The following is a 57,671-nucleotide window of genomic DNA, read 5'->3' on the forward strand; positions in this document are numbered from 1 at the left end:
GTGGATGCGATCGAGGTTCACGGAGACCGCCTGCTGGGTTCCTTGTGCTCAACCGTTCTGAATCACAGAACCGATGAATATGGAGGAGCATTTGAGAACCGTATCCGCTATGCATTGGAAGTGGTTGCGGCAATCAAAGAAGCGGCGCCGTCTCTGATGGTGGAATATAAGCTCCCGTTCATTACGATCAACGCGGATGGAAGCGACCGTGGAAAAGGCGGACTTTATGAATCGGAAGGTATTGAATTTGCAAAGAGACTGGAAGCAGCAGGAGTGGATATGATCCAGGTCGCTCAGGCAAACCATACCGGAAATATGGGCGATACCATTCCTTCTATGGGAACCGTTCCATATAACTGGACTCTTCCGATTGCAAAGAAGGTAAAAGAAGTGGTATCGATTCCGGTTGCAACGGTAGGACGAGTGGTGAATGTGAAAAATGGAGAGGAGATTCTTGCAAATGGCGAAGCAGATATGATCAGCTACGGAAGATCCCTGCTCTGTGATCCGGATATTGCGATTAAGATTGAGAAGGATGAACCAATCCGTGAATGCCTGAACTGTAATAAGGGATGCGTAGATGCAATCCAGAATCGCCGTTATATTTCCTGTGTACTTAATGCGGAAAATGGAGACGAGGCAACCATTTTCATTAAACCTGCAGAAGAGAAGAAGCATGTTGTGATTGTCGGAGCAGGTATTGCCGGACTGGAAGCGGCACGTGTGGCAGCAGTTCGCGGACATCAGGTAGACGTTTATGAGAAAGCGGATCATATCGGAGGCCAGATCCATCTTGCAGCGGTACCGCCGAGAAAGAGCGAGATCCTTCGTTCCGTTGAATATTTTGAGAGAATTTTGCCGGAACTTGGGGTAACGATCCATCTGAATACAGAATGCAGCAAAGAGATTATGAATGGTGCAGATGCTGTGATCGTGGCAGTCGGTGCACATGATTTCATCCTTCCGGTGCCGGGAGCAGACAGTGAAAACGTCGTATCTTCGTGGGATGTTTTGAGTGGAAAAGCAGAAGTCAAAGGCCACTGTGCTATCATCGGCGGCGGTCTTGTCGGAACGGAGACTGCAGAATATGTACTGGAGAAAGGCTGTCAGGTATCGGTGATTGAAATGCTGGATCAGATTGCGAATGGAGAATCATCCACCATTCTTCCGATTATCATGAAAGATTTTGCACAGCATGATGTAAAACAGTATGTCAATACAAAAGTCAACCGTATCGTCAACGAAGGAAAGACGATTCTTGCTACGGATACAAAGGAAGAAAAAGAAATTTCCATAGATTGTGATACGATTATTATGGCAGTAGGGTCCAAGAAAAATGAGTTGGATATGGAAGGCGTTACTGTACCTGTTTATTACGCAGGAGATTGCTCCGGAGATAGAACGGCCAGCATTGCAGAAGCAGTTCGTGCGGGATATGCGGCTGCAAATGAAATTTAACGAGAAGATTAGGGGGCGACATTACAATCGCCCCTAATTGTGTAAAAATAATAAAAAATACATCCTATGCTATATATTTTTCAATACCCGCTCTGCATTCTTATAACAGATTGCATCGATTTCACCGGAAGTAAAGCCCGCCTTCTCGAGAGACGGAAGAAGAAGCGGCATATCCTGACATCCGGCAAGTTCCATTTCACAGCTCATTCCGTCGAAATCACTTCCAAGAGCAGCAATATCAATGCCTCCTACATTTACAATGTGGCGCAGATGCTCAGCAATCACTTCGGCGCTGCAGATCCCGCTATCCTGCAGAAATGTACCATAGAAATTCACACCCACCAGTCCCTGACGTTCTCCGATCATTCGGATCATCCGGTCGGTCAGATTCCGGGAATGTCCGCAGAGAGCGCGGCAGCAGGAGTGACTGGCAACAAACGGCTTATTAGTATTCTGATACACATCTTCAAAACCGGCATCGGAAAGATGCGATACATCGATCAACATACCGAGCCGTTCCATTTCTCCAATCACCTCCAGACCGAAAGGCTTCAGACCGGTTCCGCTTTGGGAAGACATGTTATGAGGAAATCCCAGTTCATTTTCATAGTTCCACGTCAGGGTGATCAGGCGGATTCCTTCCTCGTAAAGCGTGTACAGACGGCTCATGTCATTTTCCAGAATACCGCCTTCTTCTACTGTGAGAAAACAGGAAAGCTTTCCGGCGGATTTGTTGCGCAGATAATCATCAAAAGAAAAGGCGCAGGATACCTCAGCGTGTCTGTCGGCGCTACTTTTTAGAAGACGGATCATCTGTAATGCATCTGTGTAATGGCTTTCACTTATCGGAGTCTGCTTCCGGTTGAGAAAGCAGGCGAAGAACTGGGCCAGAGCACCGGCCTTGTGCAGTCTGGAAAGATCAATGTGTCCGCGGTTTTCCCACGGGGTTTCATCCGGAAGCGTGTCTTCCTGCGTGTAGAGACGATAGAGTGTATCACAGTGGAGGTCAATGTAGTTCATGATCAAATCCTTCTTTCTATTCAGAATAAATGTCCATATACTGTATTTAGTATACTTTATGAAGAATGGCTTGTAAAATGAAATTGCAATATATAGTGCGAAACTGGTATAATACGGTTAGATACCGATCAGGAAAACGGAAAGGGGAAAAGATTATGTGGAACGAATTAAAAATGATTGCAGAGGACTTTGTGGATCGTGACTGGACCATAGCGGAAAAGATTCTTTTCGGTCTGGACTGCCTTCTTGCGGGGGTGATTCTCGGCTTCCTGTTCTCGCCTCTTAAGAAAGGGCTGTCAATCGGAAGCAATAACGGATGTAATAATACGACCTGCAATTGCGAATGTGAAGAGGAATAAGGAATGCTGTATGTGTAGAGGATTTTGGAAAATAATTCCAAAACTTCGTCACAATGTCACGTTGACAATCGAAAGCGTGGTTTAATATAATAAAATAAACAAGGGCGTTTTCTGATAGGGAAAGAGCGCCCTTTTTTCAATATCAGAGAGTTTAGTATTATCAAAATGCAGTCTGTTTTTCAGTATGGAGGAATACATAATTATGAGAAATTATACAAGAAAAGATATTCTGCGTCTGGTGGAAGAAGAAGATGTCGGATTTATCCGTCTGCAGTTTACTGACATTTACGGTACATTGAAAAATGTGGCGATCACTACAGGACAGCTTGAAAGAGCATTGAATAATGAATGCATGTTTGACGGATCTTCAATTGAAGGATTTTCGCGGATCGAAGAATCAGACATGTATCTTCGGCCGGACCTGAATACATTTACCATTTTCCCATGGCGGCCGCAGCAGGGAAAAGTGGCAAGATTTATCTGTGATATCTACCGTCCGGACGGAACAGCGTACGAGAGCGACCCACGCCAGGTTCTGGAAAATGTAATTCGGGAAACCGAAGAAATGGGATATCAGTTTGTAGTCGGACCTGAATTTGAATTTTTCCTTTTCCATCAGGATGATGATGGAACACCGACGACAACAACGCATGAGAAGGCGGGATATTTTGATCTTGGGCCACTCGATCTGGGAGAAAATGCGAGAAGGGATATGGTGCTCACACTGGAGGATATGGGAATAGAGATTGAGGCATCCCATCATGAAATGGCACCGGCGCAGCATGAGATCGATCTGAAATACGAGGAAGCGCTTGAAACTGCGGATAATATGGTTACGTTCCGGATGGTTGTGAAAACAATTGCCAAACGTCACGGATTACATGCGACCTTTATGCCAAAACCGAAATACGGAATCAATGGTTCCGGAATGCACCTGAATATGTCACTTTCCAGAGATGGAGAGAATATTTTCTCGGATGAAAATGATGAACATGGTCTGAGCCAGGAAGCTTATTATTTCATCGGCGGACTCATGAAGCATATCAAGGCGATTACATTTATCACGAATCCTCTGGTAAATTCTTACAAACGTCTTGTACCCGGATATGAAGCACCTACTTATATTGCGTGGTCGGCAAATAATAGAACACCGCTGATCCGGATTCCGGAATCCAGAAGGAGCGGTAAACGAATCGAGCTGCGAAGCCCGGATGCATCTGCAAATCCATATCTTGCACTTGCGGTTTGTCTGGCAGCAGGAATGGAGGGAATCCGTGAAAAAATTCTTCCTCCAAAAGAAATCAGTCAGAATATTTTTGAATTGAATGAAGAGGAGAAAAAGGCGCTTGGCATTGAATGTCTCCCGGGCAGCCTTATGGAAGCGGTAGAAGAATTTGAGAAAGATGCTTTTATCCAGAAGGTACTTGGAGAGGAACTTTCCCAGAAATTCATCAAAGCAAAAAAAGCAGAGTATGACAGATACCGCAGCCAAGTTTCAGAATGGGAAATGAATGAGTATCTTCAGAAATATTAGACCTCCTTACCAAGTAGCATTGAATAGGCGAAAAGAGTGAGGAGGCTGGTATAGTGAGTAGTATTGTTGTTGTATTTCCCAAGAAGGAAAATGCGACGAATATTCGAAATATACTGGTACGAAACGGATTTAGTGTGATGGCGGTCTGTACGACCGGTGCGCAGGCGATCCAATATGCAGATGATCTCGATGACGGGATTATAGTTTGTGGGTATAAATTATCGGATATGCTATATACTGAATTAAGAGAATATCTGCCGGAGACATTTGAGATGCTGCTGGTTGCGTCACCGGATAAATGGCATGATGGCCGGATTCCGGGTGTGATCGGCCTTGGGACGCCCATCAAAGTATTTGATCTTGTAAATACGATGGAAATGCTGATGCGCACGATGGAGCGACGCAGAAAGAAACGCAAGGCCGACCTGAAGAACAGAAACCCGAAGCAGCAGGCATTAGTGAAGCAGGCAAAAGAGCTTCTGATGGAGCGAAATCATATGACAGAGGAAGAAGCACACCGCTATCTGCAGAAATGCAGTATGGACAGCGGTACGAATATGGTGGAGACAGCTCAGATGGTACTTAGTATTATGGCAGAATAGGAGTTGGCAGGAGCGAAGCGATCTATGAATTTTACGAAGATGCATGGACTTGGAAACGACTATGTATTTGTGAATTGCTTCAGAGAAAAGATAACAGAACCATCAGAATTAGCAAAAAGAATCAGTGACAGACATTTTGGAATTGGATCGGACGGATTGATACTGGTGAAACCTTCCGTGAAGGCTGATTTTAAAATGGAGATTTACAATGCGGACGGTTCCGCTGCAAAAATGTGTGGAAACGGGATCCGCTGTCTCGCGAAATACGTGTATGAGTGCAAAATGACGGCAAAGACGGCTTTGACGATAGAAACCGCCTGCGGGATACGTAATCTGGCGCTTCAGATTGAGGAAGGTGAGGTGGAGGCAGTCTGCGTGGATATGGGAACCCCCAGACTGAATACCCATTGCATCCCGATTTTGTGCGAGCGAGATCTTGTACTGAATGAACCGATCACGGTGAAGGGAGAGGAATACCGGATTACGGGGATTTCCATGGGGAATCCACACGCAGTTGTCTATGTGGATCATGTGAAGGATTTCCCGGTGGAGGAGCTGGGACCGGCGTTTGAGTTCCATCCTAGGTTTCCGGATCGGATCAATGCAGAGTTTTGTCAGGTGATTGATCGAAAAACGATTGCCATGAGAATCTGGGAAAGGGGTTCGGGAGAGACGCTTGCCTGTGGTACGGGAGCCTGTGCCGCCTGTGTTGCATCCGTATTGAATGACTTGACAGATGAGAAAGTTACAGTTAAATTATTAGGAGGAGAATTAGCCGTCAGATGGGACCGCAAGGTCAATCATGTGTATATGACAGGACCTGCAGAGCGGGTGTTTGACGGAATTTTATAAAAGGAGAAGATATCAATGTACAAAGTAAATGAAAATTATCTGAAATTACCGGGAAGCTATCTGTTTTCCAATATTGCTAAGAAAGTAGCCGCGTTTCAGGCTGCAAATCCGGATGCATCCATCATCCGTCTGGGAATCGGTGATGTTACCCAGCCGCTTGCACCGGCGATCATTGAAGCGCTCCACAGTGCGGTGGATGAGATGGCACACGCCGAGACATTCCACGGCTATGCGCCGGATCTTGGGTATGAATTTCTGAGAAGTGCGATTGCAAAGAATGATTTCCAGGCACGCGGATGTGATATCGCATCGGATGAGATCTTCATTTCCGATGGAGCAAAATGCGATTCCGGAAACATTCAGGAGATTTTTGGACCGGATTGTAAGATTGCAGTATGTGACCCGGTTTACCCGGTTTATGTAGACACCAATGTCATGGCAGGACGTACCGGTACATACGACGCAGCTACCGGAACCTGGAGTGATGTGATCTATATGCCGTGTACGGCTGAGACCGGATTTGCACCGGAACTTCCGGAAAAGACACCGGATATCATTTACCTGTGTTTCCCGAATAATCCGACCGGAGCAACGATCACCAAAGACGAACTGCAGAAATGGGTTGATTATGCAAATAAAGTCGGAGCTGTGATCATTTACGACGCAGCTTATGAAGCATATATTACAGAAGAAAATGTACCACACAGCATTTATGAATGCGAAGGTGCAAGAACCTGCGCGATCGAACTCCGCAGCTTCTCGAAGAATGCAGGATTCACCGGAGTCCGTCTGGGTGCAACCGTTATTCCGAAAGATCTGAAATGCGGTGATGTGATGCTGCACTCTCTCTGGGCAAGAAGACATGGAACCAAGTACAATGGTGCTCCATATATCGTACAGAAAGCCGGCGAGGCTGTTTATTCAGAAGCGGGCAAGGCACAGCTGAAAGAGCAGATTGCATACTATCAGAAGAATGCAAAGACGATTTTTGAAGGACTGAAAAATGCAGGATACACCGTATCCGGAGCAGTGAATTCCCCGTACGTCTGGCTGAAGACACCGGACAATATGACTTCATGGGAGTTCTTCGATTACCTGCTTGAGAAAGCGAATGTGGTAGGCACACCGGGATCCGGATTCGGACCGAGCGGAGAAGGATATTTCCGTCTGACCGCATTCGGAAGCTATGAAAACACACTGGAAGCAATTAAGAGAATTCAGAGTATTTAGTAAGAGTGGCCAGGGGACGTACCCCTGGCCACATTTTACAATAATATTACATAGAATTTATGTGTTTTTATCTGTCACTTGATATATTTACTCTGTTAATGTGCGAGATGCGGCATATGTTTTACTGTGCATGCAAGGTGCAAAAAGGAAAGGAGATCCAATTATGGAAAAGGACAGACAAAAAAGACAAGGGTTACTGAGAAGTATTTGCCAGAACGGAAACCGATCTGAATGGAGAACGGGCGCCACAGGGAAACAGAGACAGTGAGACAAATCTTGGCGATCTGATCACAGATGCGATGCTGTGGAACGTCTCAAAGGATGTAAATTAATCGTGTTACGATTAAGAGTGTGAACGGAAGAGCATTTGACCCGGCTGAGACATACGCTGTAGTAATCAATAATTTCTGTGCGGCAGGGCTTGGTGCCATTGGATATACAGTCCGAAAGAAATATACTGCAATGTAAAATGATACTTCAGGGCTGAACTTCGAATTGTTAAAATATATGAGCGCAAATTACTTTTTGATTCACAGATACGTGAAGGTAGAGAGTAATTTGCGCTTTTGACATTTGGTTACAATTTGCTGCAGGCACGCTCTGTATTTTTGGAGGCTTCTGCTTTTATCTGTAATTCCGTAATGTGTTCCCCGTAATTCGCGGACTGGTGAATGTCAATCCATAAAAACTCAAGAAGATCACCGGATAAAATCAGATGGTGTTTATCAGCATATTCTTGTATCATAGGAAAATAAGACTTGTGTTGGTGAGAATTGCCCTGATAACAGACGGAGAGATAGTCCCCTTCGTCCAGTTCATCCGTTCCGTTCGGATCAATAATGAATACCCCGGCATAGTTTCCGAAACGATTTTGGGTTGCATCTTCAAGAGGAAGAAATGAGCCGATTCGATTATTGCCAATAATGTACAGGTGATTTTTATCCTTATTCATCAGTTGCTTGATGAGCATATCCATTTCTTCGTCCGTATGGTAAAGGTGGTTGAGAATATGGCATTTACGCTTGGGAAAATGTTTAAGTATTACGGTGTCAAGTGGCTGGCGGGTAGCTTTTTCCAAGGTGGATAACCGTTCGGAAACGTTTTCTTTCAGTTTTTCCAGAGCCTTCATATGTTCTTCTATGAGCCCTAATTCTTCCTCCAGGAGCGTTCGGGTGGACTCGATACTCCGGTTCTGCATATAATTCCGGATCTTTTCCATCGGAAAGTCTAAACGGCGCAGATCGCGTATGACGTTCAGTTTCCAAAGATCATCAAGACCGTAGATCCGGTATCCATTTGCCCCTCTTCTGGGAGATAAAATTCCAAGTTTTTCATAATAACGCAGAGAATCTGTACCAATCTGATAAATCTTTGAAATTTCACCGATCGTATAGTATTGTTTCATAAGTGACTCCTTTTATTGAGAACAGAAAAAATTTAAAACATTTTGCAAAAACGGGTTGACCTTAGTATTATACCAAGGTTTAATCTGAAAAGGAAGCGTATGAAAGTAGAGGTTTTTGTTTTATGCAATTGGAAGGCAAGTCGTTAAAGACAGATTTTTTGAAATTTATCATTCCGTCGATTATCGCACAGTGTGTATTCTCTTTATATACGATGGTGGACGGAATCTTTGTTGCACGAGGAGTTTCGGAAGTGGCGCTTACGGCAGTCAATATATCCATGCCATTTTCGGTAGGATTATTTTCAATTTCGTTGTTATTTGCTGTAGGAAATTCTACAATCGTTGCAATATCTTTGGGAAAGGGGGAAAAAGAGAGGGCGAATCAGGTGTTTACCCAGAACATAGTGGTTCTCTGTGTGCTGGCGGTAATTGTAACAGCGCTGGTTCTGATTTTTCTGGAACCATTTGCAAGATTCCTGGGGGCAACGGATACGATTCTTCCCTATGCGAAGGAATATATTGGTACAATCGCGCCATTTGCGATTGCGTACATGCTTTCGTATTCTTTTGAAACTCTGATCAAGACAGATGGGTATCCGAAGCTGGCTACGATTTATGTTACCAGCGGTGCAGTTCTAAACTGCATTCTGGATTATCTTATGGTAATACGATGGAACCAGGGCGTACGGGGAGCAGCTTGGGCAACAGGCCTTTCTCAGGCTGCTGTCATTGTACTGTATCTAAAGCATTTCCTCGGGCCCAAAGGAACGATCCGCTTTGCCGGATTCCGGTTCAGCTTTGCGGTTATATGGCGTCAGATACAGAATGGGTTCGCGTCCGGCATTACGGAGTTTTCGGGTGGAATGATCATCTTCTTCTTTAACCAGGCCATACTGGCATTTATCGGAGAAGAAGCTTTGGTAAGTTATACGATCATTTCCTACGTGAATACGATTGTGGTGATGTCAATGACCGGAATCGCTCAGGGAACACAGCCGCTAATCAGCTATTATTATGGCAAAGGGGAGAAGGAAAAGTATCAGAAGTTGTTGAAATACGGGATTGTAGCTGCTATGACATTTTCGGTTGGAACAACAGCAGGCTGCTATCTGGGAGCAGAGGGAATTGTAAGAGTATTTCTGGAAAATGACAATCCGCAACTTATAGCATATACTGTGCGCGTATTTCGCATTTTTATTTTGTCTTTTCTGCTGGCAGGATATAATGTTGTGATTGGCGGGTATTTTACATCGATCGAAAAGGCAGGATTTGCAGCGGCAATATCATTGACGAGGAGCCTGGTTGCGTTGGTGGGAAGTCTGGTGATTCTGACGGCTGTATTCGGCGGAGAAGGAATCTGGTGGTCACCGCTTTTGGCAGAAACAGTTTGCCTGATTCTGGCCCTTGGAATGCTGAACTGGTACAGAAAAAAGTAGATGTGAAATGTCTGAAAAAAGAAAGAAAAAACACAAGAAAACTTTCTTTAAAAAAAATAAAAAAAGGGGTTGCATTTCATGGAAGTTCTGGTATAATAACATTGTTCGCTGATGAGAGCGGCTAACAAACACCAGATAATGCGGATTGGTGTAATGGCAGCACAGCAGACTCTGACTCTGTTAGTAGAGGTTCGAGTCCTCTATCCGTAGCTCCTTAATTGAATAAGGGAAAAGGATATTCTGAAAAGAATATCCGAAACACATCGGAGTGTGGCTCAGCTTGGTAGAGCGCTACGTTCGGGACGTAGAGGTCGCAAGTTCAAATCTTGTCACTCCGATTTTTTAAACCACAAAACTTGAAGACGCAGGTTTTGTGGTTTTTTAGATAGTAGGGACGTTTCTTTTGCCACGACCAGCGCCCATTGGCATGATTTTATATCGAAGTTCCACTCCATGAGAGAATGATCTCATGAAAAAAGAAAATGAATAAAGGTGGGGTTCACCACTTACCACAAAGCAGCAGCATGAGGAAGAGAGTTTCTTCATGCTGCTGCTTTGCTATAGTTTATTCCTATATATCGTAATAATATATCTGGATTAGGCAGTGACATTTATATATGGTAAACTAATATCCATTGGAATGGTAAAAAAATGATAAGACCTTACAGAAAATATGAAAAAATGACTTTTAGGAGAGAGGAAAGTATGGACAGAGGGATCAATACAAGATGTCTTCATTTAAAAGAAACAGAAGGGAAATCAGAAAACTATGGAGCGATAAGTTATCCGATATATCAGACATCAACCTACGCACACCCGGGTGTTGGGAAAAGTACGGGATACGATTACACTATTGATGGAGCTGTTTGAGCCCGGAGATCATTTGGTTGTTGAATCAGATCTGTATGGTGGGAGCATTCGACTGTTTGATAATGTCTCTAAAAAGAATCATTATGAATTTACATTTCTGGATTGTTCTAATGAAGATGTAGAGGGGGCCATTCGGGAAAATACGAAGGCCATATATATAGAAACGCCTACGAATCCAATGATGAATGTTTCAGATATATCTTACATTGCCGGAATAGCGAAGAAACATCATTTGTTGTTAATCGTGGATAATACATTCTTGTCACCATATTTTCAAAACCCATTGGAACTTGGAGCTGATATTGTAATACACAGCGGGACAAAGTTTCTGGGAGGACATAATGATACACTTGCAGGATTTGTTGTAACGAACAACGAAGAAATACAGGAGAGACTTCGTTTTATTATAAAGACTACAGGGGCAGGGCTTTCGCCTTTTGATAGCTGGTTGCTTCTAAGAGGAATTAAAACACTTGGAATACGTATGGAGAAATCACAGGAAAATGCAATTCAAATAGCTGCCTGGCTGAAGCAACAAAGTTGTGTGAAAAACGTGTATTATCCCGGTCTGCCGGAACATCCCGGCTATGAGATTATGAAGAAGCAGGCAAGAGGATTTCAGAGGATAAATGTTGCAGCTCCAAGAAAAATAATCACGGAATGCCTTGAACGGATTCGGGGAATATTGTGAAGATAAGTAACATTAAAAGAGAGAGGGAAAGTGTTAAATTGAGAAAAGAAATCCTGAAAAATGCATTTATAAAGTCCATACCAATCATGTTCAGTTATCTGTTTGTCAGTATGGCGTATGGAATCATGATGGAAGAGGCAGGATTTAAATGGTATTACTCATTGTTCATCAGTATGACGGTGTATACAGGGGCGTTTCAGTTCCTTCTGATTACTTTTTTGAGCAGTGGCGCTTCTATTCTTACCATCGCATTGATGGCTTTTTTGATGAATAGCCGGCAAGTATTCTATAGTCTGACATTTGTGGATGAATTCAGAGGAATGGGGAAGAAAATGTTGTATATGATCCACACCATGACAGACGAGACTTATGCGGTTAACCTGACTCTTGACTCAAAAGGGAAAGAAAAAGAAGATACCATGTTTCTGATTGCATTGCTCTCCCGATGTTACTGGATGATTGGCGCTGTTACGGGGGGAATCCTGGGGCAGGTGATTCCGTTTGATCTGAAAGGGATTGATTTTTGCATGACGGCCTTATTTATTATCATCTTTATAGACCAGTGGGAGAAGGCGGATAACCATCTGCCTGCTCTGGCGGGTCTGGCAGTGGCATTGATTTGTCTGATTACAATCGGAGAGAGGAATTTTATACTTCCCTCATTACTTATTATATCGGGCATGCTACTGGTTGTACGTAAACGGAGGAGTGGAGAGTGAATAAAAATGAGATTATTCTTGCAATTCTGGTATCTGCCGTTATAACATTCTCACTTCGTGCTCTGCCGTTCGTGGCTTTCCACGATGGAAGAAAGATGCCGGAAGAACTGGTCTATCTTGGAAAAATCCTGCCTTCTGCAATTATGGCGGTATTGATTGTGTATTGTCTGAAAAGTGCAGTGACAGACTGGAGAGGGACCGGAGTACCGGAACTGATTGCGGCAGTGGTGACGGTGATTAGCTACAAGTGGAAACATAATACGTTATTTTCAATCGTATCAGGGACGGTATGTAACATGTTGTTGTTGCGTTTGATGTAGAGAATCGTAGGAGGATTAAAATGCTGCATATTTGTCGCAAATCTGTAAAATTATATTTGAGGGGACAAGCCAATGATAAATCAATTTTCAAGGACACAGTTACTGTTGGGAGAAGAAGCAATGAAACGACTTGCGGGGGCGAAAGTGGCAGTATTCGGAATCGGAGGTGTGGGAGGATATGTGTGCGAAGCGCTGGTAAGGAGTGGCGTGGGAGCTTTTGACCTGATCGATGATGATAAAATCTGTCTGACGAACCTGAATCGTCAGATCATCGCCACAAGAAAAACAGTAGGAAAATATAAAGCAGATGTAATGAAAGACCGGATTCTGGAAATAAATTGGGCCTTCTCAAAATCGGTCAATCGTATATAATAGTAATTAACCGGACCGGTCAATAATCGGAGAAGCCAAGGAGGAACGCCATGAACGAGAAATTCTTTTCCCTTCCGATAGAAAAGCAGGAAGCGATCATCAACGCCGGCTATCGGGTGTTTTCGGAAAATTCTTATAAGAAAAGTCCAATGAGCGAGATTGCGGATGCAGCCGGAATCAGCAAGTCTTTATTATTCTATTATTTTCATAATAAAAAAGAGCTGTATTTGTTCCTGTGGGAGAATTGTGCGCAGCTCACGATTGAAGAACTGACGAAAAGTGGATGTTATGAGCAGAAGGATCTGTTTGAAGCTATGTACAAAGGAACGCAGGCGAAAGTGCGTATCGTGCGGAGGTATCCGGAAATTGGGAAATTTGCGCTCAAGGTGTATTACGAGAAGGACCCGGAGGTCAGGGCGGATATCCAGAAAAGCATCGCAAAATATGCCGATTTTAAACAGAATGTCAAACAACTGAACTTTGACTCCAGTCAGTTTGTCCCCGGCATAGACATCGAAATGATGTATAACGATATGTACTGGGCTTCGGAAGGATATATCTGGGAAAAGATTCAGGATGAGAAGTACGATGTGGACATGATGGAGCGGGATTTCCTGAAAATGGTGGATTTCTGGAAATCTATTTATTTACGAAAAGAGGGGGAACACGATGAAGGCAATTGAAACAACGGATCTGACCAAATATTATGGTAAAGCAAGAGGGATTATTAAGTTGAATCTGTCGGTAGAAGAAGGAGAGTTTTTCGGATTTATCGGACCGAACGGGGCGGGGAAGTCTACCACGATCCGAACGCTTCTGGGACTGATCCATCCGACTTCGGGGCGGGCTAAAATACTGGGAATGGATATAGGGAAGGATAGAAATCAGATTCTGTCTGAAGTGGGATACTTGCCTTCGGAAGCAGTATTTTATCAGGGGATGAAGGTCAAAGATATTTTGAAGTTGTCTGCGCATCTGAGGAAGACAGACTGTGCGAAAGCATCGGCAGAATTATGTGACCGGCTGCAGCTTGATACGAGCCGGAAAGTGGAAGAGCTGTCTTTCGGGAACAGGAAAAAAGTTGCGATCGTTGCGGCGCTGCAGCATAATCCGAAGTTATTGATTCTCGATGAACCGACCAGTGGTCTGGATCCGCTCATGCAGAGGGAATTCTTCTCTGTCTTGAGAGAGAAAAATGAACAGGGTACAACCATTTTCCTGTCCAGCCATGTGCTGTCAGAGATTCAGAGAAATTGTACGAGAGCGGCGATTATTCGGGAAGGACGTATGATTGCCTGCGACAGTGTGGAAGCATTGTCCCGCACCAATGCAAAACGCATCACGATTCATGGAGCAATCTCACTTCAGGGATTGGATGGTGTACGTGATCTTCAGGAAACAGACGGCGTATCTAGTTTTCTTTATAGTGGAGATATCAAACGACTTCTCCAGATACTTGCAGGCAGTGATATCACGGATCTTTCGGTCGCAGAGCCGGATCTGGAAGAAATATTTATGCATTACTATGAGGATGGAGGGGAGCAGTAATGACGTTAACAAAACATGAATTAAAACAAGGCTGGAAAGCACTTGCGATATGGACGGTGTCGATCGGTTTTTTTATTGTAATCTGTGTGCTGCTGTATCCTGAAATGAAAGGTGAAATGGAAGGTGTCAGCGACATATTCGCTTCCATGGGAGCATTTACAGCAGCTTTTGGCATGGATCGTTTGAATTTTGGTACTCTGATCGGATTCTATTCTGTTGAGTGTGGAAATATTCTGGGATTAGGCGGAGCATTTTTTGCCTCTTTTGTTGCAGTCGGGGTTCTGGCAAAGGAAGAAAAAGAAAGAACCGCAGAATTTCTGCTTACACATCCGGTCAGCAGAAGCCGGGTTGTCAGTGAAAAGCTGATTTCTGTTCTTATTCAGATCGTGATTCTGAATGCGATCATCTTTGCGCTGTCGGTTGTTTCCATTAAGGGAATCGGGGAAGAAATCATGTGGAAAGAAATTTCGCTGATCCATCTGGCATTTTTCCTGGTGCAGCTGGAACTGACTGGTATTTGTTTTGGAATTTCCGCTTTTATCAGAAAAAGCGGAATCGGAATCGGACTGGGAATTGCGACTGTGATGTATTTCCTGAACATTGTGGCTAATATTTCCGAAAGCGCAGAATTCTTAAAATATATCACACCATTTGGCTATGCCGAGAGCGCGGACATTGTGGAAAATGGCTGTCTGGATGGGAAAATGATTTTGATCGGGATGGCTGTGGCTGTCATTTGTGTTGTTCTGGGATATTGGAAATATTGCAGGAAGGATATTCAATAGACACAATTTGTGCTATGATAATGGAAGAAATATATTTTGGAGGTTATCATGAAAAAACAAGGTGTGTTCAAAGAGATGGCTATCCTTACAGGTGCGGTTGCGATCATCGCAGCAGCAGTATTTTTCTTCCTGATTCCGAGCCATACAGCGGTCAGCAGTATTTCAGGTCTGGCTATCGTGTTATCGAATTTTATCCCGCTTTCGATTTCAGCGATTACAATGATTCTGAATGTAGGATTGCTGATCATCGGATTTATCCTGTGCGGGCCGGAATTCGGATATAAGACCGTGTATACATCCATCATGCTTCCGGTATTTATGGGGATTCTGGAAGCGCTTCTGCCAAATAATAAGTCGCTGACCGGAGATCAGGCACTTGATGTACTCGCCTATATCCTGCTGGTGAGTGTGGGACTCAGTATTTTGTTTAACCGCAATGCGTCATCAGGAGGACTGGACATTGTTGCGAAAATCATGAACAAATTCCTGCATATGGAGTTGGGGAAGGCGATGTCCCTTGCCGGAATGTGTGTGGCACTTTCTGCTGCATTTGTTTATGACTCAAAGACGGTTGTACTGAGTGTGATCGGTACGTATTTTAACGGGATCGTGGTGGATTACTTTATTTTCGGGCAGAACGAAAAGAAAAGAGTGTGCATTGTATCCCAGAAGGAAGAATTGGTGCGGGATTTTATTCTGAACGATCTGCACAGCGGTGCAACGATCTATGAAGCGATTGGGGCGTATACGCTTGAAAAGCGCCGGGAGATCATTGCAATTGTAGACAAACATGAATATCAGAAGCTGATGAGATTCATGAATGAAAAGGATCCGGATGCATTTATGACGGTGTATTCGGTACATGACATGAGATATAAACCGAAAGTGTATTGAGAAATCAAAGCCAGTGATTTGTGTGAATCCACATTTCACCGGCTTTTGTTTTTTAATCCAAAATCTATTTTCTTTTCAAAATTATATTGCACATATGAAATAAATATGATATCATTTTGATATCAAAATAAAGGAGGGGAAACTCATGAAGGAAATCACATTAAACAATAGGAAGAACGGAATGCCGGTACTGCTTCTGACCATCGCTCTGTATGTACTCGCAACGGTAGGTCTGATCTTTGGGATTGAATACGAATACTGGATCCTTGTGGTTCTTTGCAGTATCTGGCTGGCACTTGGCTGGATTTTGTTTTTAGGTCTTAAGACACTGAAACCACAGGAAGCGCTTGTGCTTACTCTTTTCGGAAATTATGTCGGTACGCTGAAAGAGCCTGGTTTCTATTTTGTGAATCCGTTCTGTGTAGGTGTGAATCCGGCTGCGAAGACAAAGCTGAACCAGAGCGGAGACGTGGACAGCCAGTCTAAGAGGTCTGTAATTTTCACACAGCCACAGGCAGGACAGGCTGTGGAGACGGTGAATAAGAAGATCTCTCTGAAGGTTATGACACTGAATAACAACCGTCAGAAGATCAATGACTGCCTCGGCAACCCGGTGGAGATCGGAATTGCCGTTACATGGCGGGTGGTGGACACGGCAAAAGCAGTTTTTAATGTAGACAACTATAAGGAATACCTTTCTCTGCAGTGCGATAGTGCGCTCCGTAATATTGTGCGGCTGTATCCTTACGATGTATCTCCGAATGTAGATACCACAGGAGACGGTGTCGCGGATGAAGGAAGCCTTCGCGGTTCCAGCGAAGTGGTTGCGGCAAGAATTAAAGAAGAGATCCAGGGCAGAGTGGAGGAAGCAGGCCTTGCGATCATCGAAGCGCGTATCACTTATCTGGCATATGCTCCGGAGATTGCGGCAGTCATGCTTCAGCGACAGCAGGCTTCTGCGATCATCGATGCGAGAAAAATGATCGTTGACGGAGCCGTGGGCATGGTGGAGATGGCACTTGAAAGGCTGGAAGAGAAGGATACAATAGCATTAGACGATGAAAGAAAAGCTGCGATGGTATCTAATCTGCTGGTTGTGCTTTGTGGAAATCATGATGCACAGCCGATAGTAAATACAGGAAGTCTTTACTAATATGGCAGAAACGAAAAAACAGATACCGCTTCGGGTATCACCAAAACTGTACGATGCCCTCGCAGCCTGGGCTGAAGATGATTTCCGTTCACTGAACGGGCAGATTGAATTTTTACTGACTGAATGTGTGAAGCAGCATCGAAAGGATGGCAAATATATTTCGAAGGAATTGCATGTGCGTCCACAGATCGATCTTCCGGAGAAAGAAGAATAATACATAAAAAGGCGGTGATGAGCCGTCTTTTTATGTTATGTGCAGGAGTTGTCGCCCGGAGTGGTCCGGCCGAAATAGATGAACATGCAGCGATTGAATTTGGAATCGGGGAAAACGAAGAAGCAGGCTTTACATTTCAGGCGGGTTGTGATAAGGTATGTTCGTCAGGTTCAGACAGCATTAGCTGTCTGATTAAAAGGGAAACAGGTGGAAGTCCTGTACGAACTCGTCACTGTAAACGGGGAGTGCAAGGCCAGAAATGTCACTGAGCAATTGGGAAGGCGGCCTTGGATCTGGATCCGTAAGTCAGGAGACCTGCCTGCAAACAACGGAGTGGGAAGAACCCACAGGCCACGAGTAACTGGTCGCAACCGATAAGAGTCATATTCCACATTCTCATCATCAGGCACCGGTGAAAGACCGGCTGTTTTGGAGAGAGTGCTGTTTGCGTATGTTATTATGAAGTGTGCCTTTTACCGACGATATGGGAAAGGCACCTCTTTTTTGTTGTACGCATTATCGGGAGAACGACAAAATAAGAAGGAGGAGATTCAGAATGAAGAAAAGATTACTCACAATTCTACTGGCCGTTTCCGTAATCAGCACATTAACAATAGCAGGATGTTCTGGTGGAAATGGGGAAGAAAAAGAGGAGACCAAAGAAACAGAAGATGATCAGAAAGCAGCGAATGAGGTGGCAGATTTGATAGACTCAATCTATGTTCAGGAAAGAAACGATCAGACGGATGAAGCGTGTAAGGCTGCAAAAGAAGCATGGGATGAACTGACGGATGAGCAGAAGGAACTGGTAGAAGGAGAAAATGCGGACCCGGATTATTTTGGAAAAGATACCGGAGACGCATCCGCCGACGATTCAAGGAACCAGGATGGAATCGGAGAAAATGAACTTCTGGCAGTCAGCTTCGGAACATCTTACAATGACAGCCGCGTGGAAGATATTAAAGGAATAGAAGATGCCCTGCAGGAGGCATATCCTGACTGGTCCGTAAGAAGAGCATTTACATCGCAGATTATCATCAATCACATACAGGCGAGAGACGGAGAATGTATTGACAATATGGATCAGGCTCTGGAGCGTGCAGTGAAAAATAATGTGAAGAATCTGATCGTACAGCCGACCCACTTGATGCATGGAGCAGAATATGATGAACTGGTCAAAGCAGTGGAGCGTTACCAGGACAAATTTGAATCCGTAAAGGTTTCGGAACCGCTTCTGGGTGAAGTGGGAAGCGATGCTTCGGCAATCAATTCAGATAAAGAAGCTGTTGCAAAGGCAGTGACGGCACAGGCTGTTGAAACAGCAGGATATGACAGCCTCGATGCAGCGAAGGAAGATGGTACGGCATTTGTATTTATGGGACATGGCACCTCCCATACGGCAAAAGTTTCCTACAGCCAGATGCAGACACAGATGCAGGTACTCGGCTACGACAATGTATTTATCGGGACCGTCGAAGGGGAACCGGAAGAAACTTCCTGCGAGGCAATTATTGAAGCAGTAAAAAATGCGGGATATAAAAAGGTCATTCTCCGGCCGTTGATGGTTGTGGCGGGGGATCACGCAAATAATGATATGGCCGGAGAGGATGAAGATTCATGGAAGAGTCTGTTTGAGAATTCCGGATTTTTTGAACAAGTGGATGTGCAGATTGCAGGACTTGGTGGAATCGAGGCTATTCAGCAGATTTATGTTGATCACACTGCGGCAGTCATTGATAAATAATGGGAGGATCAGAAGTATGAAGAAGAAAATAGCAGCCATGCTTGGAGTGGCAATACTGGCATCCGCGTTGATGCTCGGATGTGGAAAGAAAGAAGAAGCTGCAAAGACAGATACCGAGACACTTACGGAAGATACAGCTCAGAGTGAAGAAGCCGGGGAGGCTGAACTGGAAGACGGAATTTACAGTGCAGAATTCCAAACTGACAGCAGCATGTTTCATGTAAATGAAGCCTGTGACGGAAAAGGAACTCTGACGGTTAAGGATGGTCAGATGACGATTCACATTTCACTTACATCGAAAAATATTGTCAATCTCTATCCGGGACTTGCAGAGGCTGCCGTGAAAGAAGGAGCGGAGCTTCTGATTCCTACCGAAGATACGGTTACCTATAGTGATGGAACGACGGAAGAAGTGAATGGATTTGATGTTCCGGTTCCGGCGTTGGATGAAGAATTTGACCTTGCGCTGATTGGAACGAAAGGAAAATGGTATGATCATAAAGTTAGCGTATCGAATCCGGTTCGGGAAGAATAAAATGTCAGGGTAATACTAAATAAATATTAAAGCTTTCTTAAATTTTTCTCGGAAAAAAAGTAAGATCATGTATGACTGTGTAACAGAAGGTGCTGATGCAGGTACTGTGAAGACCGGAGATACGGCATCTTGGATGATGTATCTTGTATTTATCTTAAAAGAAAATAATTGATGATTGTCAATATTGTTTTCAAAAAAGTGATATACTGGATGAAATGGGTTAATGGAGGGAGAAGAGATGAGAATATATGATATTTCGCAGGAAGTGTTCGGATGCAATGTATTTCCCGGAGATCCGGCTCCTGAAAAAGAGATCTTATCCGTGATATCAAAGGATTCGCCATGCAATTTATCGGCATTTCGAATGTGTGCCCACAACGGAACGCATGTGGATGCTCCATATCATTTCTTACAGAAAGGAAAAACAATCGACCAGGTAGAACTGGAAAAATCTATCGGAAATGCTTATGTGACAGAACACAATGGAATTATGACTGCACAGGATGCGGCTGCCATTATGGGAAAAGCAAGACGGATCGGCCGGGACTTTGAAAAGAGAATCTTGATTAAGGGAAAGGCTGTTGTGTCGGCGGAGGCAGCTGATGTATTTGCAGAAGAAGGGATATTTCTGCTTGGAAATGAATCTCAGACGGTAGGACCGGAGGATGCACCAATGGAAGTGCATCTTAAACTTCTGGGAGCGGAAATTGTATTGCTGGAAGGAATCTGTCTGGATAAGGTTCCCGAAGGATGCTATTTCCTGAATGCGGCACCGATAAATCTGGGTGGCGGAGATGGGGCACCTTGTCGGGCGATTCTGGTGGAACTGGACTGAGTTATCTTGAAAGAAGATAAGACTCCTGCCACGCAGCAAGTACGCCGAGGCGTATTTGAAAGTTACTTTATAAAAAGAACACGAAATTTGCCCATTTGTGGATTTGTGTGCTATAATAGTATAAGATTCTAAATATTACAAACAGTGAACAATTAGAATTTTTTATGGAGAGGTATAAAATGGCAAGAAAACAAACTACCAAAACTACAGTAAAGAAAAGTGCCCCGGCAAAAAGGACTACAAAAAAAGCAACGGTTGAAGCTGCTTTGACAACAGAGCCGGGAGAAGAAATCGTGAAAGAAGAAATTGTTAAGGAAACTGAAAAAGCAGAAGGGGCAGAAGCAGTGAAGACGGAAGCGCCTGAAGAAAAGAAAACTACGAAGAGGGCAGCAGCAAAGAAAACGACTGCGGCAAAGAAAACAACGACAAGAAAAACTACCAGGAAAAAAGCAGAACCTGCAGAAAAAGAGACGGAAGAAGTGAAAGCTGAAGAGCCAAAGGCAGAAGAAGCAAAGGAAGAGAAAACGGAGGAAGTTAAGGCAGAACCGGTGGCAGAAGAAACACCAGTAGTAGAAGTAAAGGAAGAACCGGTAGTAGAAGAAACACCGGCAGAGGAAGCGAAAGAAGAGCCGGCAGCTGAGGAAGAACCGGCAGAGGAAGCGAAAGAAGAGCCGGCAGCTGAGGAAGAACCGGAAGAGGAAGCGAAAGAAGAACCGGCAGCTGAGGAAGAACCGGAAGAGGAAGCGAAAGAAGAACCGGCAGCTGAGGAAGAACCGGCAGAGGAAACCAAAGAAGCACCGGCAGAAGAGGTAAAAGAAGAACCGAAACAGGAGGTATATATGAGTCCAAGAAGAAGTATCGCATTTATCGGTTCAGAATGCTATCCATTCGTGAAGACCGGAGGTTTGGGTGATGTTATGTACGCGCTCCCGAAGGCATTAGTTAAACAGAATTGTGATGTGAAGGTAATTATCCCACGTTACAAATGTATACCGCAGAAATATCAGGAGAAGATGGTATACAAAGGATCCTTCCAGATGAATCTGTGTGCAGACGGCAGATCCTATTATGTAGGTATTATGGAATATGTATGGGATGGAGTTGTGTATGATTTTATTGATAATGAAGAATTTTTCAGCAGTGGAAATCCATATACGAATCTGATTGATGATATTCCGAAATACTGCTATTTCGCCAAGGCAGCACTTGCAGCACTGAATTATCTGAACTGGGTTCCGGATATCATTCATTGTCACGACTGGCAGGCAGCTCTGGTTCCGGTATATCTTAGAACTTTATTCGAAAATACAAAGCTGACTACTGCAAAGACGATCTTAACGATCCATAATCTGCGTTTCCAGGGTATTTACAATATTCCGACGATCCGCTACTGGTCAGGACTTCCGGATTACGTATTTAACAAAGATGCACTGAAAGTAAACTACAACGATGCGAATATGTTAAAAGGAGGACTGGCTTACGCTAATATTATTACAACTGTCAGCAATACATACGCCGGTGAGATTCAGACAGCATACTACGGAGAGAAACTGGATGCGCATCTGAGACATCACTGGAGAAAATTGAGAGGTATCGTCAACGGTATCGATTATGATATCTGGAACACCAGCACAGATTCCAGATTGTATGCAAACTATGACATCACGAATGTATTAGAGAAGAAGAGGGAAAACAAGCGGAAACTGCAGGAAGAGCTGGGACTTGTTCAGGATGACCATAAGTTTGTCATTGGTCTGATTTCGAGATTGACCGATCAGAAGGGACTGGATCTTGTCAATACCATTCTTCGTCAGGTTATGGATGAACATACCCAGTTCGTTGTACTTGGTACCGGAGATGATGTATATGAGAATTCTTTCCGTTATTATGAGAATGCATATAAGGGAAATGTATGCTCCAACATCATGTATGATGAAACAAGAGCTCACAGAATTTATGCGGGTGCAGATGCTTTACTGGTACCTTCGCAGTTTGAACCTTGCGGACTTACCCAGTTAATTGCTATGCATTATGGTACAATTCCAATTGTTCGTGAGACCGGTGGACTGAAGGACACTGTTGAACCATATAACATGTTTACGAATACAGGAAACGGATTTACATTCGACCGTTATGATGCAGGCTTGTTATTGGATGCTATTAACAGAGCAAAGACATTATTCTTTACAAATCGCTGGTGCTGGGATGAGATGGTTCAGAGAGATATGGACAAGAACTTTTCATGGGAGAATTCAGCAAAACAGTATAAGGAGCTGTATCTGGAATTGACAAGATAGTATTGTGATTTCTGATAAAAAATAATGGGATACCGGTGGTATCCCATTATTTTTAGCTGACAATATTGACAAGGAATATTGCACCGCCCAAGATGGTAAGTACAATTCCGGTGGAACGATTGAGTGTTGCTGCACTTGCCTTGTTTGCAAATTTGGCAGCAATGCGTGCCCATAACAGTGTTGAGAGAATACAGAGGATCAGAGGGAGCATTTCCGGCATACCGCCGATCATAAAGTGACTTCCCGCTCCGGTTAATGCTGTAAAGGTCATAATAAATACGCTGGTACCAACAGCGGTTTTTAGTTCGTAACCCAGAACACTGGTCAGGATCAGAAGCATCATCATTCCGCCGCCGGCGCCGATGAAACCGCAGATAAAGCCTACGATCATACCACTTAATACCGATTGAACAAATCGTTTTTTCGGACTGACAGATGCCATTTTTTCTTTGGTTGTCATAACCGGCTTCACGATAAATTTGATGCCGACCAGAAGTGTCATACATGTGGAAAAGCTTCCCATGGTTGAATTTGGGACTTTACTTGCCACAAAGCTTCCAACGAACGTGAAGATCAGGACGGTGATCATCATGACAAGACCGTTTTTGATATCCAGATTCTTATTTTTGCCGTAAGTATAAGCACTGACAGCACTGGCAAGGACGTCACTTGCCAGTGCGATTCCAACTGCATCATATGCAGGCATGCCCAGAAATGTAATCAGCATGGGACTTATGACAGCGGCTGCACTCATTCCGGCAAATCCGGTCCCCAGTCCTGCGCCCATTCCTGCAATAAAACAAATGACAATTTTGTAGAGTATTTCCATCGTTAGTGTACCTCCTTGATCCCGAAACGGGCATATTGTCCCTCCTGGATAGTTTAAATTAGAACTATTATATCGCCTGAAAGAGGAATGTCAATTAAATTTCTATAAAACTGACACACTTCCCTGCATTCTGTCTCTATCCGGATGTAGGAAAATAAATTACAATAGTATCATAGGAGTGAGCGTATATGATTCGAATGGAAATAGCATTGTTTCTGGTCCTGACATTCGTGGCGTTTGTCTATTTCTCGGCAGGGCAGAAACACTCGAGGCTACATCAAACATTTTCGATTCTTCTGATTGCGGTACTGGTTCATCTTGTATTTGATGCGGTAACCGTTTATACAGTGAATCATCTGGACACAGTGCCGAGAATTCTGAATGATATTTTTCATCGCTTTTTTATCGGAACGATGGTATTTGTTGTCTATCTTTTCTACCAGTATATTGCGGTCTTGGTGGAAGAGGAGACTGGAAAACCTCGGCGGTTTGATCTGGTGGCAAAGATTTATCTGGCTGCTGTTTTGCCACTGGAACCAGATTGACGGAAAGAAGAAAAAGGCGATTGGTGCAGCTCTTGTGATCGAAGTATGTGTATCCTTGCTGCAGGCGGTGAATCCGACCTGGCTTATCAGCGGAATGGGTATGACTCTGATGACGATGGCTTTCTATCTGACGCTTGAGAATCCGGACATTCTGCGTGCAGAACTGACGGAACAGAAGATGTCCATGCTTTATTTGAAAAGTCAGGTGAATCCCCATTTCCTCTATAATACACTGGACACGATCCGGATTCAGGCCCAGTTAAATGATGACAAGAAAGTAGCAGATCTTCTGATGCGGCTGGTGGATGACGAAATTATGATACGAGAAGGATTTAAACGTCTGTTTGACTGGGAAGGGCATGACTGTGAAGTTGTTGGCGAAGCAGCCGATGGAATGGAGGCACTGGCGCGGATCGATACACTTTGTCCGGACATTGTGATCATGGATATCAACATTCCGATTATGAACGGACTAAAGGTCATTCAGCTCAGCAGAATCAAACATCCGGGCATTGCTTTTGTTATTGTGTCCGGATATGATGATTTCTCGTATTGTCAGCAGGCGCTTCGTCTGCAGATCACGGATTATATTCTGAAACCGGTTGATTACGAAGAATTTGGAATTTGTATTGATAATCTGAAGATATTGTTGTATGAAAAGCGGGTGTCGGAGGAAGGAAAGGCAGGAGTGAAGAACGAGCGTGTGATTACCGGGATCACCAGATATATGCAGGAACATCTGGCCGAAGAAGTGAGTCTTTCCGTACTGGCGGAAGAATTTCATCTGAATCCGCAGTATATCAGCCAGTTATTTAAAAATGAGATCGGAGTAGGATTTCTCTCTTATCTGACAAATATCCGTATGGAGAAAGCGAAGAAACTCCTTGTGTCTACGCAGCTTTCCATGGTGGAGATTGCAGAACAGACCGGATATGGAGATTATCGGGTATTTACCAAGGTATTTAAAAAGACAGAAGGAATCACACCGTCCCAGTATCGGCGGGAATTCCTGGAGGAACGGTAGAATTGAGGCAATATAACAGGAAAGTTCTGGACTTTATACAATGATTCTGATAGAATAGCTACAGATTTATGAGTAGAACGGCATCGGCAGGCAGGATGTAGGATTCCTTGTTCACCGGTGCTGTGTTATGTTATGAGGGGGACATTTTTCATGTATGAAATAATGAGTGCCGATGAGGCAATTCGACTGATCCGGGACGGAGATTGTATTTGTGTAAATTCGTTTGTAGGAATTGAAAATCCTGTAGCACTTCATGAGGCACTCTTTGACAGGTACCAGAGGATGCAGTCACCCAGACATCTGACGATTGTTTCCAGTGCCGGTTTCGGTGTGTGGGATGAAAACCGTAATGCGGAAGGGTATATTCGGGAAGGTGCTGTAGACCGACTGATCTGTGGGCATTTTGGCGCTATGATGAGTACGAAGAAGCTTGTGTTGGAGGATCGGTTTGAGGCATACAATCTGCCGCTGGGCTGCATTTCTCACGCAATCCGTGCACAGGCGGGCGGACTGCCGGGAGCACTTTCCAAGGTGGGGCTGGATATTTTCGTGGATCCGAGAATGGAAGGGCCTGGAATCAATCGGATTTCGATTGATGATTCTCTGGTCAAACATGTCGAAGTGGATGGGGAGGAATTTCTCTATTATAAGCTGCCGAAACTTACAGTTGCTCTGATCAAGGGAACGGCAGCAGACCGTAAAGGAAATATTTCTTTTGATGATATGTTTATGTCCGGTGACGCATTGTCCATCTGTCAGGCGGTTAAGGCGAATCATGGAAAGGTGATCGTGCAGGTGGACCGTCTTGTGAATACACCTTCCCGTCCGCGAAACGCAATCATACCGGGGTGCCTTGTGGACGCAATTGTTGTGACAGAACCGGAAGAACGGAATGAAGCGTATACCGCTTTGACCGGAAGCTTTGAGATTCCTTATGAAGAGTGGAATATGTGGAATGAGAAGATCGATACGGTTTCTTCGAAAGCTTCGAAGAACAACACCGTCGGAAATATCATCGGCCGGAGGGCAGCAATGGAGCTGCGCCTGGATGACATTGTGAATATCGGGATCGGTATTCCGGAAATGGTTTCCAGACATGCAAGAAAGAACGGAATGCTGGATATGGTGACATTGACGGTTGAGTCCGGAGGAATCGGTGGATTCCCGGTATCCGGGGAGGCATTTGGCGCCATGATCGGTGCAGCATCAGTTTATGATATGGCCAACCAGTTTGACCTTTATGATAATGGCGGGCTGGATGTTTGCTTCATGGGAGCATTGGAAGTGGACGGACAGGGAAATGTCAACGCACACCGTGGCCCGGGGGCCTTTGCGGGAATCGGAGGATTTGCCAATATTACAGCGAAAACACCGACGGTTGTGTTCTGCCTGACGTTTAATACCAAGGGACTTGAGGTTTCCCAGAAGAAAGGGGTCGTTACAATTGAAAAGGAAGGTACGATCCCGAAGTTTGTAGAGGAAGTAAAAAGCATTAGTTTCTCAGCTAAGCGGGCCATTGCCAACGGTCAGAAGGTACTGTATGTCACAGAACGGTGTGTATTCCGGCTGACACCAAAAGGACTAAAGCTGATTGAAGTATTTCCTGGAGTGGATGCCGAGAAAGATATTCTTTCACATCTGCCGTTTGAGGTGGAATTATAATTTTGCCAAGGCGTACCTGAACAATGCCCGGGATTTCTCAGCATGTGTGCGGCTGAAATCCACGGGCATTTTTACGCTCTATTTCATAATTCGTAAGCGCCAAATCATATTTGGCTTCTGCTCCGTATTCCAGAAACTATGAAAAATATATAGAAAAGAGTTTATACATTTTAGGATTGATTTTTGTACAGTAAAGCAGTCAAGGTTTATAGATAAGACAAATAAATAGACAAAATCTATCATTATTTTGAATTTGATACTACCCAGTATGTTTATTATACTTAATATATAAATACAAATTTGGGAGGAAATAAAGTATGAAACACAAAACATTGTCACGCATTCTTGCATTCGTTATGTGTGCGACGCTTGTTCTGGCTGGCTGCGGCAAAAAGGAAAGCAGTACAGATAACAAGACAGATGCATCCGATGCAGCGACCACAGAACCGATTGAACTCAACGTAGCGATTGCGGCAAATCCGCCGTCACTGGATCCGCCGACTGTCAATTCCAATACGGTTGGAGGAATTGGTGTACATATTTATGAATCATTATTCCAGATGAATGAAAACTATGAACCGGTTCCGGTGCTGGCTGAATCCTATGAAGTGAGCGATGACGGAATGGTTTATACCTTCAAACTTCGTCAGGGTGTGAAGTTCCATAACGGCGAAGAAATGAAAGCAGATGATGTAGTAGCTTCTATGAATCGCTGGCTGGAGCTTTCTGCTAAAGCAAATACACTGATCGGTGGTTCTGTATTTGAGGAAGTAGACGATTATACCGTAAAGATGACAGCAAATCAGGCTTCTTCTGACATTATCATGATTCTTGCAAGTCCGATTCAGTTTGCGGCAATCTATCCAAAAGAGGTCGTAGAATCTGCTTCTGAAGAAGGAATTACGGAATACATCGGAACCGGCCCGTACAAACTGGCTGAATGGAAGCAAGATCAGTATGTGAAGCTGGAACGCTATGAAGACTATCAGCCTTCACCGAATGCGTCTACCGGTCTCGCAGATGCGAAGGATGTTGTATCGGATGTGATCTATTTCCGCGTAGTAACCGATTCTGCAACCCGTATTGCAGGTGTAGAGAACGGTCAGTATGACATCGCAGAAGATGTTCCGCTTGAGAGATATCAGGAGCTTTCTGAGAAATCAGGACTGAAGCTGATCATCCAGAGCGGCGGTACACTGAACCTGTTCCTGAATACAACAGAAGGTATTATGGCAAATGAAAAAGTAAGACAGGCAGCACTTGCAGCTCTGAACTGTGATGATGTTCTTCTGGCAGCTTACGGAGATCCGAGTCTGTATGAAATCAATGCAGGATGGTGTAACCCAGATGACAAGCAGTGGGGAACCGATGCCGGTAAAGAATACTACAATCAGAATGATGTAGAAAAAGCAAAAGAACTTCTGGCTGAATCCGGATATAATAATGAGAAGATCGTTCTCGTAACGACTCCGGATTATGAAGAAATGTACAATGCAACACTGGTTGTACAGGAACAGCTGAAACAGGCGGGGTTCAATGCCGAAGTAGAAAGCTATGATTTCAGCACCTTTATGGAACATCGTTCTGATCCGAAGCAGTTCAGCATGTTTATTACAAGCAACAGCTATAATATGCTTCCGGTTCAGCTTTCTGTACTGGATAAAGGCTGGGCAGGATTAGACCGTCAGGAAGTAACAGACGGAATTACGAAGATTCGTTCTGCAGCATCCGATGAAGAAGCAGCTGCAGCATGGGCAGATCTCCAGACATTCCTGTATGAAGACGGTGCAGCAACTGTTCTCGGACATTTTACAAACGTTATTTTGACAAATGAGAAAGTGGACGGAGTCGGCTATGTAAGATTCCCGATTTACTGGACCGCAACAAAATAGTTTTATCTTGAACTTGAAAATATGCGATAGCAGGATGGCGGCGGTGCTTGTATGCAACCGCCGCTTCTTTGATTTTATTGGAAATTAGATTTTCCAGAACGATATCAAGAGAAAGGAGTTAATCTCTTATGTTAAAATACATTGGGAAACGTATCTTGTCCCTGATTCCGGTCATGTTCGTTGTATCTGTGGTTGTCTTTCTGGTAACATATCTGATTCCGGGAGGCCCGGCAACGGCGCTTCTGGGGCTGGAGGCAAGCTCGGATCAGATTGCGGCGTTGAATGCAGAACTTGGCTTTGACCGCCCGTTTCTGGTGCAGTATGCAGACTGGTTCATGGATGTACTTCATGGGGACTGGGGAAGATCGTATTTTCTTCAGCAGTCTGTACTTGAGGCCATTGCCGAATATTTTGGTCCCACGATCAGTCTTGCCATTCTGGCACAGATCATTGCTTTGATTCTTTCTGTTCCGCTTGGAATTGTTGCGGCGTATAAAAGAGGAACCGCAGTGGATGTGACGGCGGTAACGGCATCTCTTCTCGGAACTGCAATCCCGGGATTTCTGCTTAGTATGTTTCTTATGTTGTTTTTCGGTGTTTACCATCACTGGTTCCCGGTTTCCGGGTATGTCGGATTGGATCAGGGACTTTTGGAGCATCTGAGGTACCTGTTTGTTCCGGCATTGTCTCTTGGAATTGTACAGGCGGCCTATATTACACGAATGACCCGATCCTCTCTTCTGGAAGTACTGTATAAGAATTTTATCCGGACAGCCCGGGCAAAGGGACTGAAAGAAAAGAAAGTGCTTCTGACCTATGCGCTGAAAAATGCGGCGCCGGCGATTCTTACGGCTGTCGGACAGTCCTTCGGAAGTCTGGTAACTGGAACGATCGTAACGGAGACACTGTTTAATATTCCGGGAATCGGAATGCTGACAATGGGAGCAATCAACCGGAGGGACATTTTCCTGATCCAGGGTGTAGTTCTTTTTGTGACACTTGTTTATGTTTTGGTCAATCTGGTTGTGGATATATTGTATGGCTTCGTTGATCCCAGGCTTCAGCCGGGGCGCAAGTAGGAGGTGGAGATATGTATTTTACAAGAAAAAGTGCTTCGGATGCCAGTGTGGCGATTCTGAAGGAACAGCGCCAGCTCCGCAAAGAACGTCTTCTGGCAAGTCCGGGATTGATTATCGGATTCATCGGATTTGCGATCATTTTGTTGTTTGCGGTTCTGGTGCCGATTCTTAATAAAACAGATCCGAACGCCATGGTAGTGGCGGATCGTTTGCAGCCTCCCGGGAAAGGGCATCTTTTGGGAACCGATGAGTTGGGACGTGACCTGTTTATCCGCGTGATGTATGGGGCGAGAGTGTCCCTATGGGTTGGCGGCTGTGTAGCTGCATTTTCATGCATTCTAGGAACCATCATCGGTCTGTATGCAAGCTATTTTAAAGTATTGGATCAGATCTTGATGAGGATTTGTGATGGTTTGATTGCAATTCCCGGAATTCTGCTTGCAGTTGCGTTGATTTCCGCGTTTGGAACATCGAGCTGGAATGTAATCTGGGCGCTGACGATTGTGTATACGCCCAGTGTTGCAAGGACTGTCCGGGCAAGTGCGATGGTCATACGGGAACAGACCTATGTGGAGGCCGCACAGGTACAAGGGGCAAGCAGTTTTCGCATCTTGTGGAAACTGATTCTGCCGGGCGTTATTTCTCCTTTGACGGTTCAGGCTTCTTTTATTTTTGCACAGGCAATCATTTCGGAAGCTTCATTAAGCTTTCTGGGAGCGGGAATCCCGGCACCTGCGGCGAGCTGGGGCAATATGCTTCAGGCCAGTAAACTGGTTCTTTCGAAAGCACCGTGGACGATGATCGTACCGGGAGCCGCCGTGATACTTTGTGTACTGAGCCTGAACCTTCTGGGAGACGGTCTTCGGGATTTCCTTGATCCGAGAACAAAAGGAGGGGCAAAAAGGTAATGAATGAGAATACGAATAAAACAGCCAAGGAGCCGATCCTTGAGATTAAGAATCTTCGGGTATTATTCCCGGTTCATAAAAAATGGTATCCCGCGGTAGATGGCGTGAATCTGAGCATTCGTCCGGGAGAAATTACCGGTGTGGTTGGCGAGTCCGGATCCGGGAAAAGTGTGATGTCCCAGTCTATTCTCAGACTGAGAGATCATGACACGGCAGTGCGTTATGAAGGAGAAATCGTTTTTGAAGGTCAGGATCTTCTGAAGCTTCCGCTCTCGAAAATGAGAGACATTCGAGGTGACCGGATCTCTGTTATTTTCCAGGATCCACTGACCTCGTTAAGCCCGGTGCATACGGTTGGCAAACAGTTGAGTGAAGTGTTGATTCTTCACAGAAAGCTGTCAAAACAGGAAGCGAAAAAGCGTGCAGTCGAGATGTTGAAGATTACAGGGATACCAAATCCGGAGAACTGCTACAGACAGTATCCGTTTGAACTTTCCGGAGGGATGCAGCAAAGAGTTATGATTGCAATGGCACTGGCATGTGAGCCGAAGCTCCTGATTGCGGATGAACCGACCACTGCCCTGGATGTGACGATTCAGGAACAGATTCTGCAGTTGATCCGGGAATTAAACGATAAGCTGGGAATGTCAGTATTGTTTATTACACACGATATGGGAGCTGTATCACAGCTTTGCCACAGTGTAAGAGTTATGTATCTCGGGCAGGTCGTTGAAGAAGCATTGACAGAAGAATTATTTGAAAAGCCACTTCATCCGTATACGCAAGGACTGTTGGCATGTATTCCGCATCTGGGCGTGGAGAAAGGCAAGCACCTTCCGGTTGTCCCCGGAACGGTACCTCCACTTACAAAAATCCCGGAAGGATGCCATTTCTGTACCAGATGCAAGGATGCGGATGCCAGATGCCAAAAGGCACAGCCGCCGCTCTGTGAGCCAGAGCCGGGACATCTTGTAAAATGCTGGAAATATGCGGATGCAAAGAAGCAGGAACAGGAGGACTAGGTATGGGGACACATTTGCTGGAAGTAAAGAATTTGAAAAAGACATATCCGCTGCGGGGAACTTCGAATAAGCTGTTTGCACCGAAAGAGCATATGATTGCCGTCAATGATATGTCCTTCTATATTGAAGAAGGAGAAATCTATGGACTTGTGGGAGAATCAGGATGCGGAAAATCGACTACCGGACGTGCCATCGTAGGCCTTAACAAGATGGACAGTGGAGAAATTCTGTATAATGGGAAGGATCTCTGCAAGTTGAGTGATCGGGAGTTCAGACCACTTAGAAAGGATCTGCAGATGGTGTTCCAGGATACCTTGTCCGCACTCAATCCGAGAGGACGTATCGGGGATATTCTGGAAGAGACCCTAATCATTCACGGTATGGGCGATGCTGCGAAACGCAGGGAGACGGTGCTTGAAATCCTGCAGAAAGTGGGACTGTCGGAAGAACATTATTTCCGCTATCCGCATGAACTTTCCGGCGGTCAGGTACAGCGTCTGGGAATCGCAGGAGCACTGATCATTCAGCCGAAGCTGATCGTGTGTGACGAACCGGTCTCCGCACTGGACGTGTCCATTCAGGCCCAGATCCTGAATATGCTGATGGATCTGCAGAAAGAGCTTCGAATCAGTCTGCTGTTTATCTCACATGATATTGGGGTTGTGCGGTATATATCGGACAGAGTTGGAGTCATGTATCTAGGCTCCATGATGGAGGAAGCGGGAACGGAGGAATTATTTGAAAATCCGCTTCATCCTTATACGAAAGCGCTCTTTGCGGCGGCACCGGATCCGTATATACAGAGAAGAGAAGTGGCAGCGCTTAATGGGGAGCAGCCGGTGAGGACAGAGAAGTTTGCAGGATGTGCGTTTTGCACGCGGTGCCCGTATGCGACAGAAAAATGCAGGCAGGAAGAACCGAAGCTTAGAGAGGTAAAGAGTGGGCATAAGGTGGCATGTCATCTGGCGGAATAGTCCATCTTAAAAGAATAAGAACAGGAGGGTGACGAAAGTTCCACTCCTGTTTTGGATATTGGAAAGTTATGAACTTTACAACTATGGGAAAGTCTGATTTAATAAATATGAAATGCAAACGAAAGAGGGACATTAGGTATGGAAATACAAGAACTTATGAATAAGATTCGTCTCCCGGAGGAAGCGCAAGAGACAGTAGTCAGATTTCTCCTGGAGGAGGAAATGTATAATGAAAAGAAAGATCTGTTTTACAAAGATACGAGAGCATTTCTGAGAGAATGGAAAGAAAGTGAGAATCATCTGCAGTGGCTTCTCTCTTTTTATTTGAAATTGGCATTGGAAGTATATGAAGAATATAAGAGACAGGGCATAGCAGAAAAAATATTTGTGGATACGTTTTATGATATTACGATCTGGTGTGAGGAATGCAAAAGAAAATACGGTGTCTACGGAATAAATGAAGCCGGATGGATTGCATTTTCTATTAAGATGAGGTTGTTCCGTCTGGGCAGAATCCAGTTTGAACCTATGACACTTCAGGAAGATATGACAGGAAAGAGCGAAAAGCTGGAAGCTGGTACGAAAGTGCTCAATGTACATATCCCGGCAGGTGAGAAACTGGATATTACAGAGTGCAGAAAATCGTTCCGGCAGGCTGAAGAATTCTTCGGAGAAAGCTATGAAGCATATGTTTGTGATTCCTGGCTTCTTGTACCGGCGCTTAAGGAGATACTGCCGGAAACAAGTAATATTATACAGTTCCAGAATCTGTTTGAAATTGTAAATATACATCATCGTTTTCCGCAGGCAGAACAGCGTATTTTTGCGGAGGTCAGGGAAGATAAAGAGAATTATCCGGAAGTCACCGTACTTCAGAAACGGGCAAAAGAATATATCCTTTCCGGAAAGGACATCGGAATCGGAGTCGGATTTTTCCGAAGAAAATCAAGGATGGAAATGGCAGAATGATAAATTAAGCATTGGAAAAAACAGATTGACCTGCTGTAAGAGAACGGTTATAATTAACTATGTGTTAAAAAAATAACAAAGAGGAGGGCGATGAAATGAGCCGATTAGAAGGAAAAGTAGCTATCATTACTGGAGGAAATTCCGGAGTAGGTGCTGCGACAGCAAAACTTTTTGCAAAAGAAGGTGCAAAAGTTGTGATCAGTGCCCGCAGAGAAGCGCAGCTTAAGGATGTTGCTGATGCAATCCGCGAAGCAGGAGGAGAAGTCCTTCCGGTTGTAACAGACATTTCCAAAAAAGGAGATGCTGACAAGCTGGTAGCAAAAGCTGTTGAAGCATATGGAAAAGTAGATATCCTGATCAATAATGCAGGTGTTCTTGAAGAAGGTCTGAAGCCAATCGATCGTTTCAAAGACGAGGATCTGGACCGGATCGTTGAGATCAATCAGAAAGGAACCATGTACTGCATGCGTGCCGCTACAGCAGAAATGTCAAAGACTGGTTACGGTTCTATCGTAAATGTGGCTTCTATTGCTGGTGTTATGGGATGCGGCGGTGCAGCTTATGTATCTTCCAAGGCGGCAGTAATCGGCGTGACACGCCATACAGCTCTCCGTTTTGCAGGAACCAATATCCGTTGTAATGCAGTGTGCCCGGGAACGATCGTGACACCTATGGTTGCAGGAACCGATCCGACAACTCTTGACCCGGATATGATGGGACAGATGGCAAAGCACAGTGATCTGAAAGTCCAGCCGTGTATGCCGGATGATGTTGCAAATATTCTGTTGTTCCTTGCAAGCGATGAGTCACGCGCGATTACCGGACAGGCAATCTGGACCGATTTCGGAGGAACATTATAATCAATCTCAGACAGAGAGGCGACGGGAAACTATGAACCCCGAATTAATCAGTAAAATGCAGGAGATATCTCCGGAAGAACAGAGCTATCTGGACGGAAATGCGACTGCCAACAAAGAACTTTATACCAGTGAAATTAAATTTGAAATTGATCGTAACCGTTTCCTGAAAGAGGGACGTCTGATTACGGTGCGCCTGCACAGCCGGTTTATCGATTTCCCGGCCCATCGGCATAATTACATTGAAATTATGTATGTGTGTCAGGGAACGATCACCCATTATCTGGATGGAAAGGAAGTGACCCTGCAGAAGGGCGATCTGCTTCTTCTTAATCAGCACGTGCAGCACGGAGTCCGGCGGGCTGAGTATGAGGATATCGGGATTAATTTTATCGCACTGCCTGAGTTCTTTGATATCCCGCTCCAGATGCTGAAAGAGAATAATACACTGGCGGAATTTCTTGTTAACACACTTCGACAGAATCATCCGGTATCACATTATCTGGTGTTCCGACTGGGAGAGAATCAGGCAATTGAGAACCTCATGGAAAATATGATCAGTTCCATGCTGAATGATGAGTAGAATGAAGACAGCATCAATCAATATTCCATGGGGATCGTTTTTCTGTATCTTCTGCGCCATGTTGATTGTCTGACACAGAGTTCCTCACAGAGCTATAAGGATGTGGTTGTGCAGTCAACGTTATCTTACATCGATACCTGGTATAAGACGGCAACGCTGTCGAAAATCGCAGAAGATTTTCACCAGTCGCTCTCGGTGCTGAGTAAAATGATTAAACAGACCACAGGATTTACATTTCAGGAGCTGCTGCAGCGCAAGAGATTCCAGAAGGCAGTCATGCTGCTGGTAGAATTTGATCTTCCGATTGAAGAGATTGCGGTAGCTGTAGGATATGAGAACCAAAGCTATTTTTACCGTAAGTTCAAAGAACGGTATGGAATGACGCCGAGAAAATACAGGTTGGAGCATAAGAACGATCGTACAATAAGAATTTAACGAAAGAAGAATAAACAGAATGGGTGATAACCACCGGTTCTGTTTATTTTTTTGCTTTCTATACCGGAGAGAGCCAGCTGTGTTCCGGGCCAGATGTGAATATGGAAAATAAGGACAGTTTTTTGGTCAAAACAGAATCTAAAACAGCGGGATGATTTTTGGTATATTTACCTTAACAGGAAGGGATACAGAAAGGAGAAAATGAAATGCAGACCTATTATTTGGCAGTTGACATCGGAGCTTCCAGCGGGCGGCATATTCTGGGGCATCTGGAAAACAGAAAAATGATTCTGGAAGAAATCTACCGCTTTGAAAATGGAATGGATATCCGGGACGGGAAAAAATTATGGGACGTCCGGAGATTGTTTTCGGAAATTGTGGCAGGAATGAAAAAGTGTAAAGAGATCGGGAAAATTCCTGTAAGTATGTCTATTGATACGTGGGCGGTCGATTATGTACTGCTGGATGAAGATGACCGGATTCTTGGGGACACATATGGCTATCGGGACAGCCGGACAACACGAATGGATATAGAAGTATACAAGATCATACCGGAACCGGAGTTATATCAGAAGACCGGTATCCAGAAACAGATATTCAACACCATTTACCAGCTTATGGCTGTGAAACAGAACACACCGGAACTTTTGGAAAAAGCAAAGACATTCTTGATGCTGCCGGATTATTTCCAGTTCTTATTGACCGGAAATAAATTGTCGGAGTATACGAACGGAACATCGACACAACTTGTGAATCCATTTTATAAACAATGGGATGAAGCTTTCATCCAAAGTCTTGGATATCCTTCTGAGATGTTCCTTCCATTGTCTATGCCGGGAACCGTTGTGGGAAATCTGACAGAAGAAATGCAGAAAGAGATCGGATATGATCTGATAGTGGTCCTTTGTGCAAGCCATGACACGGCATCGGCTGTGATGGCGATGCCAAAAGCAGAGAGGGAAGGGCTGTATATCAGTTCCGGAACGTGGTCACTCATGGGAACAGAGGTGGCAGATGCAATCTGTACAGAACAAAGCCGAAAAGCCAATTTCACCAATGAAGGCGGGTATGATTACCGGTCCCGCTATCTGAAAAATATTATGGGACTCTGGATGATCCAGTCTGTATGGCATGAACTGAATGACGGATATTCCTTTGCACAGCTTTGTGAAATGGCAGAAGCATGTAAAGATTTCCCGTCACGGGTCGATGTGAATCATGAAGTATTTCTGGCTCCGGACAGTATGATTCAGGCAATCAAAGATTATTGTGCATATACCTGCCAGAAAGTACCGGAGTCCGTCGGAGAGATCGCGACAGTCATCTATCAGAGCCTGGCTGAGTGTTACGGGAAGACGGTACATGAGATCGAAGAAAACACACACAGGGAATACGATGAAATTTATATCATCGGTGGAGGTGCAAATGCTGCTTATCTAAACCAGTTGACAGCCAACACAACAAAGAAAACAGTATATGCCGGTCCGGGAGAGGCCACTGCAATCGGAAATATGATGGCTCAGATGATATGGGACGGAAGATTCAACACTCTGTTTGAAGCAAGAAAGTGTGTGCGGGAATCTTTTGATGTAAAAGTATACAGACCGCAGTTATAAGAGCCAACAAAAAATAGAATGGAAAAGGAGAATGATTATGGCAACACGTTATGAATCAGCAAAAGAAATTTATGCAAAGCTTGGTGTAGACACAGAGGCGGCAATTGAGAAATGCAGAAATATCCCGGTTTCTCTTCATTGCTGGCAGGGAGATGATGTGATCGGATTCGATCATGAAGGGCCGCTCACAGGTGGAATCCAGACCACAGGAGATTACCCGGGAAGAGCAAGAACACCGGAAGAGCTTATGGCTGATATGGATAAGGCAATGAGTCTGATGCCGGGAAAGAAAAAAATCAATGTGCATGCATGTTATGCAATTTTTGAAAACGGTGAATTTGCAGACCGTGACAAACTGGAACCAAAGCATTTCCAGAAATGGGTTGATTTCGCAAAAGAGAGAGGAATGGGATTGGACTTTAACCCGACATTTTTCTCACATGATAAGGTGAAAGACGGTCTGACGCTGTCCAGTCCGGATGAAGAGACGAGAAGATTCTGGATCGAGCATGGAAAAGCATGCGTATGTATTTCCTCTTACTTTGCTGAGCAGACAGGAATCTCATGTGTTATGAATATCTGGACAGGCGATGGATACAAGGATATCCCAGCGGACCGTATGGGACCGAGAGTGCGCTATAAAGAATCAATTGATGAGATCCTTTCTGAACCATACGATCCAAAGATGTTAAAACCATGTGTAGAGTCTAAGGTGTTTGGTATCGGAGTCGAGGCTTATACGGTGGGATCCGCAGAATATGCACTCAGCTATGCAGCGGCAAATATTGATAAATGCCTGCCGCTTATGGATAACGGACATTATCATCCGACAGAAGTTGTCTCAGATAAAATTCCGGCATTACTTACATTTTTCCCGGAGATTGCTTTGCATGTGACACGGCCGATTCGCTGGGATTCCGACCATGTGGTTCTGTTTGATGATGAGACAAAAGAAATCGCAAAAGAAATTGTCCGCTGCGAAAGAGGTATAGAACGTACTTATATCGCACTGGATTACTTTGATGCATCCATTAACCGTATTTCTGCATGGGTAACCGGATTCAGAAGTTCCCAGAAAGCACTCTTAAATGCCCTTTGCACACCAAACGAGATGCTTAAAGAACTTCAGGATACGAATCAGATGTCTAAGAAAATGGTGCTCCAGGAAGAAATCAAGACACTTCCGCTGGGAGATGTCTGGGAAGAATACTGCAGAAGATGTGGTGTGGCAGCTGAAGGCTGGTTTGAAGAAGTAGAAAAATACGAAGCAGAAGTACTCAGCAAGAGAAACTAAATTTGGAAGGAGAAAAGATTATGAGTATTATGGATGTAAAATTTGTACAGGGATTTATTCGTATGTGTAATGACGGATGGGAGCAGGGATGGCATGAGAGAAATGGCGGAAACCTGTCTTACCGCATGAAAGAGGAAGAGGTTGAAGAAGTAAAAGAATATCTCAGTCTTGACGGAGAATGGAAAGAAATCGGAACTTCTGTGCCTGAATTGGCAGGAGAATTCTTCATGGTAACAGGAAGCGGAAAATATTTCCGCAACGTCATCCTGGATCCGGAAGACAGCATCTGTATCATAGAATTGGATGAAAAAGGTGAAAATTACAGAATCTGCTGGGGCCTGGTAAACGGAGGAAGACCGACCAGTGAACTGCCTAGCCATCTTATGAATCATGAAGTGAAAAAGTTGGCAACCAATGGTGCGCACAGAGTCATTTACCATGCACATACAACGAACGTCATTGCACTTACCCTAAAGATAAAAAAGCTTTCCGGCAATTCAGTTCAAAATAACTTTCTCGCCGGTTGTTCCAAAATAACAGCATCCCTGATAGAGGTCATTTTCATATAATCTGACAAGAATCGTCCGCATCCGCAAATCGAGCCGGTGGTAGACGACGGAGCTTACCCAGGGAAGACCGAGGATATACTCTCTTTGATTTTCCTCCAGAACCTTGAGAGAGTCTGAGAATCCTGCAGGATCTTTCAAAAGCCGCAGACCGAAATCGCAGGATGCATAGGCATCTTCAGAATTTGCAGCATATTTTGCGGAAAGTAAGTCGGAAAGTGGACCATGTGTATCGGGATCATAAGTATAGGTAGTCCAATGAATCTCCGGCAGCGTAGCTTCACTGACAATAACCTGACGGAAGCTGGTTCTTCCGTAGCTGTCCCTATCCTGAATGTAGGAGATTTTTTTGTGAATGCCTGCATTTCCGGGCTCTTCCAGAAGAAGTATGCGGTTGTCCAGCATCGATTCCCATACGATTCGCTGAATGCGTTCATAAGGTGTGGGAAAATTAAGCTTTTTGGATATCTGGGGGACGGTATATCCGTGCCCGGCCAGATGGCGGATGGCACCGTCGCTTGCTACTTCAAATGTAAAATTGGATAGTGCTTTTTGAAAATAATTTTCTTTGGACATAGACAGCCCCCTGATTCTTAAATAGACTGTATGATGAATTCATTTCAGTGGTGCTTTGTATTATGATACAGTATAACATTTGCGGGAGGTACAGTCAATGTTCCCGCGGGTGGAATCCATAAGAATCAGGGGATACGACTGTATAGAAATTGGCGTTGTACGAGTGAAAAAAAGGTGATAAAATAACGGATAATATGAACCGTTATATGACGGGATACCGAGGAAGTATGAAAGGAGACTTGGCGTGTGAAGAATAGGAAATATAAATCATGGAAGCAGAGGGTGACGGCGTTTGTATTGGGATTTCTGGTATTGCCGGCAGTACTGATGCTTCAGTCGCTGATGAATATCATGTCATATCAGATTCTGGGAACAGCTCCGACACTTGCAGTTAATGCAGTGCCGATCACATTGATCTTGATCATGCTGATCGGAATCTGGTATCGGTTCGAGACAGGATACCGGTTTTCCCCGGTGCAGGATGTAGGGAAAGTTCGAAGAGCACCGCTTTACCTGGCGGCAGTCGGAATAGGGGTCCAGGGAATCAGCAGTCTTATGATGATTGCCATACAAATTCTGCTTCCAAAGGCGTTGGAAGATTATGAACAATTGCTCGGAAATTCGGGAATGGGAACGATGTCTCTTGCGATTATATTTTATACAGTTCTTCTGGCTCCGATTGTGGAGGAACTGATTTTCCGCGGACTGATCCACCATTATTTTGAAAAAGCAGGATTGGCGTTCTGGATCGCGAATCTTTTGCAGGCGATACTGTTCGGTATTTACCATCTGAATCTGGCGCAGGGAATCTGTGCCGGAGTTATCGGAGTATTGATCGGTTATGTGGTAAGAAAATATGACACATTGGCGGCGGGGATTGCACTTCATATTGTTTTTAATATGTGGGGATATGGACTTATGCTCTTTTCTGTTCCGGACAGTCTGGGTAGAATCCTTCTTATTCTGGAGCTGATCCTTGCCGGATACGGGCTGTGGGGAATAATGCAGATACAAAAAGAATGGTAAATATGCTGTGTGTTTTATGCGATTTTGGCGTTTGATTATGCATAATGTTGAAATCGTTATTTATTTAACAATTTGTGTTGACAAAAGAAATAGAATCCAATATAATAGCATTATAAAGATTGTTAATTAATTAACAATAAGCAAACTACTATGATTCCATTATTTCATTACAGGAGGATTCAAAATGGCAAATCAGGAAACCAACATCCCAACCATAATCGACAACCCGGAAGCGCTGGAAGCGAAAATGAAAGCGATGAAGGAAGCACAGAAAGTCTTTGCTACTTATACACAGGAGCAGGTAGACAAGATTTTCAAGGCTGCGGCTACAGCAGCAGATAAGGCCCGTATCCCACTTGCAAAAATGGCAGTTGCAGAGACCGGAATGGGTATCGTAGAAGACAAAGTAATCAAGAATCATTATGCATCAGAGTATATTTACAACGCTTATAAAAATACAAAGACCTGCGGTGTGATCGAAGAAGATCCGGTATACGGAATTAAAAAGATTGCAGAACCGATCGGACTTGTTGCCGCAGTTATTCCTACTACTAACCCTACTTCGACAGCGATTTTTAAGACATTGATCGCATTGAAGACAAGAAATGCAATCATCATCAGCCCACATCCGCGTGCAAAAGTGTCTACGATTGCTGCGGCAAAACTCGTTCTGGAAGCAGCAGTAAAAGCAGGTGCACCGGAAGGAATCATCGGTTGGATCGATGTTCCGAGTCTGGAGCTGACCAATATGGTTATGCAGGATGCTGATATTATTCTTGCCACAGGTGGCCCGGGAATGGTTAAGGCTGCGTACTCTTCAGGAAAACCGGCACTTGGTGTCGGAGCAGGAAACACTCCGGTTATCATTGATGAGACAGCAGATATCCGCCTGGCAGTGAACTCCATCATCCATTCCAAAACATTTGACAATGGTATGATCTGTGCTTCTGAGCAGTCAGTTACGGTACTGGAAAGTGTTTACAAACAGGTCAGAGATGAATTTGAATACAGAGGATGCTATTTCCTGAAAGGTGATGAGATTGAGAAGGTAAGAAAAACAATTCTCATCAACGGCGCACTGAATGCGAAGATTGTTGGTCAGAAAGCAGCTACAATTGCTGCGATGGCTGGCGTAACTGTTCCGGAAGAGACGAAGATCTTGATCGGTGAAGTGGAATCTGTAGATATCAGTGAAGAATTTGCTCATGAGAAACTTTCTCCGGTACTTGCGATGTACAAAGCAAAAACATTTGACGAAGCACTTGCCAAAGCTGAACAGCTTGTTGCAGACGGCGGATATGGACATACTTCTTCTCTGTACATTAATACGAATGAAAAAGAAAAAATGGCAAAACATGCAGCAGCAATGAAAACTTGCCGTATCCTTGTCAACACACCATCTTCACAGGGTGGTATCGGCGATCTTTACAACTTTAAACTGGCTCCATCTTTGACACTTGGATGTGGTTCATGGGGCGGAAACTCCGTTTCTGAAAACGTTGGAGTAAAACACTTAATCAATGTCAAGACCGTTGCTGAAAGGAGAGAAAACATGCTCTGGATGAGAACACCTGAAAAAGTATATTTCAAGAAAGGATGTATGCCGGTTGCACTGGATGAACTCGGAACCGTTATGGGCAAGAAACGCTGCTTCATCGTAACAGACTCTTTCCTTTACAAAAACGGATATACAAAACAGATTGAAGATAAATTAGACCAGATGGGAATTGTTCATACATGCTTCTCTGATGTAGAACCGGATCCGTCCCTTGCATCTGCTAAAGCCGGTGCTGCAGCAATGCGTGCATTTGAGCCGGACTGCATTATTGCACTTGGTGGTGGTTCTGCTATGGATGCCGGAAAAGTTATGTGGGTTCTTTATGAAAATCCGGATGCAGACTTCGACGATATGGCAATGGACTTCATGGACATCCGCAAGAGAATCTACACCTTCCCGAAGATGGGTAAAAAAGCATATTTCGTTGCGATCCCGACTTCTTCAGGTACCGGTTCAGAAGTAACACCATTTGCAATCATCACAGATAAAGAGACCGGAATCAAATGGCCGCTTGCTGACTACGAACTGATGCCGAACATGGCAATCGTTGACACAGACAATATGATGAGTGCTCCGAAAGGACTTACCTGTGCGTCAGGTATCGACGTAATGACACATGCAATCGAAGCTTATGTTTCTATTATGGCTTCCGATTATACAGACAGCCTTGCACTGAAGGCAATCAAGCTCGTGTTTGATTACCTGCCGCGCGCATACAAAGACGGAAATGATGTGGAAGCAAGAGATCATATGGCAAATGCATCCTGCATGGCCGGTATGGCATTTGCAAATGCATTCCTTGGTGTAAACCACTCACTTGCTCACAAATTAGGTGCATTCCATCACCTGCCGCATGGTATTGCAAATGCGCTGGTACTTACAGAAGTAATGCGTTATAATAGTGCTGAGGTACCGACAAAGATGGGTACATTCTCTCAGTATCAGTATCCGCACACACTGGCGCGTTATGCTGAAATCGGACGTTTTGTAGGTCTGACCGGAAAGAACGATCAGGAAGTATTTGAAAAACTTCTTGCTAAACTGGAAGACCTGATGAGAACGATCGAGATCAAACCGACGATCAAGGATTACGGTGTAGATGAGAAATATTTCCTGGATACTCTGGATGACATGGTAGAGCAGGCATTTAACGACCAGTGTACAGGTGCGAACCCGAGATACCCGCTGATGTCAGAGCTGAAAGAAATCTATCTGAAAGCTTACTATGGTACAGAAAACAAATAGGTAAATGCAGATATTTTTAGACGTATAAATCAGTTTAAAAGAAAGGATGTCTACCATGAATGTAATGAATAAAGATGTAGTTGTAACCCGTCCGTATAAGGTTGTTTATAGAGAAGGGGATCAGATCATAAAAGTGTTCACACCGGAACACGGAAAAGCAAATGTATTTAACGAAGCTCTGTGCCAGGCACGTGTGGAAGAAAGCGGACTGAACATTCCAAAGGTTCTGGAAGTAACCCAGATTGACGGAGAGTGGGCTCTTAAGATTGAATATGTAGAAGGAAAGACCATGGAAGAGATCATGGAAAATGATCCGGTCAATATGGAAAAATACATGGAGCAGTTTGTGGATCTTCAGCTTACCATGCATGCAAAAAAAGCTCCGCGTCTGACGCTTCAGAAGGATAAATTCGCACGTAAGATTGAAACTCTGAAAGAAACTGTTGATGCTACAACACGTTATGAGCTTCAGACCAGACTGGATTCTATGCCGAAGCATACCAAGCTCTGCCACGGCGATTTTAACCCGAGCAACGTAATTGTAGCAGAAGACGGAACCATGACCATCGTAGACTGGTCACATGCTACACAGGGAAATGCAAGTGGGGATGCTGCGATCACGTATCTGCAGTTTGCATTAAAGAATCAGAAACTTGCAGATCTGTATCTGGATCTGTTCTGCAAGAAGAGCGATACAGCAAAACAGTATGTACAGAAATGGCTTCCGATTGCGGCAGCAGTACAGCTTACGAAGGGAATTGAAGAAGAGAAAGCATTCCTTTCAAGATGGATCGATGTAATTGACTTCCAGTAGGAATTATTATTATATCAAAATAACGCTCAGACCATATGGTCTGGGCGTTTTTTTATAATGTAGAGAGGGAAATTCAAGTACGCCTCGGCTGCCTTCTTTGGAGTATTATATTTCTAAATCAGGATTGTAACTGCCGGAGCATCTGGAGCATTTCCAGATCTTCGGCAGTTACTTTCAGGTTGGAAGCAAAGCTCTTACCGTCAGGGCAGGTGACCTGGATTTCCAGGATCGTACCCTCCTGGATGGCATTTTGGGATACGGCTTTTATAAAATTCGGAAACTTTGGATGACGGGCAGTGAACTCGTTCCAGAGTTTTTTAATTTGAAATAAATTCATAGGATTCATATGATTCATACTCCTTTAAACTGGTTTCATGTAATTTGCAGGATAAAGTATAGCACGGCTGAAAAAAGCTTACAACGAATTAATCATATTTTGTCAGCTGTTTTTCTCGATAGTCTTTCGGGGAGATTCCGTATTCTTTCTTAAATGCCCGGAAAAAGCTGGAGTAGTCCCCGAATCCGTAAGCCTGATAAACTTCAGAAATATTAGCATTTCCAAGGATGGCTTCCTTGCAGAGGGCAAGCCTTTTTTTCGTGATATACTGGTGGATCGACATGCCGATCCTGTCTTTGAAAACATGTGCGATATGATATTTACTTACATAAAATTCCTCAGCCAGCTTTTCAAGAGGCAGATCCTCATCCAGATGCTCTTCGATGTAGGATGTGAGCTGCCGGTAAAGATCCTGCTCTTCACCCGGTGAGCTAGGAACATTTCTCGCATAGATCAGACGGTTGAGAAAAAGCACCAGATCGTTGACGCACAAAGTAATCTGCGCAGCACGGCCGAACCGTTCGGAGTGCATTTCTTCGATCAGCCTGAGAATCAGCGACTGAATGGTGTTGAATGTAATCCGGTCGTTGTGGAAAAGATAAGTTTTGGAAGTTTCAACATATTGCATCAGATAGACATAGTCTGGTGAAAGCTGCAGCAGATGGCTGCAGTATTCCTGGCTGATCCAGAACACAAACCGCCGATAAGGGACTTCGTGACTGTGGATGATCGGCTTGTGCGGAATGTGAGGCGGCATCAGCATAATATCGCCATATTTGATGGGAAATGTTTCCTGACCGATCTGGATACTGACATCTCCTTCCAGGAAAAAATAGAATTCATAATAATCGTGTGAGTGCAGGGCTACTTTTTCCAGGTTCTGGTCATTATAATAATAGATTTCAAAATCCTGTGCTACCATATACTGCCTGGTACTGAAAGCGGTCTGTAAATTCTTTCTCATGACAGTCTCCTTTCCGAATGAGAAGTACTGTATTTAGTCTAACATGAAACCGCAATTTTTGCAATGTATAGGGCAACCTCATCAATGGTATTTTGCATGGGAAAATAATAGAATCAACAAGTAAAACATCGATTCAGAAAAGGAAGGTATGAAAATTATGGAAATGACACTGAGATGGTACGGAAGCAAATTTGACACGGTTACGCTTCAGCAGATCCGCCAGATTCCGGGCGTTACGGGCGTAATCACGACGCTTTACGATACGGCACCGGGGGAAGTGTGGAGCCGTGAGAGAATCCGTGCGATGAAAGAAGAAGTGGAAGCGGCCGGCCTTCATATTGCAGGAATTGAAAGTGTAAATATTCATGATGCAATTAAAACAGGCGCGCCGGAAAGAGACCAGTACATTGCAAATTATATCGAGACATTGGAGAATCTCGGAAAAGAAGATCTTCATCTGGTATGTTACAACTTTATGCCGGTATTTGACTGGACCAGAACCGAACTCGCAAGAGTACGTCCGGATGGTTCTACCGTGCTTGCCTACACACAGGAAGCAGTAGATGCACTGGATCCGGAGAAGATGTTTGAATCCATCGCAGGTGATATGAACGGAACTGTAATGCCGGGATGGGAACCGGAGAGAATGGAACAAGTGAAAGAGCTGTTCGAACTTTACATGGATGTAGACGATGAGAAATTATTTGAAAACCTGAAATATTTCCTGGAAAAGATTATGCCGGTGTGTGACAAATACGATATCAATATGGCAATTCATCCGGACGATCCGGCATGGAGTGTGTTCGGCCTTCCGCGTATCATCATCAACAAGAAGAATATCCTTCGCATGATGGAAATGGTGGACAATCCGCACAATGGCGTAACCTTCTGCTCAGGTTCTTACGGAACCAACCTTGAGAATGATCTGCCGGATATGATCCGCTCTCTGAAAGGAAAAATTCATTTTGCGCATGTCCGCAATCTGAAATTCATCACTCCGACCAACTTTGAAGAAGCGGCTCATCTTTCAAGCGACGGAACATTTGACATGTACGAAATCATGAAAGCTCTCTACGATATCGGATTTGAAGGACCGATCCGCCCGGATCACGGACGTATGATCTGGGATGAAGTGGCAATGCCGGGATACGGACTCTATGACCGTGCACTTGGAGCAACATATTTGAATGGTTTATGGGAAGCAATCGAGAAAGGGGCAAGAAAATAATGAAATTAAGTACAAACGGACTTGTAAATAGAAACGAATGGGAAGAAAAAGGATATGCCCTTCCGAAGTTTGATCGTGAAAAAGTAGCGAAAGCAACAAAGGAAAATCCATTCTGGATCCATTTTGGAGCAGGAAACATTTTCCGTGCGTTCCAGGCAAATGTGGTTCAGAATCTGTTAAATGAAGGGGTACTTGACCGCGGACTTATCGTGGCAGAAGGTTTTGACTACGAAATTGTTGAAAAAATGAACCGCCCGCATGACGATTACAGCATCCTTGTTACACTGAAGGCTGACGGAAATGTGGATAAGACAGTGGTCGGAAGTGTAGTAGAGTCCCGCATACTGGATTCTGAAAATACTGCTGAGTATGAGCGCCTGAAAGAAATCTTCCGCAAAGATTCCCTTCAGATGGTTTCTTTCACAATTACAGAGAATGGATACAGCCTTGTAAACGGAAAAGGAGAAATGCTTACGGCAGTTGTAGAAGATTTTGAAAAAGGACCGGAAAAACCGATGAGCTATATCGGAAAAGTTGCATCTCTTCTGTACACCCGTTATCAGGCGGGTGAGAAACCGGTCGCTATGGTCAGCATGGATAACTGCTCTCACAACGGCGACAAGCTGTATGCGGCAGTCAATGCATTTGCAGAAGCGTGGACCAAAAACGGACTGGCAGAAGAGGGGTTCCTTGCGTATGTGAATTCAAAAGAGAAGGTAACCTTCCCGTGGTCCATGATCGATAAAATCACACCGAGACCGGATGCTTCTGTAGTAGAAATTCTGAAGAATGACGGTGTTGAGGAGTTGGATCCGGTCATCACTTCCAAGAACACGTATGTGGCACCTTTTGTAAATGCAGAAGAATGTGAATATCTGGTCATCGAAGATGCATTCCCGAACGGAAGACCGGAGCTTGAAAAAGGCGGTCTGATGTTTACCGAGAGAGAGACCGTTGATAAAGTAGAAAAGATGAAAGTCTGCACCTGTCTGAATCCGCTCCATACAGCACTTGCTGTTTACGGATGTGTGCTCGGTTATCAGAAGATTTCAGATGAAATGAAAGATGAAGAGCTTAAGAAACTGGTTGAGACCGTCGGATATGTAGAAGGTCTTCCGGTTGTTGTAAATCCGGGCGTCCTCGATCCGAAGGAGTTTATTGACACCGTACTGAATGTGCGTATTCCGAACCCGTTTATGCCGGATACTCCGCAGAGAATTGCAACCGACACTTCTCAGAAGCTGGCAATCCGTTTTGGAGAGACGATCAAGGCTTATCAGGCATCTGATGAACTGGATGTGAAATCTCTGAAGTTGATCCCGCTGGTATTTGCAGGATGGCTTCGTTACCTGATGGCGGTAGATGATGAAGGAAATAAATTTGAACTCAGCCCGGATCCGCTTCTGGATACCGTATGCCCATTTGTTGCGGGACTGGAACTGAAAGAAGATCAGGATGTAGAAGCGAAAGTTGCACCGGTACTGAGGATGAAACAGATCTTTGGCGTGGATCTCTACGAAGCAGGTCTTGCAGATATGGTTGTCGGATATCTGAAGGAACTGACAGCGGGCAAGGGAGCGGTACGTGCGACTTTGAAAAAATATGTGTAAGGGCAGGTGCAAATAGTATGAAAGCATTTATGGATAAAGATTTCCTACTTGAGACAGAAACAGCACAGAAATTATATCATGAATATGCGGCGAATATGCCGATTCTCGATTATCACTGCCATATTAATCCGCAGGAGATCGCCGAGGACAGAAAGTTTGAGAATATCACACAGGTCTGGTTGGGAGCGGATCATTATAAATGGCGTCAGATGCGCTCCAACGGTGTAGAAGAAAAATACATCACAGGAGATGCTTCTGATCGTGAAAAATTCCAGAAATGGGCAGAAACACTGGAAAAAGCAATCGGAAATCCGCTCTATCACTGGAGCCATCTGGAACTGCAGAGATACTTTGGATATTACGGTGCGTTAAATGGAGAGACTGCAGAAGAGGTATGGAATCTCTGTAATGCAAAACTTCAGGAGGACGGCATGAGTGCGAGAAATCTGATTCGTCAGTCTAATGTAACACTGGTATGTACGACCGACGATCCGGTAGATTCACTGGAATGGCATGAGAAAATTGCGGCAGATGAGAGCTTCGAAGTACAGGTACTGCCTGCATGGAGACCGGATAAAGCGATGAATCTGGAAAAAACGGATTATCTGGAATATCTGAAAAAACTTGAAGTAGTAAGCGGCGTGAAGATTGATAGTTTTGCATCTCTGATCGAAGCACTAAGAATCCGTATGGATTATTTCGCAGAGCACGGATGCTCCGTATCGGATCACGGTCTGGAATATGTGATGTATGCTCCTGCATCGGAAGAAGAAATCGAAGCAATTTTTGCGAAAAGACTTCGCGGGGAAGCAGTCAGCCGTGCAGATGAACTTCAGTTTAAGACCGCATATATGGTGGCACTCGGAAGAGAGTACCATAAGAAAAACTGGGTTATGCAGCTTCATTATGGAGTGAAACGTGACAATAACGGAATGATCTTCGGAAAACTGGGACCGGATGCAGGAATCGACTGCATCAATAACTATGCTCCGTCTTCTGAAATGGCAGATTATCTGAATGCACTTGCCATTACAGATGAATTACCGAAGACAATCCTGTATTCCTTAAATCCGACAGACAACGCAGCAATCGGAACAATCATTGGATGCTTCCAAAGCGAAGAGGCCCGCGGAAAAATCCAGCAGGGAAGCGCCTGGTGGTTCAATGATAATAAGCAGGGAATGATCGAGCAGATGACATCACTGGCAAATCTTGGACTTTTAGGGAACTTTATTGGCATGCTTACGGATTCCAGAAGTTTTCTGTCTTATACCAGACATGAATACTTCAGGAGAATTATGTGCAATTTGATCGGAGGCTGGGTAGAGAACGGAGAATACCCGGCAGACGAAAAAGTACTGGGACGCATGGTACAGGATATTTCTTATAATAATGCAGTAAGATATTTTGGGTTTTAGCTAATGACAGGGGGACAGATTCCTTGACTCACACGCATGTGAGTCAAGGAATCTGTCCCCCAATCTATTGCCCCATTTCCTGTAGAATTCGTTTTTTTGTATCTAAGATCATTGGTTTGAATCTTTTTAAATCTTCGTCCGTCATCCGGTCTTTTGGTGCAGATATGCTGATCGCATATTTGGGTTTACCATGAAAACTTCTGAGGGAGACTGCGATACATCTTACACCCAATTCATTTTCTTCATTATCCAGAGAATACCCGCATTTACGGATTTCCTGAATCAAATGCATAAATTTATTGAAATCGGTAATGGTATATTCTGTCAGTTTGTGAATATCACTTTGTTCCCAGATACTCTTTATTTTCTCGTCTGACATATCGGCCAGCAATGCTTTGCCAACTCCGGAAGAGAAAAGAGGGATTGTTTTCCCAATCATAGAAACAAGGCGTACAACATTCTGGGAAGCTTCCACTTTATCAATATAAACAGCGTTCATGCCGTCGATTTCCACAAGATGGACAGTCTCACCGGTCTGCTCTGCAAGTGACTTGATATAAGGATGTGCCAGATCGATAATATTGTTCTGAGAAAGGACCTGGTTAGCAATTCCGCAGAACTTAAAACTAAGGCTGTATTTTAAAGTTTCAGGATCCTGTTTTACATAATTCATGCAAATCAGTGAGTTCAAGATGCGATGAACCGTTGTTTTGTTCAGATTTAACCCTTTGCTCAGTTCCAGAAGTCCCATGGGGCCGTATTGCGCTAGGTATTCTATAGTATTGAAGATACGTTCTGATACCTGGATAGGATTCTTTTCTTCCATGAAAGATTCACTCCGTTTCTTGTACTTGGGGTGCTGCATATTCTGCGCATCAAATTGTACTAAGTGGAATTGTAGCACGATTGTCAGGGAGAGTAAACAGGAAAATATCGTATTTTTTTTGAAATGTTTTTTGGGAAAAATCTGAAAATCCTGGAATGGACTGAAACGAAAAAAATTGAATAAAAAGTGCTGTTAACGCTTGACAATAGGAAGAAAGAGAGTATAATCATAGACACGAAAAGTTCATATTATGAAATTGAGTTTCATAATATGAAACATAGGCCGAAAGAATATAAATGGGAATAGGTCAATCTGGAAGGCAACAAGAATCGAAGTAAGAAAAGGAGAATCAAGATGAATGAAGTATTAGAAAAAATTCAGGAAATCGGTATCGTACCGGTCGTAGTACTTGACGATGCCAAAGATGCAGCACCACTTGCGAAAGCATTATGTGAAGGCGGACTTCCATGCGCAGAGGTTACATTCCGTACCGCAGCAGCAGAAGAGTCCATCCGTATTATGAGTGAGCAGTTTCCGGAAATGCTGGTAGGCGCAGGCACTGTGCTTACAACAGAGCAGGTTGACCGTGCAGTTGCAGCAGGAGCGAAATTTATCGTAAGCCCTGGAATGAATCCGAGAATCGTTAAATATTGTGTAGAAAAAGGAATTCTGATCACTCCGGGATGTGCGAATCCAAGTGATATCGAACAGGCTCTGGAAAATGGACTTGATGTTGTAAAATTCTTCCCGGCAGAACCGGCAGGCGGTCTTAAGATGATCAAAGCTATGGCAGCTCCGTATGTAGGAGTGAAATTCATGCCGACCGGCGGAATCAACCAGAACAACGTAAGAGATTACCTTGCATACGACAGAATTCTTGCCTGTGGCGGAAGCTGGATGGTAAAGGGAGATTTGGTAGCGGCAGGAGAATTTGACAAGATTAAAGAACTGGCAGCAGAAGCAGTAGAAATCGTAAAAGAAAGCAGAGGGAAATAAGAGATGAGTAAGAAAGTTATCACATTTGGAGAATTAATGTTAAGACTGGCACCGGAAGGATATTATCGTTTTGTACAGGCTGACAAGCTTGGCGCAACATTCGGAGGCGGAGAAGCAAACGTAGCTGTTTCCCTTGCAAACTATGGATTTGACGCAGCATTTGTTTCAAAACTGCCGACTCACGAGATTGGACAGGCAGCGGTAAACTCACTTAGAAGATACGGTGTAGATACATCTTACATCGCACGCGGCGGAGATCGTGTAGGAATCTACTATCTTGAAAAAGGTGCTTCTCAGAGACCTTCCAAAGTTATTTATGACCGTGCAGGTTCTTCTATTTATACAGCTTCTCCGGAAGATTTTGACTGGAAGAAGATTTTCGAAGGCGCAGAATGGTTCCATTTCACAGGCATTACACCGGCACTGAACGACGGTGTGGCAGCAATCTGCCTGGAAGCATGCAAAGCAGCGAAAGAAATGGGCGTGAAAGTTTCCTGCGACCTGAACTACAGAAATAAACTGTGGAACAAAGCAAAAGCAGGCGAAGTTATGGGCGAGCTTTGCAAATATGTTGATGTATGTATCGCAAATGAAGAAGATGCGGCAGATGTATTTGGAATTAAAGCAGCAAATACAGACGTAACAGCAGGTACTGTAAACCATGAAGGTTACAAGGATGTTGCAAAACAGCTTGCTGACCGTTTCGGATTTGAGAAGGTAGCAATCACACTTCGTGAGTCTGTCTCTGCAAACGACAACAACTGGTCCGCTATGTTATACGACGGAACAGATTACTATTTCAGCAAAAAGTACAAGATGCATATCGTTGACCGTGTAGGCGGCGGCGACAGCTTCGGGGGCGGTCTGATCGCAGCATGCCTGAGTGGATACGATGCACAGGCAACGATCGAATTTGCAGTTGCAGCATCTTGCCTGAAACACTCCATCGAGGGTGATTACAATATGGTCTCAATGGACGAAGTTGCCAAATTAGCCGGAGGAGATGCTTCCGGACGTGTCCAGAGATAATATAAACCCATTTTTGTCATGATTTGAAAAGGGGCGTATCTTTGAAAGAGGATACGCCCTTTTTCAAAAAGGAAGAGTATGGAAAAGTGAAGGAGAGCGCGTTATGGAGAAAAAAGAATTTGATTTATTATCTTTAGGGGAAATATTACTGAGACTGTCACCGCCGAATAATGAGAGAATTGTGCGTGGCGATATGTTTGAGAAACAGGTAGGAGGTGCGGAACTGAATGTGGCTTCCGGTGTGTCACTTCTCGGACTCCGTTCCGGAATCATTTCCAGAATTCCGGAAAGCAGTATCGGACTATTTGCAAAGAATAAGATTCGTTTCTGCGGAGTCAGTGATGATTACCTGGTTTACGATGACAGCCGCGATGCAAGACTTGGAGTGTATTATTATGAAAATGGCGCATATCCAAGAAAGCCGGGCGTTGTATATGACAGACAGCATTCCTCTATGACAAGACTGGATATCAATGAATTTGACGAGAAAATCTTCCGCTCGACCAGATGCTTCCACACCTCAGGTATTACACTGGCACTCAGCGATGCATGCCGCAAAACAGGAGTGGAGATGATCCGCCGCTTCAAAGAAGCAGGGGCGCTGATTTCCTTTGACGTAAATTTCCGACTGAATCTCTGGTCCGGAGAAGAAGCAAGAAAATGCATTGAAGGAATTCTTCCGTATGTAGACATTTTCTTCTGCTCAGAAGATACAGCCAGACTAACTTTCGGAAAAGAAGGCAATCTATATGAAATCATGAAGAGTTTCGCAAAAGAATACCCGATTTCAGTCATGGCATCTACCCAGAGAACAGTACACAGTCCGAAGGTACATAGCTTTTCCTCCGTAATCTATGACGCGAAAGCCGATAAATTCTATGAAGAAAAACCATACGAAAATATCGAAGTCGTTGACCGGATCGGAAGCGGAGACGCATATTGCTCCGGTGCACTGTACGGCCTTCTGATGGAAGGCGGATGTTGCGAAAACGCATTAAAATACGGCAATGCATACAGTGCTGCGAAGAATACAATTCCGGGGGATATGCCGTCACTTAACAGGGATGAGATTGAAAATATTATACGGGATCATAATACGACGGGGTATCATAGTGAGATGAACCGGTAGGTTGTCTGCAGGGACGCTGCTTTTGTCCCTCTAGCTCAAGCAAGGCTTTTTTCACATCCAATCCTCCGCCATAACCAACCAGTTTCCCGTTTTTCCCGATTACGCGGTGGCAGGGAATGAGAATCATGATCGGATTTCGGTTGTTTGCCATTCCGACTGCTCGGCATCCTTTGGGATTGCCAACGGCGATGGCAATTTCTTCGTAGGATCTGGTTTCACCGTAAGGAATGGTAAGGAGTGCATCCCAGACTTTGCGTTGAAAATCAGTTCCTTTGGGGGCGAGCGGAAGGGTAAAATTCGTTCGTTTTCCATCCAGATATTCCAGAATCTGTTTTTCTGTTTCATATGCCAAATCAGGAAGATTTGTATTACTTTTAGAAAATATTTTGGAGTTTAGACTCAGCATGACAATAGAAGATGCTGTACAGCCGACGGTCATATCTCCAAGTCGGGTATAAAATGTATAATAAAATGTGGTCTCTTTTTCCATGTGGAATGCTCCTTTCTCAGAATCGGTATTGCTTCTTAGAATAACAGATTTTTCCTGAATTGATGAAATCAAAAAACTGTGTTATGATTGAGTATATCAGAAAAATATTTTGAGGTGAAGCAAAATGAAGATTATTATGTTTGGAACGAATGCGTGTAAAGATTGTCTGGAAGCTGTAAAGGCTTTGGATGAAAGAAATGCAGACTATATGTATCTGGAATTTTCGGAGAGCACGGCAAATCTGAAACGTTTTCTTAAGTTAAGGGATACGGAACCGTTATTTGATGAAGTAAAAGAAAGAGGAGCGATTGGAGTGCCCTGTTTCAAGCTGGAGGATGGAACCCTGACGCTTGATCTGCAGGAGGTATTGGATAAGCTGTAGATTGAAACGGAAAATCAGAGAAATAGATCAGGATGCAGTGAACCATTGGAACGCTGCATCCTTTACTATACTGTAAATGATTGAGTTTCTTAATTAACGCCGATAAGCGAAATATGGAAGTCCGTCTTTCATCGGAACTTCGACATTACCCTGAATGAGTGGTCTTGCGTAAGCAATGAATTCGCCTCCGATATCGGAGCCGTTTTCGGTGATCCATTTCTGCGGAACCGGTTTTTCCATGTTGCAGATGATGTTGACATCTGCGGTGCCGAATTCCAGTTCATACGGCTCAGAGCTCTTGCGGATAAAGGTAATCATCTTTCCGGTCTCGCCGTCGATTGCCGCTTTCACTGCAAATCTGCCGGATTCAACAGCTTCATTTAAATCGGTAGCAGACAGGCAGGATGAAGAGCATCTCTGACAAACGTTCAATTCAACGGAACGAACTTTTACGCCAAGTTTTTCTTTTACCAGATTCTCAAGATATTTTCCGGAACCGGTCAGCATCTTATGTCCGAAATTATCTACGCCTACATCGCTTGCAAGTTCGCAGACGAAGGTGCCGTTTCCATCGTTGATTCCTTCGGAAATGCAGACAACCAGGTTGGAGGTGGTCTGAAGTTTTTCTTTTACTTTTTCGATAAATGCATCGGTGTCAAATGCAACTTCCGGAAGATAGATGAGTACCGGATTATCCCCTTCGAATTTGCGGGCAAGTACGCTTGCAGCGGTGAGCCAGCCTGCGTGGCGCCCCATGATTTCAACAATTGTAACAGATTGTTTATTATCGTATACAGAGGCATCGATGGCGATTTCACGTACGGTGGAAGCTACGTATTTCGCCGCGCTTCCGAAGCCCGGAGTGTGATCTGTCTCGACAAGGTCGTTGTCGATCGTTTTCGGCACACCGATGATGCGGATCTTATTTCCTACAGAAGCCGCGTAGCGGGAAAGTTTGCTGACGGTGTCCATGGAATCATTGCCCCCGATATAGAAGAAATAGCCTATTTCAAATTCTTCAAATTTCTTAAATAATTCAGGATACACCGGATCTGACAGATCTTCCGGGAGTTTGTAGCGGCAGGAACCGAGGAAGGACCCGGGTGTCGTTCGGATTCTTTCCAGTTCTCCATTTTCTGCGAGAGGTGCCATCTCCATCGTACGTCCCGCCAGAAAACCTTCGATTCCGTTCACCATACCGATGACTTTGCCGATTGCAGGATTGGCAAGTCCTTCAGAAACCACGCCGTAAAGACTTCCGTTGATAACGGCGGTAGGTCCGCCTGACTGTCCGACCAATAAATTGTTGCTCATAACATATTCCTCCTTTAATACGTTTTCGTATCTTATTTAACTATATCTGATAATTATTAATTTTACAATATTTCTTGGAAAAGATGATAAAATGAGCTATACTAAGTCGGAAGAGGTTAAAAAGAAATCAAGAGGAGAAAACAAGATGAAGTACATTTCTTTTGCAATTCCGTGTTACAATTCCGCAGCGTATATGGAGCGCGCAGTGGAATCAATCCTGAAGGGTGGGGAAGATGTAGAGATTATTATTGTAAATGATGGATCGAAGGATGCAACTTCGGAGATTGCGCATAGATATGAAGAGCAGTATCCGGGAATCATCAAGGCAGTCGATAAAGAAAACGGCGGGCACGGTGACGCAGTGAATTTCGGTCTTGCGAATGCCAGCGGAAAATATTTTAAAGTCGTGGACAGCGATGACTGGGTAGATGAAGAGGCACTTAAGAAAATTCTGAAAGTACTTAAGGATTTTGAAGCGGATGAGCAGCAGGTAGATATGCTGATTTCCAATTATGTATATGAAAAGGAAGGAATGACACATAAGAAAGTCATTGAATACAAGAATGTACTTCCTGAGAATCAGATTTTTGGGTGGGATGATATTAAGCGTTTTCATCTGGGACAGTACATATTGATGCATTCTGTGATCTATAGAACGGATTTCCTGAAGCTCTGTCAGCTTGAACTGCCGAAACATACATTTTATGTGGATAACATTTATGTATATTATCCGCTCCCGCATGTGCGCAAGATTTATTATCTGGACGTGGACTTTTACCGCTATTATATCGGAAGAGAAGACCAGTCTGTAAATGAAAAAGTGATGATCAGCCGGGTGGATCAGCAGATCTTTGTTACAAAGAGAATGATCGACATGTATGAAATGCGGATGGTAACGAATAAAAAGCTTCGTCAGTACATGACGAATTATCTGGCAATCATGATGACAGTGTCCTCTATTCTTCTGATTCGCTCAAAATCAAAGGAAAATCTGGAGAAAAAGCATGAGCTTTGGCAGTATTTAAAGAAGAGAGATTATAAAACTTACTGGAAGATTCGGTATGGTATTCTTGGACAGACGATGAATCTTCCGGGAAGATCAGGAAGAAAGATTTCTTCTCTGGCATATATTGTGGCGAGAAGGATTGTTGGATTTAATTAAATACTGGAACTGAATTTGAAGAAGACAAATGGGGTATCTTGTATCAGATTGATACAAGGTATCCTTTTTATTATCATGAGGAAATCTTACTTAAAACTTACATAGATATTGCTCGCTTTTGACAATAAAATACTATAATTTCCCAGATTATGAAGATTGCATGATTTGGAAAGGAACTATTCAGATGAAAAAAGCAGAAAAAACAAAAGGAAAGACAGCGAGCATCCCATACATGATGAACAGGGAATTATCATGGCTGAAATTCAATGAGAGAGTATTAAATGAAGCAGGAAACCCGAGAGTACCTTTGGCAGAAAGACTGACATTCATGTCTATTTATCAGTCAAATATGGATGAATTCTACAGAGTAAGAGTCGGTACACTGATGGACCAGATGGAATCAGCGGAAGTGGTTCGTGAAAATAAGACCAATATGACC

The 57,671-nt window shown here is 44.1% G+C and carries 53 protein-coding genes, 2 tRNA genes, 4 pseudogenes and 1 riboswitch (2 of these 60 only partly in view); of the genes and pseudogenes, 50 read left to right on the forward strand and 9 right to left on the reverse strand.

The window, feature by feature from the left end:
• Positions 1-1,458, forward strand: the 3' portion of a protein-coding gene (gene bilR, locus ACTNBF_RS01560) for a bilirubin reductase, long form (RefSeq protein WP_441088638.1). The gene continues 567 nt to the left of window position 1, outside the view; only the last 1,458 of its 2,025 coding nucleotides appear in the window; the start codon falls outside the window, past its left edge; its stop codon occupies positions 1,456-1,458.
• 69 nt (positions 1,459-1,527) lie between these two features.
• On the opposite strand, the gene ACTNBF_RS01565 is transcribed toward bilR, so the two are convergent.
• Positions 1,528-2,478: a dipeptidase gene (locus ACTNBF_RS01565; protein ID WP_427806317.1), complete on the reverse strand. Its 951-nt coding sequence runs from the start codon at positions 2,476-2,478 to the stop codon at positions 1,528-1,530.
• A gap of 155 nt (positions 2,479-2,633) precedes the next feature.
• On the opposite strand from ACTNBF_RS01565, the gene ACTNBF_RS01570 reads away from it, so the two are divergent.
• From ACTNBF_RS01570 to ACTNBF_RS01590, 5 genes are all read left to right on the forward strand, one after another.
• Positions 2,634-2,837 carry a hypothetical protein gene (locus ACTNBF_RS01570; protein ID WP_441088639.1) on the forward strand — a complete coding sequence of 68 codons (204 nt, stop codon included), beginning with the start codon at positions 2,634-2,636 and terminating at the stop codon, positions 2,835-2,837.
• Positions 2,838-3,039: 202 nt separating this feature from the next.
• A complete protein-coding gene (gene glnA, locus ACTNBF_RS01575) occupies positions 3,040-4,371 on the forward strand; it encodes a type I glutamate--ammonia ligase (protein ID WP_427818913.1) in 1,332 nt (443 codons plus the stop codon).
• Positions 4,372-4,424: 53 nt separating this feature from the next.
• Complete coding sequence (locus ACTNBF_RS01580; RefSeq protein WP_427806320.1) at positions 4,425-4,973, forward strand: ANTAR domain-containing response regulator; 549 nt, start codon at positions 4,425-4,427, stop codon at positions 4,971-4,973.
• Between the two features lie 24 nt (positions 4,974-4,997).
• Positions 4,998-5,825: a diaminopimelate epimerase gene (gene dapF, locus ACTNBF_RS01585; RefSeq protein WP_427806321.1), complete on the forward strand. Its 828-nt coding sequence runs from the start codon at positions 4,998-5,000 to the stop codon at positions 5,823-5,825.
• Positions 5,826-5,840: 15 nt separating this feature from the next.
• Positions 5,841-7,055: an LL-diaminopimelate aminotransferase gene (locus ACTNBF_RS01590; protein ID WP_427806322.1), complete on the forward strand. Its 1,215-nt coding sequence runs from the start codon at positions 5,841-5,843 to the stop codon at positions 7,053-7,055.
• A 577-nt stretch (positions 7,056-7,632) separates the two neighbouring features.
• On the opposite strand, the gene ACTNBF_RS01595 is transcribed toward ACTNBF_RS01590, so the two are convergent.
• On the reverse strand, positions 7,633-8,460 hold the full coding sequence (locus tag ACTNBF_RS01595; RefSeq protein ID WP_427818916.1) for a MerR family transcriptional regulator: 828 nt from the start codon (positions 8,458-8,460) through the stop codon (positions 7,633-7,635).
• Positions 8,461-8,582: 122 nt separating this feature from the next.
• On the opposite strand from ACTNBF_RS01595, the gene ACTNBF_RS01600 reads away from it, so the two are divergent.
• The 17 genes and pseudogenes from ACTNBF_RS01600 (at position 8,583) to ACTNBF_RS01680 (ending at position 22,873) form a co-directional block, all read left to right on the forward strand.
• On the forward strand, positions 8,583-9,896 hold the full coding sequence (locus tag ACTNBF_RS01600) for an MATE family efflux transporter (RefSeq protein ID WP_441088640.1): 1,314 nt from the start codon (positions 8,583-8,585) through the stop codon (positions 9,894-9,896).
• Between the two features lie 139 nt (positions 9,897-10,035).
• Positions 10,036-10,106, forward strand: a tRNA-Gln gene (locus tag ACTNBF_RS01605).
• A 54-nt stretch (positions 10,107-10,160) separates the two neighbouring features.
• Positions 10,161-10,234 (forward strand) — tRNA-Pro (locus ACTNBF_RS01610).
• Positions 10,235-10,601: 367 nt separating this feature from the next.
• Positions 10,602-11,385, forward strand: a pseudogene (locus tag ACTNBF_RS01615) (trans-sulfuration enzyme family protein); the annotation flags it as partial.
• Positions 11,386-11,543: 158 nt separating this feature from the next.
• On the forward strand, positions 11,544-12,176 hold the full coding sequence (locus tag ACTNBF_RS01620) for an AzlC family ABC transporter permease (RefSeq protein WP_441088641.1): 633 nt from the start codon (positions 11,544-11,546) through the stop codon (positions 12,174-12,176).
• Positions 12,173-12,496: a branched-chain amino acid transporter permease gene (locus ACTNBF_RS01625; protein ID WP_427818919.1), complete on the forward strand. Its 324-nt coding sequence runs from the start codon at positions 12,173-12,175 to the stop codon at positions 12,494-12,496. The genes ACTNBF_RS01620 and ACTNBF_RS01625 overlap by 4 nt, the downstream gene beginning before the upstream one ends.
• A gap of 72 nt (positions 12,497-12,568) precedes the next feature.
• Positions 12,569-12,835, forward strand: a pseudogene (locus ACTNBF_RS01630) (tRNA threonylcarbamoyladenosine dehydratase); the annotation flags it as partial.
• Between the two features lie 83 nt (positions 12,836-12,918).
• The gene (locus ACTNBF_RS01635; protein WP_441088642.1) at positions 12,919-13,551 is read left to right on the forward strand and encodes a TetR/AcrR family transcriptional regulator; all 633 of its coding nucleotides are present in this window, start codon (positions 12,919-12,921) and stop codon (positions 13,549-13,551) included.
• Positions 13,538-14,416: an ATP-binding cassette domain-containing protein gene (locus tag ACTNBF_RS01640; RefSeq protein ID WP_441088643.1), complete on the forward strand. Its 879-nt coding sequence runs from the start codon at positions 13,538-13,540 to the stop codon at positions 14,414-14,416. The genes ACTNBF_RS01635 and ACTNBF_RS01640 overlap by 14 nt, the downstream gene beginning before the upstream one ends.
• Positions 14,416-15,201: an ABC transporter permease subunit gene (locus ACTNBF_RS01645; protein WP_441088644.1), complete on the forward strand. Its 786-nt coding sequence runs from the start codon at positions 14,416-14,418 to the stop codon at positions 15,199-15,201. Before ACTNBF_RS01640 ends, ACTNBF_RS01645 begins: the two co-directional genes overlap by 1 nt.
• A gap of 48 nt (positions 15,202-15,249) precedes the next feature.
• Positions 15,250-16,095: a YitT family protein gene (locus ACTNBF_RS01650; RefSeq protein ID WP_441088645.1), complete on the forward strand. Its 846-nt coding sequence runs from the start codon at positions 15,250-15,252 to the stop codon at positions 16,093-16,095.
• A gap of 145 nt (positions 16,096-16,240) precedes the next feature.
• Positions 16,241-17,248 carry an SPFH domain-containing protein gene (locus tag ACTNBF_RS01655; RefSeq protein WP_441028647.1) on the forward strand — a complete coding sequence of 336 codons (1,008 nt, stop codon included), beginning with the start codon at positions 16,241-16,243 and terminating at the stop codon, positions 17,246-17,248.
• Position 17,249: 1 nt separating this feature from the next.
• Complete coding sequence (locus ACTNBF_RS01660) at positions 17,250-17,462, forward strand: PTS ascorbate transporter subunit IIC (RefSeq protein ID WP_427818924.1); 213 nt, start codon at positions 17,250-17,252, stop codon at positions 17,460-17,462.
• Positions 17,463-17,610: 148 nt separating this feature from the next.
• A riboswitch (cobalamin riboswitch) is annotated at positions 17,611-17,799 on the forward strand.
• Positions 17,800-18,018: 219 nt separating this feature from the next.
• Positions 18,019-19,206, forward strand: coding sequence for a sirohydrochlorin cobaltochelatase (locus tag ACTNBF_RS01665; protein WP_441088646.1), 1,188 nt, complete (start codon positions 18,019-18,021; stop codon positions 19,204-19,206).
• A 16-nt stretch (positions 19,207-19,222) separates the two neighbouring features.
• Positions 19,223-19,741 (forward strand): hypothetical protein, encoded by a 519-nt coding sequence (locus tag ACTNBF_RS01670; RefSeq protein ID WP_441049378.1) that lies wholly within the window; start codon positions 19,223-19,225, stop codon positions 19,739-19,741.
• Between the two features lie 238 nt (positions 19,742-19,979).
• A complete protein-coding gene (locus tag ACTNBF_RS01675; protein WP_427818926.1) occupies positions 19,980-20,576 on the forward strand; it encodes a cyclase family protein in 597 nt (198 codons plus the stop codon).
• 179 nt (positions 20,577-20,755) lie between these two features.
• Positions 20,756-22,873: a glycogen synthase gene (locus ACTNBF_RS01680; RefSeq protein WP_441088647.1), complete on the forward strand. Its 2,118-nt coding sequence runs from the start codon at positions 20,756-20,758 to the stop codon at positions 22,871-22,873.
• A 52-nt stretch (positions 22,874-22,925) separates the two neighbouring features.
• Here ACTNBF_RS01680 and ACTNBF_RS01685 read toward each other — a convergent pair whose 3' ends face one another.
• Positions 22,926-23,702 carry a sulfite exporter TauE/SafE family protein gene (locus tag ACTNBF_RS01685; protein WP_427808805.1) on the reverse strand — a complete coding sequence of 259 codons (777 nt, stop codon included), beginning with the start codon at positions 23,700-23,702 and terminating at the stop codon, positions 22,926-22,928.
• A gap of 188 nt (positions 23,703-23,890) precedes the next feature.
• On the opposite strand from ACTNBF_RS01685, the gene ACTNBF_RS01690 reads away from it, so the two are divergent.
• The 15 genes from ACTNBF_RS01690 to ACTNBF_RS01760 all read left to right on the forward strand — a co-directional run bounded on the left by ACTNBF_RS01690 (position 23,891) and on the right by ACTNBF_RS01760 (position 39,131).
• On the forward strand, positions 23,891-24,247 hold the full coding sequence (locus tag ACTNBF_RS01690) for a hypothetical protein (RefSeq protein WP_441016546.1): 357 nt from the start codon (positions 23,891-23,893) through the stop codon (positions 24,245-24,247).
• Positions 24,192-25,271 carry a helix-turn-helix domain-containing protein gene (locus tag ACTNBF_RS01695; protein WP_441088648.1) on the forward strand — a complete coding sequence of 360 codons (1,080 nt, stop codon included), beginning with the start codon at positions 24,192-24,194 and terminating at the stop codon, positions 25,269-25,271. The genes ACTNBF_RS01690 and ACTNBF_RS01695 overlap by 56 nt, the downstream gene beginning before the upstream one ends.
• Before the next feature lie 150 nt (positions 25,272-25,421).
• Positions 25,422-26,933 carry a CoA-transferase gene (locus tag ACTNBF_RS01700; RefSeq protein ID WP_427808802.1) on the forward strand — a complete coding sequence of 504 codons (1,512 nt, stop codon included), beginning with the start codon at positions 25,422-25,424 and terminating at the stop codon, positions 26,931-26,933.
• 317 nt (positions 26,934-27,250) lie between these two features.
• Positions 27,251-28,825 carry an ABC transporter substrate-binding protein gene (locus ACTNBF_RS01705; protein ID WP_441024081.1) on the forward strand — a complete coding sequence of 525 codons (1,575 nt, stop codon included), beginning with the start codon at positions 27,251-27,253 and terminating at the stop codon, positions 28,823-28,825.
• A 128-nt stretch (positions 28,826-28,953) separates the two neighbouring features.
• Positions 28,954-29,904 (forward strand): ABC transporter permease, encoded by a 951-nt coding sequence (locus tag ACTNBF_RS01710; protein WP_427818934.1) that lies wholly within the window; start codon positions 28,954-28,956, stop codon positions 29,902-29,904.
• A gap of 11 nt (positions 29,905-29,915) precedes the next feature.
• Positions 29,916-30,812, forward strand: coding sequence for an ABC transporter permease (locus tag ACTNBF_RS01715; RefSeq protein ID WP_427818935.1), 897 nt, complete (start codon positions 29,916-29,918; stop codon positions 30,810-30,812).
• Positions 30,812-31,834, forward strand: coding sequence for an ABC transporter ATP-binding protein (locus ACTNBF_RS01720; protein ID WP_441088649.1), 1,023 nt, complete (start codon positions 30,812-30,814; stop codon positions 31,832-31,834). The genes ACTNBF_RS01715 and ACTNBF_RS01720 overlap by 1 nt, the downstream gene beginning before the upstream one ends.
• Before the next feature lie 2 nt (positions 31,835-31,836).
• Complete coding sequence (locus tag ACTNBF_RS01725) at positions 31,837-32,808, forward strand: ABC transporter ATP-binding protein (RefSeq protein WP_441088650.1); 972 nt, start codon at positions 31,837-31,839, stop codon at positions 32,806-32,808.
• A 138-nt stretch (positions 32,809-32,946) separates the two neighbouring features.
• Entirely contained in the window at positions 32,947-33,777 is an 831-nt protein-coding gene (locus ACTNBF_RS01730; RefSeq protein ID WP_441088651.1) for an acyltransferase domain-containing protein, read from the forward strand.
• 95 nt (positions 33,778-33,872) lie between these two features.
• Positions 33,873-34,637, forward strand: a complete 765-nt coding sequence (locus ACTNBF_RS01735; RefSeq protein WP_441088652.1) for an SDR family NAD(P)-dependent oxidoreductase — start codon at positions 33,873-33,875, stop codon at positions 34,635-34,637.
• A gap of 31 nt (positions 34,638-34,668) precedes the next feature.
• Positions 34,669-35,217 (forward strand): AraC family ligand binding domain-containing protein, encoded by a 549-nt coding sequence (locus ACTNBF_RS01740; RefSeq protein WP_441088653.1) that lies wholly within the window; start codon positions 34,669-34,671, stop codon positions 35,215-35,217.
• A gap of 27 nt (positions 35,218-35,244) precedes the next feature.
• Entirely contained in the window at positions 35,245-35,652 is a 408-nt protein-coding gene (locus ACTNBF_RS01745; RefSeq protein WP_441088654.1) for a helix-turn-helix domain-containing protein, read from the forward strand.
• A gap of 206 nt (positions 35,653-35,858) precedes the next feature.
• Positions 35,859-37,268, forward strand: a complete 1,410-nt coding sequence (rhaB, locus tag ACTNBF_RS01750) for a rhamnulokinase (protein WP_441088655.1) — start codon at positions 35,859-35,861, stop codon at positions 37,266-37,268.
• Positions 37,269-37,305: 37 nt separating this feature from the next.
• The gene (locus ACTNBF_RS01755; protein ID WP_441088656.1) at positions 37,306-38,562 is read left to right on the forward strand and encodes an L-rhamnose isomerase; all 1,257 of its coding nucleotides are present in this window, start codon (positions 37,306-37,308) and stop codon (positions 38,560-38,562) included.
• 20 nt (positions 38,563-38,582) lie between these two features.
• Positions 38,583-39,131: a class II aldolase/adducin family protein gene (locus tag ACTNBF_RS01760; RefSeq protein WP_441016505.1), complete on the forward strand. Its 549-nt coding sequence runs from the start codon at positions 38,583-38,585 to the stop codon at positions 39,129-39,131.
• On the opposite strand, the gene ACTNBF_RS01765 is transcribed toward ACTNBF_RS01760, so the two are convergent.
• Positions 39,060-39,704 (reverse strand): hypothetical protein, encoded by a 645-nt coding sequence (locus ACTNBF_RS01765; protein ID WP_427818944.1) that lies wholly within the window; start codon positions 39,702-39,704, stop codon positions 39,060-39,062. The genes ACTNBF_RS01760 and ACTNBF_RS01765 overlap by 72 nt on opposite strands.
• A gap of 246 nt (positions 39,705-39,950) precedes the next feature.
• Here ACTNBF_RS01765 and ACTNBF_RS01770 point away from each other — a divergent pair, with 246 nt between their 5' ends.
• The 3 genes from ACTNBF_RS01770 (at position 39,951) to ACTNBF_RS01780 (ending at position 44,347) form a co-directional block, all read left to right on the forward strand.
• Positions 39,951-40,730: a lysostaphin resistance A-like protein gene (locus ACTNBF_RS01770; RefSeq protein ID WP_441024066.1), complete on the forward strand. Its 780-nt coding sequence runs from the start codon at positions 39,951-39,953 to the stop codon at positions 40,728-40,730.
• 184 nt (positions 40,731-40,914) lie between these two features.
• Positions 40,915-43,533 carry a bifunctional acetaldehyde-CoA/alcohol dehydrogenase gene (gene adhE, locus ACTNBF_RS01775; protein WP_427818946.1) on the forward strand — a complete coding sequence of 873 codons (2,619 nt, stop codon included), beginning with the start codon at positions 40,915-40,917 and terminating at the stop codon, positions 43,531-43,533.
• A 55-nt stretch (positions 43,534-43,588) separates the two neighbouring features.
• Complete coding sequence (locus ACTNBF_RS01780; RefSeq protein WP_427808200.1) at positions 43,589-44,347, forward strand: phosphotransferase; 759 nt, start codon at positions 43,589-43,591, stop codon at positions 44,345-44,347.
• A gap of 118 nt (positions 44,348-44,465) precedes the next feature.
• Here the strand turns inward: ACTNBF_RS01780 and ACTNBF_RS01785 are convergent, their stop codons facing one another.
• Both ACTNBF_RS01785 and ACTNBF_RS01790 read right to left on the reverse strand, forming a co-directional pair.
• Positions 44,466-44,693, reverse strand: coding sequence for a hypothetical protein (locus ACTNBF_RS01785; protein ID WP_427818947.1), 228 nt, complete (start codon positions 44,691-44,693; stop codon positions 44,466-44,468).
• A 79-nt stretch (positions 44,694-44,772) separates the two neighbouring features.
• Positions 44,773-45,648, reverse strand: a complete 876-nt coding sequence (locus ACTNBF_RS01790) for a helix-turn-helix domain-containing protein (protein WP_427818948.1) — start codon at positions 45,646-45,648, stop codon at positions 44,773-44,775.
• 157 nt (positions 45,649-45,805) lie between these two features.
• On the opposite strand from ACTNBF_RS01790, the gene uxuA reads away from it, so the two are divergent.
• Genes uxuA through uxaC form a run of 3 tightly spaced genes read left to right on the forward strand, consistent with a single transcriptional unit; the run spans position 45,806 to position 49,904 of the window.
• Positions 45,806-46,876 carry a mannonate dehydratase gene (gene uxuA / locus ACTNBF_RS01795; protein ID WP_427818993.1) on the forward strand — a complete coding sequence of 357 codons (1,071 nt, stop codon included), beginning with the start codon at positions 45,806-45,808 and terminating at the stop codon, positions 46,874-46,876.
• Positions 46,876-48,486 carry a mannitol dehydrogenase family protein gene (locus ACTNBF_RS01800; protein WP_441024063.1) on the forward strand — a complete coding sequence of 537 codons (1,611 nt, stop codon included), beginning with the start codon at positions 46,876-46,878 and terminating at the stop codon, positions 48,484-48,486. The genes uxuA and ACTNBF_RS01800 overlap by 1 nt, the downstream gene beginning before the upstream one ends.
• Positions 48,487-48,503: 17 nt before the next feature.
• Positions 48,504-49,904, forward strand: a complete 1,401-nt coding sequence (gene uxaC / locus ACTNBF_RS01805) for a glucuronate isomerase (RefSeq protein ID WP_441088657.1) — start codon at positions 48,504-48,506, stop codon at positions 49,902-49,904.
• A 64-nt stretch (positions 49,905-49,968) separates the two neighbouring features.
• On the opposite strand, the gene ACTNBF_RS01810 is transcribed toward uxaC, so the two are convergent.
• Positions 49,969-50,730: an IclR family transcriptional regulator gene (locus tag ACTNBF_RS01810; RefSeq protein WP_441016482.1), complete on the reverse strand. Its 762-nt coding sequence runs from the start codon at positions 50,728-50,730 to the stop codon at positions 49,969-49,971.
• A gap of 354 nt (positions 50,731-51,084) precedes the next feature.
• On the opposite strand from ACTNBF_RS01810, the pseudogene ACTNBF_RS01815 reads away from it, so the two are divergent.
• The 3 genes and pseudogenes from ACTNBF_RS01815 to ACTNBF_RS01825 form a co-directional block, all read left to right on the forward strand.
• Positions 51,085-51,696 (forward strand): annotated as a pseudogene (locus ACTNBF_RS01815) (bifunctional 4-hydroxy-2-oxoglutarate aldolase/2-dehydro-3-deoxy-phosphogluconate aldolase); the annotation flags it as partial.
• 33 nt (positions 51,697-51,729) lie between these two features.
• A complete protein-coding gene (locus tag ACTNBF_RS01820; protein WP_441024058.1) occupies positions 51,730-52,755 on the forward strand; it encodes a PfkB family carbohydrate kinase in 1,026 nt (341 codons plus the stop codon).
• Positions 52,756-52,858: 103 nt separating this feature from the next.
• Entirely contained in the window at positions 52,859-53,884 is a 1,026-nt protein-coding gene (locus ACTNBF_RS01825) for a sugar kinase (protein ID WP_441028613.1), read from the forward strand.
• Here ACTNBF_RS01825 and ACTNBF_RS01830 read toward each other — a convergent pair.
• On the reverse strand, positions 53,835-54,374 hold the full coding sequence (locus ACTNBF_RS01830; RefSeq protein WP_441018966.1) for a methylated-DNA--[protein]-cysteine S-methyltransferase: 540 nt from the start codon (positions 54,372-54,374) through the stop codon (positions 53,835-53,837). The two genes, ACTNBF_RS01825 and ACTNBF_RS01830, sit on opposite strands and share 50 nt — an antisense overlap.
• A 124-nt stretch (positions 54,375-54,498) precedes the next feature.
• On the opposite strand from ACTNBF_RS01830, the gene ACTNBF_RS01835 reads away from it, so the two are divergent.
• On the forward strand, positions 54,499-54,756 hold the full coding sequence (locus ACTNBF_RS01835) for a hypothetical protein (RefSeq protein WP_427818955.1): 258 nt from the start codon (positions 54,499-54,501) through the stop codon (positions 54,754-54,756).
• Positions 54,757-54,849: 93 nt separating this feature from the next.
• On the opposite strand, the gene ACTNBF_RS01840 is transcribed toward ACTNBF_RS01835, so the two are convergent.
• Positions 54,850-56,070 (reverse strand): 6-phosphofructokinase, encoded by a 1,221-nt coding sequence (locus tag ACTNBF_RS01840; RefSeq protein WP_441088658.1) that lies wholly within the window; start codon positions 56,068-56,070, stop codon positions 54,850-54,852.
• Positions 56,071-56,215: 145 nt separating this feature from the next.
• On the opposite strand from ACTNBF_RS01840, the gene ACTNBF_RS01845 reads away from it, so the two are divergent.
• Entirely contained in the window at positions 56,216-57,232 is a 1,017-nt protein-coding gene (locus ACTNBF_RS01845) for a glycosyltransferase family 2 protein (RefSeq protein ID WP_427818957.1), read from the forward strand.
• Between the two features lie 184 nt (positions 57,233-57,416).
• Positions 57,417-57,671: pseudogene (locus tag ACTNBF_RS01850) on the forward strand (polyphosphate kinase 1) (its annotated part continues 45 nt past the right edge of the window); the annotation flags it as partial.

Source organism: Bariatricus sp. HCP28S3_A4, assembly GCF_052066395.1.
GTDB lineage: Bacteria > Bacillota > Clostridia > Lachnospirales > Lachnospiraceae > Allocoprococcus.

Coding starts and splice junctions, on each gene's coding strand:
- ACTNBF_RS01565 (WP_427806317.1), bottom strand. CDS start 2,478: ATGAACTACATTGACCTCCACTGTGATACACTCTATCGTCTCTACACG.
- ACTNBF_RS01570 (WP_441088639.1), top strand. CDS start 2,634: ATGTGGAACGAATTAAAAATGATTGCAGAGGACTTTGTGGATCGTGAC.
- glnA (WP_427818913.1), top strand. CDS start 3,040: ATGAGAAATTATACAAGAAAAGATATTCTGCGTCTGGTGGAAGAAGAA.
- dapF (WP_427806321.1), top strand. CDS start 4,998: ATGAATTTTACGAAGATGCATGGACTTGGAAACGACTATGTATTTGTG.
- ACTNBF_RS01590 (WP_427806322.1), top strand. CDS start 5,841: ATGTACAAAGTAAATGAAAATTATCTGAAATTACCGGGAAGCTATCTG.
- ACTNBF_RS01595 (WP_427818916.1), bottom strand. CDS start 8,460: ATGAAACAATACTATACGATCGGTGAAATTTCAAAGATTTATCAGATT.
- ACTNBF_RS01600 (WP_441088640.1), top strand. CDS start 8,583: ATGCAATTGGAAGGCAAGTCGTTAAAGACAGATTTTTTGAAATTTATC.
- ACTNBF_RS01620 (WP_441088641.1), top strand. CDS start 11,544: ATGTTCAGTTATCTGTTTGTCAGTATGGCGTATGGAATCATGATGGAA.
- ACTNBF_RS01635 (WP_441088642.1), top strand. CDS start 12,919: ATGAACGAGAAATTCTTTTCCCTTCCGATAGAAAAGCAGGAAGCGATC.
- ACTNBF_RS01640 (WP_441088643.1), top strand. CDS start 13,538: ATGAAGGCAATTGAAACAACGGATCTGACCAAATATTATGGTAAAGCA.
- ACTNBF_RS01645 (WP_441088644.1), top strand. CDS start 14,416: ATGACGTTAACAAAACATGAATTAAAACAAGGCTGGAAAGCACTTGCG.
- ACTNBF_RS01650 (WP_441088645.1), top strand. CDS start 15,250: ATGAAAAAACAAGGTGTGTTCAAAGAGATGGCTATCCTTACAGGTGCG.
- ACTNBF_RS01655 (WP_441028647.1), top strand. CDS start 16,241: ATGAAGGAAATCACATTAAACAATAGGAAGAACGGAATGCCGGTACTG.
- ACTNBF_RS01660 (WP_427818924.1), top strand. CDS start 17,250: ATGGCAGAAACGAAAAAACAGATACCGCTTCGGGTATCACCAAAACTG.
- ACTNBF_RS01665 (WP_441088646.1), top strand. CDS start 18,019: ATGAAGAAAAGATTACTCACAATTCTACTGGCCGTTTCCGTAATCAGC.
- ACTNBF_RS01670 (WP_441049378.1), top strand. CDS start 19,223: ATGAAGAAGAAAATAGCAGCCATGCTTGGAGTGGCAATACTGGCATCC.
- ACTNBF_RS01675 (WP_427818926.1), top strand. CDS start 19,980: ATGAGAATATATGATATTTCGCAGGAAGTGTTCGGATGCAATGTATTT.
- ACTNBF_RS01680 (WP_441088647.1), top strand. CDS start 20,756: ATGGCAAGAAAACAAACTACCAAAACTACAGTAAAGAAAAGTGCCCCG.
- ACTNBF_RS01685 (WP_427808805.1), bottom strand. CDS start 23,702: ATGGAAATACTCTACAAAATTGTCATTTGTTTTATTGCAGGAATGGGC.
- ACTNBF_RS01690 (WP_441016546.1), top strand. CDS start 23,891: ATGATTCGAATGGAAATAGCATTGTTTCTGGTCCTGACATTCGTGGCG.
- ACTNBF_RS01700 (WP_427808802.1), top strand. CDS start 25,422: ATGTATGAAATAATGAGTGCCGATGAGGCAATTCGACTGATCCGGGAC.
- ACTNBF_RS01705 (WP_441024081.1), top strand. CDS start 27,251: ATGAAACACAAAACATTGTCACGCATTCTTGCATTCGTTATGTGTGCG.
- ACTNBF_RS01710 (WP_427818934.1), top strand. CDS start 28,954: ATGTTAAAATACATTGGGAAACGTATCTTGTCCCTGATTCCGGTCATG.
- ACTNBF_RS01715 (WP_427818935.1), top strand. CDS start 29,916: ATGTATTTTACAAGAAAAAGTGCTTCGGATGCCAGTGTGGCGATTCTG.
- ACTNBF_RS01720 (WP_441088649.1), top strand. CDS start 30,812: ATGAATGAGAATACGAATAAAACAGCCAAGGAGCCGATCCTTGAGATT.
- ACTNBF_RS01725 (WP_441088650.1), top strand. CDS start 31,837: ATGGGGACACATTTGCTGGAAGTAAAGAATTTGAAAAAGACATATCCG.
- ACTNBF_RS01730 (WP_441088651.1), top strand. CDS start 32,947: ATGGAAATACAAGAACTTATGAATAAGATTCGTCTCCCGGAGGAAGCG.
- ACTNBF_RS01735 (WP_441088652.1), top strand. CDS start 33,873: ATGAGCCGATTAGAAGGAAAAGTAGCTATCATTACTGGAGGAAATTCC.
- ACTNBF_RS01740 (WP_441088653.1), top strand. CDS start 34,669: ATGAACCCCGAATTAATCAGTAAAATGCAGGAGATATCTCCGGAAGAA.
- ACTNBF_RS01745 (WP_441088654.1), top strand. CDS start 35,245: ATGGGGATCGTTTTTCTGTATCTTCTGCGCCATGTTGATTGTCTGACA.
- rhaB (WP_441088655.1), top strand. CDS start 35,859: ATGCAGACCTATTATTTGGCAGTTGACATCGGAGCTTCCAGCGGGCGG.
- ACTNBF_RS01755 (WP_441088656.1), top strand. CDS start 37,306: ATGGCAACACGTTATGAATCAGCAAAAGAAATTTATGCAAAGCTTGGT.
- ACTNBF_RS01760 (WP_441016505.1), top strand. CDS start 38,583: ATGAGTATTATGGATGTAAAATTTGTACAGGGATTTATTCGTATGTGT.
- ACTNBF_RS01765 (WP_427818944.1), bottom strand. CDS start 39,704: ATGTCCAAAGAAAATTATTTTCAAAAAGCACTATCCAATTTTACATTT.
- adhE (WP_427818946.1), top strand. CDS start 40,915: ATGGCAAATCAGGAAACCAACATCCCAACCATAATCGACAACCCGGAA.
- ACTNBF_RS01780 (WP_427808200.1), top strand. CDS start 43,589: ATGAATGTAATGAATAAAGATGTAGTTGTAACCCGTCCGTATAAGGTT.
- ACTNBF_RS01785 (WP_427818947.1), bottom strand. CDS start 44,693: ATGAATCCTATGAATTTATTTCAAATTAAAAAACTCTGGAACGAGTTC.
- ACTNBF_RS01790 (WP_427818948.1), bottom strand. CDS start 45,648: ATGAGAAAGAATTTACAGACCGCTTTCAGTACCAGGCAGTATATGGTA.
- uxuA (WP_427818993.1), top strand. CDS start 45,806: ATGGAAATGACACTGAGATGGTACGGAAGCAAATTTGACACGGTTACG.
- ACTNBF_RS01800 (WP_441024063.1), top strand. CDS start 46,876: ATGAAATTAAGTACAAACGGACTTGTAAATAGAAACGAATGGGAAGAA.
- uxaC (WP_441088657.1), top strand. CDS start 48,504: ATGAAAGCATTTATGGATAAAGATTTCCTACTTGAGACAGAAACAGCA.
- ACTNBF_RS01810 (WP_441016482.1), bottom strand. CDS start 50,730: ATGGAAGAAAAGAATCCTATCCAGGTATCAGAACGTATCTTCAATACT.
- ACTNBF_RS01820 (WP_441024058.1), top strand. CDS start 51,730: ATGAGTAAGAAAGTTATCACATTTGGAGAATTAATGTTAAGACTGGCA.
- ACTNBF_RS01825 (WP_441028613.1), top strand. CDS start 52,859: ATGGAGAAAAAAGAATTTGATTTATTATCTTTAGGGGAAATATTACTG.
- ACTNBF_RS01830 (WP_441018966.1), bottom strand. CDS start 54,374: ATGGAAAAAGAGACCACATTTTATTATACATTTTATACCCGACTTGGA.
- ACTNBF_RS01835 (WP_427818955.1), top strand. CDS start 54,499: ATGAAGATTATTATGTTTGGAACGAATGCGTGTAAAGATTGTCTGGAA.
- ACTNBF_RS01840 (WP_441088658.1), bottom strand. CDS start 56,070: ATGAGCAACAATTTATTGGTCGGACAGTCAGGCGGACCTACCGCCGTT.
- ACTNBF_RS01845 (WP_427818957.1), top strand. CDS start 56,216: ATGAAGTACATTTCTTTTGCAATTCCGTGTTACAATTCCGCAGCGTAT.